The organism is Streptomyces sp. NPDC047974 (assembly GCF_040653375.1).
In the GTDB taxonomy this organism is placed as follows: Bacteria; Actinomycetota; Actinomycetes; order Streptomycetales; family Streptomycetaceae; genus Streptomyces.
Genome location: NZ_JBEZNU010000003.1, coordinates 1 through 56,585, shown reverse-complemented (window position 1 = coordinate 56,585; position 56,585 = coordinate 1). Strand labels below are relative to the sequence as shown.

Here is a 56,585-nt window from a genome sequence, read left to right as displayed (position 1 = left end):
AGCCCCCCGTCGCCCGCTGTTCCTCGATCCAGCGGGCCGTCTCCGGGGCGAAGCGCAGCGTGCAGAAGACGACCGAGGCGACGCCCGTCTCCGCGACCGCCTCCGTGACCTCGCGGGCCGCCTCGACCGTGGTCGCCAGCGGCTTGTCGAGAAGGAGGTGGCGGCCGGCCCGGGCGGCGCGGGCGGCGAGCGGCGCCTGGACGTCCGGCGGAAGGGCGAACGCGACGGCGTCGCAGGCGTCGAGGAGGGCGTCCAGGTCGTCGTACGCGCGCGTGCCGTGCGCCGCGGCCAGTTCGGCGGCGGCCTCCGGGCGGCGGCCCCACACCCCCTGGAACTCCACCCCCTCGTGGGCGGCGAGCGCCGGGGCGTGGGTGCGGGCGGCCCAGGGGCCGGTGCCGAGGAGGCCGATGCGGGGACGGTCGGGGAGGACGGGGAGAGCGGCGGAGGCGGGGAGGGTGCTGTGCGTGGCCATGGGGGCCAGTCTGCCGTGTGGGCGCGGGCGGGCGGGAAAGCGGTGGCGGCGGGGGGTCCGCGGCGTCTAGCGTGCTCGGGTGCCGGCCGCGGGACTTCGGTACGACTTCCGATACCTGCCTTGTAAAGCAACGTCTTCGCTGATCGTGCTCCCTCTCCCCGGCCGGCACCCCGACACGCGAAAGACAGGGGGCGTCGTGTCCGAGCTCGTCGCCGCGGAGGACGTGCTGCTGTTCGTCAACGCGGCCGTGACCGCCACCGGGCAGCGGGAGTTCCGCTCCTCCGCCGCCGAACAGCGGCTGTCGCTCGCCTTCCTGCACGAGTACGTACGGGTCAACTACCGGCCGCTGTACGCCGCGTGCCTCGCGCTCGACATCAACGACCACAACGCCGCGCTCGTCGTCGAGCAGCTGCTGCGCACGCCGGGCGAGGCCGGGGACGGGGAGGGCCGCCTGGTGGCGGCCCGGCTGGCGCGGATGGCGCCGCCGCGGGTTTACCGGCTGTTCCGGGCGCTGCGGGAGGCCGGGGTGAACAACCGGCGCACGCGCGCGATCGTGCGGGAGTGGCTGGCGGCCCGGCCGGATCCGGCGCTCGACGCCGTGAAGTACCGGCCCGGGGTGAAGGCCGCCCTCAAGCACGCGCACGTGGCGCCCGCCGACGCCGAGACCGGCGACTTCCTCTTCGCGCCCGGGCGCCGGGTGCGGTACGAGAACCGGACCCTGGAGGCGTACCGGCGGGCCCACTACGCCGAGGACGCGCTGTACGAGCTGCCGTTCACGGTCGCCGAGGGCTTCGCGGCGCGCCACGGGGTGGACCGGGAGGTGTTCCTGGAGCGGATCGCGCCCCGGATGACCCGGCTCGAACGGCTGCGGAGCGCCCGGACCGCGGGAGCCCCCGACCTGACCGTGATGCCGCTGACCCGGCTGGCGCTGTACGTGCTCGCGCTGCCGTTCGCCGAGCGGGCGGCGCGGCGGGCCGAGCTGACCGGGGCGCTGCGGGCGGCGGCGCGGCGGGCGGCGGGGCCGTACGCGGGGAGCTGGGGGCGGGTCGCGGCGGTCCTCGACGACAGCTTCTCCTCGTCGGGTTCGGCGGTGAAGCGGCGCCGGCCGCTGGCGGTGGCGCTCGGCTGCCACTTCCTCCTGGAGGCGCTGGCGGCCCCGGGGGCGTACACCGGTCTGTGGACCTCGGGCGGTACGGATCCGCTGCTGGTCAGGCCGTACGGGCCCACTCCGCTGGGGCTGCGGATCCTCGACGCGCTCGACGGCCGGCCCGAGCGGCTCGTGGTCGTCTCGGACGGCTGGGACAACGCTCCGCCGGGCCTGGCGGGCGAGGTGCTGCGGGTGTGGCGGTCGCGGCTCGACCCGGAGCGGCGGACGGCGGCCGTGCACGTGAACCCCGTATACGACGCGGGGGTGTTCGACGTGCGCCGGCTCGGGCCGTCGGTGCCGGCCGTCGGCATCCGGGACGCGGAGGACCTGCCGGCGCTCGTGGAGATCGCCGGGTTCGCCGAGGGGCGGACCGGGCTCACGGAGCTGCGCGCCTATCTGGACCGGCGGGTGGCGGACTTCCTGGCGGAGCACGAGAAGGGGGCGGGACGGTGACGCGGATCGATCTCACCGGGCTCGACGTGCGGGCCGCGCAGGTGTGGGGCGGGATCCGGCTCGTGCCGCTGGTGCGGGAGGAGCCGGTCGAGGGGCTGCGGCTGCACCGGGAGGTGTACGAGCGGGCCCACGGGGACGGGTCCTCGTCCGTGGACGTCGGCGACGGCACCGTCTACACGTCGTACGTCCCGCACGGCTTCGTCGCCGACTGGTCGGGGACGGGCCGGGAGGAGGAGGCGGCGTACGGCACCCGGCTCGGGGACGCGCCGCGCGCCGCCGTGCCCGTGCGCGCCCCGCACCACCGGCTCGCCAAGCGGCGGCGCGGCGAGCGCCGGCTGCGCTTCCTGCCGCTCCACCTCGCCCTGGACGGGTACCTCTCGCTGCACTTCGGCGGTCCGACGGTGCTGTGGGAGGAGTGGTCGCGGCAGGCGCTGCGGCGGGGTCTCCCGCCGCGGGCGGAGGCGGCGTACGCGGGCGTGGACGTGCCGGGGCTCTCGGAGGCGCTGCGGGTCTTCGAGGTGCACCCGGGCCAGTGCGGGGTCCTGGTGTACGCGGCGGACGCGCTGGCCGCGGCCTTCGTCGTGCCGCATCCGGAGGACTACCGGCTGCTGCATCCGACGCTGGTGGAGGACCTGTACGGCGAGCTGGTGCACCAGTACGCGCACTACGGCGCGCCGGTGCCCGAGTTCACGGCCCGGATCGGGGACGGCGCCGGCGGCATCCGGAACCTCGCGGACCTGCGGGCGGCGGCCCGGGAGCAGGAGCGGCGCTGGGCGGTGGCGCACGACGGGCTGATGGCGCGGGACCTCCTGGAGACGCCGTACGCCTTCGAGCGGGCGTACCGGATGGGGTCCTTCTCCCTGTACCGTTTCCTGCCGCCGTTCCTGCGGGACGGGCGGGAGCAGCACATCGGCGAGCTGATCACCGACCGCAAGGGGCGGACGGCGTACCTGAAGACCTTCCGGCTCTCGGACGCGCAGGTCAGACGGGGTCACCTGCTCCGCCGGCTGGCGTCCTGCGACTGGCACCCGGGGCGGACGGCCGAGGCGCTGGGCGTCTCGGGCGAGGAGCTGGTCCGGCGGATCCGGTCGGCCGGTTTCGGCCCGCTGCTCGACGCGCACGGCCTCGCACGGGCGGCGCGCGTATCACAGGAAGGCTGAGTAACACGGGGTTCACAAACGGGCAACCGCCGGGAAATCCCGTGTTGCGAAGCTGCGGTCACACGAAAGGCGCCACGGGCGGCGGGCCGGGTCACCGGCCGGACGTTCGGCGCCGCCCCGCAGCTTCTCGCAGCGCCGCGAGCCGCCGCGGACGACACCCGCAGCAGCACGCCACGCCCTAAGGATGACCCCGTGACCTTCAAGGCTGAGTACATCTGGATCGACGGCACCGAGCCGACCGCGAAGCTTCGTTCCAAGACGAAGATCATCGCGGGCGAGGGTCTGCCGCTGGCGGAGCTGCCGATCTGGGGCTTCGACGGTTCCAGCACCAACCAGGCCGAGGGCCACGCGTCGGACCGCGTCCTCAAGCCGGTCTTCTCCTGCCCGGACCCGATCCGCGGCGGCGACGACATCCTGGTGCTGTGCGAGGTCCTCAACACGGACATGACCCCGCACGCCTCCAACACCCGCGCCGCGCTGGTCGAGGTCGCCACCAAGTACGCCGCCCAGGAGTCGATCTTCGGCATCGAGCAGGAGTACACCTTCTTCGAGGGCACCCGTCCGCTCGGCTTCCCGGTCAACGGCTTCCCGGCCCCGCAGGGCGGCTACTACTGCGGCGTCGGCGTGGACGAGATCCACGGCCGTCCGATCGTCGAGGCGCACCTGGAGAACTGCCTCAAGGCCGGTCTCGGCATCTCCGGCATCAACGCCGAGGTCATGCCCGGCCAGTGGGAGTTCCAGGTCGGCCCGCTGGCCCCGCTGGAGGTCTCCGACCAGCTGTGGATCGCCCGCTGGCTGCTCTACCGCACGGCCGAGGACTTCAACGTCTCCGCGACCCTCGACCCGAAGCCGGTGAAGGGCGACTGGAACGGCGCGGGCGCGCACACCAACTTCTCCACCAAGGCGATGCGCGAGGGCTACGACGCGATCATCACCGCGTGCGAGTCGCTGGGCCAGGGCTCGAAGCCGCTCGACCACGTCAAGAACTACGGCGCCGGCATCGACGAGCGCCTGACGGGCCTGCACGAGACCGCCCCGTGGGACGAGTACTCCTACGGCGTCTCGGACCGCGGCGCCTCGGTCCGCATCCCGTGGCAGGTCGAGCAGGACCAGAAGGGCTACATCGAGGACCGCCGCCCGAACGCCAACGTCGACCCGTACGTGGTGACCCGCCTCATCGTGGACACCTGCTGCGAGGCGCTGGAGAAGGCCGGCCAGGTCTGATCGCCCGCCAGTTCCCCGAAGGTGCCCGCCGGTTCGCCCGGCGGGCACCTTCGCGTTCGGCGGGCGTCCGGCCGTCCGGCGGGCGTCTCTCCCCGTGGACACCCCTTCGCTCCGGCGTTCCCTCCTGGTTTAATAGGGATATGGCCAGCATGGAGCGGAACGACAGCGCGCGGGGTCGCCATGACCTCGAGCCGTTCTGGCCTTCCCGCCAGCACCACGACTTCGACCGGTGCTGTCGGCGCGTGAGGAACGCGTCGGCCCTCTAAAACCCCGACCGGAGACCCGTCCGGTCCGTGGCCTTCGGCCGACGCGCAGTGACGTACGACGCCTGTCCGTCCGTTTCTTCACGCGAGAAAGCCGAGTCCTCACCATGGCCCACGTCCAGGCCGCCGCCCCGCTCGCCCCCGCCGCCCGCCCCCGCCTGCGCGCCGTCGCCCCCGACGAGGTCGCCGGGCTCGCCCGGGTCGCCGACTTCCTGCCGCCGGGTGCCACGCTGCTGCCCGCGCCTCCGCACGCCCTGCCCACGCTGCCCGGCCGGCCGCCGATGGTCGGCTACCTGGTGCTGCTGCCCGCCGAGCAGGAACCGCCCGCACCGGTGCCGGCCGGGGTCGAGGGGCCGGTCGCCATCGACGACGAGCGGCGGATCGCCACCGTCGACGGGCGGGCGCTCGACCTGACGTATCTGGAGTTCGAGCTGCTCGCCCACCTCGTCGCCCACCCGTACCGGGTGCACACCCGCGACCAGCTGGTGCAGACGGTGTGGGGGTACGGCCACGTGGGCGACGGGCGGACGGTCGACGTCCACGTGGCCCGGCTGCGCCGCAAGCTGGGCGCCGAGCACCGCCGCACGATCCAGACCGTGCGGCGGGTCGGCTACAAGTACCTGCCCTGACCGGCGGCTAGCGCGTCCTCGCCCGCCGGTTCACCAGGGCGAGGACGAGCTCCGCCGCCAGGAGCACCAGCAGGCTGACGCCGAGCAGCGGGACGAACCAGCCGACGACCGCGGCCGTCGCCGCGAGCGGCAGCAGGAGCGTCACCGGCAGCTTCCGCCAGGCGCCCCGGCCGACCGGGCGGCGGGGGCGGCGCAGCCACCACATGCGGTAGCCCCAGACGATCATCAGGACCAGCGCGAGGGCGAGGGCGGCGAGGGCCAGCTGGTTGAACAGGCCCAGGAAGACGCCGGTGTGGGCGTCGATGCCGATCCGGGTCAGCTGCGCGAGGAGCGGGTACTCCGAGAAGGAGAGCCGGTCGAGGACGGTGCCGTCGGCCGGGTCCAGGGCGACCTGGTCCAGCTCGACCGGGAACTGCTTGTCGGTCTCCTTCACGACGTAACCCCTGCCCTCGGCGGGCAGCGTGACGGCTATCGAGGTGCTGTCGATCCCGGCGGCGCGGGCGGCGGCGACGGCCCGGTCGACGCCGATGTCGGCGGTGGGCGCCGGGGCGGGGTCGGCCGGCCGGTGGCCGGGGCCGTGGCCCGCGTGCTCGCCGCCCGCGCCGCCCGTGCCGCCCTCGACACCGGCCGAGAGGGTGGGGGTGGCGCCGCCGAGACCGTCCTGCAGGGCGCCGATGTTCTCGCCGGCGTACCGGGACCAGGTCAGGCCGGTCGCGGAGAGCAGCAGCAGACCGAGGGCGGCCCAGAGGCCGACCGAGCCGTGCCAGGAGAGGGTGCGGCGGCGGGACTTGGGGCCGCGCTCCGGCAGGAACAGCGCCCGCCGCCTGGTGCGGCGCCGGGCGAACCAGAGGACGAGGCCGCCGAGGACCAGCACGAAGAGCCAGCTCGCGGCGAGTTCGCTGTAGATCCGGCCGGGTTCCCCGAGGTGGAGGTCGCGGTGCAGGCCGTCGATCCAGGTGCGCAGCGGCAGGGCGCCGCCGCTGCCGTAGCTGGGCAGCTGCCCGCGCACCTCGCCCGTGTACGGGTCGACGAAGACGGCGAGCGAGGTGCCCTCGGGGGCGTCGGGGTCGGCCATCAGGACGCGGGTGGTCGCGCCCGGTTCGGCGCCGGGCCAGACGGCGGTGACGGTGCCGTCCGGGTTCGCCTCACGGGCCAGGCCGACCTGGCGGTCCAGCGGGAGGACGGCGTCGCCGGCCGGCACGGAGAGCTCGTGCGCGTACACGGCCTTCTCCGCCTGGAAGGACAGCGCGTAGAGCAGCCCGCTGAGGGCGGCGACGAGGAGGAAGGGGGCGGCGAGGAGACCGGCGGTGAAGTGGAGCCGGAGGAGGAGGGGCCGGAGGGCGGCCCAGGCACCGCGGCGGGACGGCGGGGAGGCGGGCGCCTCGGGTGCCTCGGGTGCCTTGGGCGTCTTCGGCGGCTTGGGCACCTCGGGCGTTTCAGTTGTCTCGGGCGTTTCGGGCGTCTCCGGCGGCTCGGGCGTCTCCCGTGCCTCGGGCGTCGTCGCCGTCTCGGGTGTTTCGGGCGCCTCGGCCGCGTCGGCGCCGGAGCGGGACGGCCGGGAGGTCGGCTTCTCGGCCGTCTCGGGCGCGTCGGCCGTCTCGGGCGCGTCGGGCGTCTCCGGCGGCTCGGGCGTCTCCCGCGCCTCGGGCGTCGTCGCCGTCTCGGGTGTTTCGGGTGCCTCGGCCGCGTCGGCGCCGGAGCGGGACGGCCGGGAGGTCGGCTTCTCGGCCGTCTCCGGCGCGTCGGGCGTCTCCGGCGCGTCGGGCGTCTCGGGCGCGTCGGGCGTCTCCGGCGCGTCGGGCGTCGTCGCTGTTTCGGCCGCGTCGGGGCGTGCGGGATCGTCGATGGTCATGACTGTCCTCGGAGTCTCGTGAGGGGTCCGGTGGGGGCCTGCCGTCGGGCAGGGGGAAGCGGCCCCCGGCGGACGTCAGACGAGTGGACCGAGGACCGTGGCGCGGGTGAGGGGCGGGCGGGGCGGGCCGCGCCGGGAGAGGACGGACGCGAGGACGACGACGTGCGGCCGCCGGGCGCCCCGGCGCGGCCGGCGCACCGGGCGACGCGGGTCGCCGGGGACGGCGACGGGCCCGAGCGGAACGGCGAACAGCCGCCGCAGCGGCCTGGACGCCCCCTCCGCGAGCGCGAAGAACGCGGCCTCGCCGCGCGCCAGCCACAGCCCGCAGACGAGCGCGGCCAGCAGGTGCGCGGCGAGCATGCCGGCCCCGCCGTCGAGGAGCGCCTCGGGTGCGGCGGCGGTGGCGCCGTGGGCGCCGTGCGCCCCGTGTACCGCGTGCTCCCCGTGCTGCCCGTGGCTCGTCGCCGTCGCCGTCGCCGGAGCGGTTTCCGGGTGGGCGCCCGTCAGGGAGAACGCGAGGTGAAGGGCGCCCTGGGCGGCCAGCAGGCCGGCCGCGCAGGCGACCGGGCCGCGCCGGCGGCCGGCCGCGCACCAGGCGCCGGCGGCCGTGACGGCGAAGGCGGCGAGGAGGGCGAGCGGGTCGAGGGCGTGGACAGACATGGACGAATGCCCCACCGCTGCCAGGACGACGCACACGACCGCGAACAGGGCGGCTCTCAGGGCGCGCAACGGCGAGAGGGGGTGCGTCATCGGGGGACATGGTGTCACCCGCCCGGGTGACTGGACAGACCGCCTCCCGGTGGTACGGAACGGACTACTTCACCTGCTGGTGCCGAGTGCGGATCCGGCCGTTACGGTCGGGAGAGAGTGCCGCGTCCCGGCCCTGCCCGGGCCGTGTCCCGGCCGCGTCCCGTCGGAGGAGTACCGCCCATGCCCGCGATCGCCGCCGCCTCCGTCGCCAACCTCCGGGACCTCGGCGGGGTGCCGCTGGGCGACGGGCGGTCGGTGCGGGGCGGACTCGTGCTCCGGTCGGCGCAGCTGGACCGGCTCGAACCGGACGAGGCCGTGGTGGCGGGGCTGAAGCTGCGGACCGTCGTCGACCTGCGGACCGCCGCCGAGCGCGCCGACCGGCCCGACCGGCTGCCGGACGGTGCCCGGCTGCTCGTCGCGGACGTGCTCGCCGACCACCTGGCGGCGAGCGGGCTGCCGCCGGCCGCCCGGCTGAAGACGCTGCTCACCGACCCGGCGCTCGCCGAGCGGCACCTCGGGGGCGGGCGGATCGTCGACGCGATGCGGGCGACCTACCGGGCCTTCGTCGGCAGCCCCTCCGCCCGCGCCTCCTACCGCGCCCTGCTCGTCGAGCTGGCGACGCCGGGGGCCGGACCGCTGCTCTTCCACTGCACGGCGGGCAAGGACCGTACGGGCTGGGGGGCGACGGTGGTGCTCGCGCTGCTCGGCGCGGACGAGGCGACGGTGCGGGAGGAGTACCTGGCGGTGAACCCGGCGGTGCGGCAGGCGTTCGCGCCGATGATCGAGGGCTTCGTCACCCAGGGCGGCGACCCCGACCTGGCGCTCGCGATGATCGGGGTGCTGCCGGAGTACCTGGACGCGGGCCTGGAGGAGGTCGCGGAGCGGCACGGTTCGATGGAGGCGTACGTACGGGACGGGCTCGGGGTGCCGGACGGGACGATCGCGCTGCTCCGGGAGCGGTTGACCGTGTACGCGGCCTGAGGCGGCCCGCCGGAGCCGGGCGGCGCGCGGGCCCGGCCGGGGTGACCATCGCAAGAATCGCTCGTTCTGCTGAACGTGAGCACCCAGGATCTCGTTCCCTCGCCCGTGGGCCCCGTCGACGTCGAGCAGGCCGAGGCCGCCCTCGTCGAGCGCTATCCGCGGCTCGTCCGCATCGCCTATCTGGTCCTGCCGCCGACGATGGGCCGCAAGCGGCGGGTGCTGACCGCGCACGCGCTGGTGCAGCGGGCGCTGCCGCGCCGGCGGGTGCCGGGACCCGCCGTGCCGGAGCCGCGGCGGCCCGAGGACGCGGTGGATCCCGGGTACGCGTACGTGCGGGGCGAGGTGCTGCGGCAGGCGCTGGTCGCCGGGCTGCCGCTGCGGCGGCTCGCCGTGCCGCGCCGGGCGCAGCTGCCGCCGCTGCTGCCGCAGGTGTGGGGGCTGCGCCTGTTCCCCCGGGCGGGCGGGGCGGACGAACTCGCCCTGGACCAGCTGCTCGCCCGGCTCTCCGCCCCGGCCCGGGCCGCGTACGTGCTGCGCGGTCTGGAGCGGCAGGGCGACGCGGAGGTCCTCCGGGTGCTGGCCGCGGCGGGCGCCGGGGATCCGGAGTCCGCGCTGGCGGAGCTGGCCGCGCTGGAGGAGGACGGGGAGGACGAGGGCCTCGCGGCGGGTGGCCCGGCCGGCCGCCCCGGAGGCCCCGTCCCCGGCGCGGCGCGCCCGGGCGGGCGCCCCGGCCGGGTGGGCGAGCAGGCGGGGCCCGGGCGCGTCCGCGACGGCGTGGCCGGTGCGGCCGGCCCGCCGGAGACGGGGTCCGCGGCGGGGGCCGGCGGGGCGGGGGCCGTCGCCGGGCCGTCCGGGGGAGGCCACGCGGCGGGCGACCGGGCGGGGGCGGGTCGGCGGCTCGGCGGGGCCTCGCTGCTCGAATCGGCGGAGTTCGACCCCTGCACGCTCCAGGCGCGCCCCGGGGACCTGCTGCGGCGGCGGCAGCACGGGCGGGCGGTCCTGGTGGGGGTGGTGGCGCTCCTGGTGTGCGGGGCGCTGCTCGGGCTGCCGGGTGACGGCTGGGGCAGAAACGGTGCTGCGGCACCGAGTTACGCCCGCAACCCCGCCGCCGAGGCCGCGCTCGACCCGGCGAAGGTGAGACGGGTCGCGCCGGCCGTCTGGCCCGGGGCCGTCCGGCGGGACTTCTCGGTGTGGCCCGCGCGCGGGGAGCTCGCCGGGGACGCGCCGCTGCTGCGGCGGGCGCTCGCGGTGTGGGCGCGGCCCGGCGCGGCCGTGGAGTCCTCGGCGACGCCGGGCACGCCGGTCGGGCCTCCGATGGGGCCGCCCCAGCTGCTGTTCGCGGGGCGGGTGGACGCGGCCCGGGTGGTGCTCTTCCACGACGGGCTGCGGATCGTGCGGTACGCCGAGCCGGTGGAGGGGACGGCGGGCGCCGCGCTCGACTTCGCCCGCACCGACGGTGCGGAGGGGCCGGGGGCGAGCGCGGTCGTGGTGACGCGGGCGGCGGGCAACGTGCGGTACCTGACCGCGCCGTGGGTGACCGGGTCCGCCGTACGGGACCTGCTGATGCCCGGCAAGGAGCCGTGGACGCTGGGGCGGGACGCGCACGGGGTGACCGACGCGGTGCCGAGCCCCGCGCTCGCGGAGGAGTGCGCGCGGTGGAACACCCTCCAGGTGACGGACGACTCCGGCGGCCGGCTGCTCGGCGACCTCGGCGAGCTGGTGCCGGCCCGGCTGCTGTGGGGGCCGCCCGGCGCGCCCGTCGACGCCACGGGCCGTGAGGCGCGGGCGGTCTGGGCGCGGACGGCGTGTCAGCTGACGACGGTCCTCGGGCAGGGGGTGGGCTCGGTGCGGGCCTGGCGGTTCGCCCGGCAGTCGCTGCCGGAGGGCGCGGGGCGGGCGGCCTGGGTGTGCACCCGGGCGGAGACCTGGCGGGGCACCGGCAGCCGGGTCCTCGCGCAGTTCCTGCCGCCGGACCCGAAGGTCCCGGCCGCGCTCGCCGCCCGCGCGCAGGACGCGCCGGCGTGCGGGGTGCGGGAGCCGAGGGTGCTGGCCGGGGCGCTGTGGCAGGCGCCGGCAGGCGGCTGGTACGTGCTGGCCGCGGGCGGCCCCGACCTGGTGTCGGTGCGGGTCGAGGGCGGGGTCACGGCCCGGGCCGAGGGGCCGGTCCTGGCGGCGAAGGCGTCGGCGGGCGCCCGCGCGGAGCTGAGCGCCACCCTGAAGGACGGCCGCCCCATGCCCGCCCTGCGCTGAGCCCGGACGCCCCGGCGCGGCGCGGGAGCGGGAGTGGTGCGCGGGAGGCGGGCGGGGCGCTCGCGGGGGCCGGGGAGACGTGGGCGGGGCCGGCCCCGCACGGAGCGCTCGGCGAGGCCCGGCGGTAGGCGGTCGGGCCCGTACCGCTGTCCAAAAAGCCCCTGCACGACTCTGTTCCCGGTGCTTACTCCTCAGTACATTGACGGCATGTCTAATACGCAGCCTGCACCGGTGGCGTCGGAGCACGTCGAGCTCAAGGCGCGCAAGGTCGCCTTCGACTGGCAGGAGACCCCGCTCCACTGGGTCCCCGGCGACCCCTTCACCACGCACACGATCAACGTGCTGCACCTGCTCCTCCCGGCCGGGGAGCGGTGGTTCGTGCACGTCTACCAGCAGGCGCTGCCGTACATCACCGACGACCGGCTGCGCGAGGACGTCATCGGCTTCATCGGGCAGGAGGCCGTGCACTCGCAGGCGCACGACGACGTGCTGCCGCACCTGCGCCGGCAGGGGCTCGACCCGACGCCGTACACCGCGCAGGTCGACTGGTTCTTCGAGAAGCTGCTCGGCGACCGGACGCTGCCGCCGGGCCGGGCCCGCCGCTGGTGGCTGATGGAGCGGGTCGCGCTGATCGCCGCGATCGAGCACTACACCGCCTTCCTCGGCGACTGGGTGCTCAACGCCGACGAGCTGGACCGGCGGGGCGCCGACCCGATGATGATGGACCTGCTGCGCTGGCACGGCGCCGAGGAGGTCGAGCACCGGGCGGTCGCCTTCGACCTCTTCATGCACCTCGACGGCGGCTACCGGCGCCGCGCCCGCACCTGGGCGCTCGCCTTCTCCGCACTCGTCTTCCTCTGGCAGCGCGGGGTCCGCTTCTTCATGGAGAACGACCCCGCCCTGCTCGACCCGAAGGTCGCCTGGGCCGACTTCTACCGCAAGGGCCGCGAGGGCGTGCTGCCGTCCACCCCGGCCATGCTGCGCTCGATCCCCCGCTACCTGAGCCGCGCCTACCACCCCTCCCAGGAGGGTGACACCGCGCAGGCCGTCGCCTACCTCGCCTCCTCCCCCGGCGCCAACGGAGGCCGCTGATGCCCCGGTTCACCACCGTCGCCCTCGTCGCCGGCGCCGCGCTCCTCGTCCGCCGGGCGGTCCGCTCCCGGATGACGACCGCCCCGCTGTGGCCGATGCCGTCCCTGGAGACGCCGGTCTCCGGGTACGGGCGCGGGGCGACCGTCCCGCGCCGGGTGCTCGTCACCGGCCGGGCCGTCCCCGCCGAGGGCGTCGTCGAACTGCGCCTGGAGGGCGAGCGGCTGCCGTCGTGGGAGCCCGGCGCCCACGTCGACGTCGTCCTTCCCTCGGGGCAGGTCCGGCAGTACTCGCTCTGCGGCGACCCGGCCCAGGCGGACGTCTACCGGATCGCGACCCGGCTCATCGACGAGGAGCAGGGCGGCCGGGGCGGCTCGCGCGAGGTGCACGAACAGCTCCACGAGGGCGCCGAGATCGAGATCCGGGGGCCGCGCAACCGCTTCCCGCTGGTCGACTCCCCCGCGTACGTCTTCGTCGCCGGCGGCATCGGGATCACCCCGATCCTGCCGATGGCCAGGGCCGCGGAGGCGGCGGGCGCCGACTGGCGCCTCGTCTACTGCGGACGGTCCCGCGCCACCATGCCGTACCTGGCGGAACTGGTCCGGCTCGGCGGCGAGCGAAGCGAGATGGGGGTCCCCCCGGCCGAAGGCCGGGGGAGGGTGACGGTCGTCGCGGAGGACGAGGACGGGTATCCGGACCTGTCCTTCCTGGCCCAGGCGCCGGCCGAGACGCAGGTCTACTGCTGCGGCCCCGACGGGCTCATGGACGCCGTCTCCGCCGCGCTGCCGGAGGGCCGCACGCCGCGCCTGGAGCGCTTCTCCGCGCTCGCCCCGGCCGACGGCACCCCCTTCGAGGTCGAACTCCGGCGCTCCGGGCGGACGGTGGCCGTCGCCGCCGACCAGTCGGTGCTCGCGGCCGTACGGGAGGAGGTGCCAGGCCTCATGTACTCCTGCACCCAGGGCTTCTGCGGCACCTGCCGGCAGACCGTCCTGGAGGGCGAGGTCGACCACCGGGACGAGCTGCTCACCGACGCGGAGCGGGCGGACTCGATGCTGGTCTGCGTCTCGCGCTGCGCCGGGAAGAAGCTCGTCCTCGACCTCTAGGACGTCAGGGCAGGATCAGCCAGTCGCAGGCGAGGGCGGCCGCGAGGCCGCCCACGAGCAGCCAGGTGCCGAGCCGGGTACGGCCGTTGCGGGCCAGCTCGATGACGATCCCGCAGAGGATCATCGCGAGGCCGTAGACGCCGACGACCAGCACGGAGGTCCGGCTCGCGAGGCGGACCACCAGGATCACGCCCATCGCCACCAGCAGCACCGAGGCGGCCGCCACGCGCAGCCGCCTCGCCTGCTTGGGGGTCATGCCCGCGCCGGACCGCTCGCCGTCGTCCTCCGGCGCGTCCTCGTGCGCGTCCTCCGCCGCGTCCTCCGCCGCGTCCTCGTGCGCGTCCTCCTCCGACTCCTGTTCCTCCGGCGCCTCGTCGGGCTCGTCCGGCTCGTCCGGCGCGGAGGTCTCGGGGTTCTCGGCGGCCGGGGTTTCCTGGTCGGAAGCTGTCATGGACGAGGAGCGTAACGGACCCCGATAGGCTGTTCGTATGACGACCGGTGTGCGGCGCAGGATGGGCGTCGAGGAGCGCAAGCAGCAGCTGATCGGGGTGGCCCTCGAACTCTTCAGCAGCCGCTCCCCCGACGAGGTCTCCATCGACGAGATCGCCGCCGCCGCGGGCATCTCCCGGCCGCTGGTCTACCACTACTTCCCCGGCAAGCAGAGCCTGTACGAGGCGGCGCTGCGGCGCGCGGCCGACGAGCTCGCGGCCCGCTTCCTGGAGCCGCCGCAGGGCCCGCTGGGAGCGCGGCTGCTGCGGGTGATGGGCCGCTTCTTCGACTTCGTCGACGACCACGGCCCGGGTTTCGCGGCGCTGATGCGGGGCGGTCCCGCGGTGGGTTCGTCGACGACCAACGCGATGATCGACGAGGTGCGGCAGGCCGCGTACGAGCAGATCGTGGCCCATCTCGGGGTGGCGGACCCGTCCCCGCGGCTCGAACTGGTCGTGCGCTCCTGGGTGTCGCTCGCGGAGTCGACGGCGCTGCTGTGGCTGGACGGGCGGCGGGTGCCGCGCGCGGAGCTGGAGCGGAAGCTGGTGCACGACTTCGCGGCGCTGACGGCGGTGAGCGCCGTCCACGACGAGCAGACGGCGGAGGTGCTGACGGCGGTCCTGGCCCAGGAACCGCCGGACGGCCCGTTCGCCGAGCTGGTGGGCCGGCTGCTCACCCTGGCGCCGGCCCCCCTGCCCGTCGTGCCGGATCAGGCCTTGCGGTAGGCGTTCTCGAGGTCGCGGACCTCGACGGCGAGGCGTACTCCGTCGGCTCCCTTGAGGTGCCGGGCCAGGAGGGCGAGCACGGCCTGCGCGAGGTGGGTCTTGAGCGCGTCGGTCCGCCCGAAGGCCAGGGCGATCTCGATGTGGACCAGGGCGGCGTCGGTGGCGCCGTCGCCGACGACGGTCTCCGCGACCTCGCGGAAGCGGGTCTTGCAGTTGCCGACGGAGGTGCGGACGGTCTCCGCCACGAGGCCGTGGAGGTCGAGCGCGAAGGCCCGCCGGTCGAAGGGGACGGAATGGTCGACGGTGATCTGCGGCATGACGGCCTCTCGTGCGGGTCCTGGGTGTCCGGCCCCAGCCTCACGACGAAGGTCCCGGCCGCACAAGGACGGCCGGGACCTTCGCGACGACTTGGTCAGGTCGTGGCGGCCTTGAAGACGGCGACCGTGCGGGCCGGGACCGTGAAGGTGCCCGAACCGGCCTCGTACGAGGCGGACCTGGTCACGGCGTCGGAGCCGTTCGCCTGGACCGGGTGCAGGCCGTAGGCCGTGCCGGCCAGGGCGGCGACCGTCTGCGCCCGCTCGTCCGGGGTCGCGTTGAAGACGACGACGAGGTCACCGAGGCGCATGGTGATGACGCCGGGGGTCTCCTCGGTGCCGGAGAGCGGGAAGGAGAGCCGTTCCTGCACCTGTCCGGCCGTGGCCAGGGAGAAGCCGGGCTCGGTGGCGCGGATCCGCTGGAGGTCCCGGTAGGCGGCGGAGGCGCCGTCGATCTCCTCGCAGCCGACGGTCAGGTTCGGGTTCGTGAGAAGCGGCTTGCCGTAGCCCCACTTGGCCTTGTTGTCGGCGGCCGGCGGGAGGCCGATGCCGAAGCCGTTGCCGTCGCGGCAGTCCCAGTGGATCGAGTTGAACCAGTCGCCGCTGTCGTACGAGTTGCGGTCGAGGGACTTGGAGCGGAGCAGGTCGGTGCCGGCCTGGGAGAGCGCCGGGCCCTGGGAGAGGGTGGCGGTGGCCATGGCGAGGACCTGCATGCGGGCCCGGTCGGCCGCGGAGGTGCCGGCCGGCAGCTTGAAGGCGAGGGCGTCGTAGAGGGTCTCGTTGTCGTGGGCGTCGGCGTAGGCGAGGGCGTCGCCGGGGACGGCCGCGTAGCCGGCCGGGGCGCCGTTGTAGTCGACCTCGGAGCCCTTGACCGTGCGCCCGGAGGTGTCGGTGAAGGAGTAGGACGCGAGGTTGCCGCTGAGGCCGACCTTGATGAGGTCCTGGTAGTGCAGGAGGCGGGCCTTCTGCTGCTCCGGGGTGCCGTTGGCGGTGGAGGCGTTGGGGTCGGTGTAGAGGCCGGAGGCGAAGCCCTGGACGCCGGGGTCCTCGTCGAAGGGGCCGCCGCCGCGGACGGCGTCGCGGGCCCGGTCGGAGAAGGTGGCGACGCCGGTGCCGGCCATGTTCTTCTGGGTGGCCTGGACGAAGCGGGCGTCGTCGGCGATCTCGCCGAAGTTCCAGCCCTCGCCGTAGAGGACGATCGCCTTGCCGTCGACGCCGTCCTTCTCGACGGTCAGGGCGTCGAGCGCCTCGCGGACGGCGAGGATGTTCTCCTTGGGGTGGTGGCCCATGAGGTCGAAGCGGAAGCCGTCGACCTTGTACTGCCTGGCCCAGGTGACGACCGAGTCCACGACGAGCTTGCCCATCATGGCGTTCTCGGGCGCGGTGTTGGCGCAGCAGGTGGAGGTGGCGACGGTGCCGTCGGCCTGGAGGCGCTGGTAGTAGCCGGGGACGATCCTGTCGAGGACGGACTTGTCGGACTGTCCGGCGGCGACGGTGTGGTTGTAGACGACGTCCATGACGGTGCGCAGGCCCTGGCCGTTGAGCGCCTGGACCATCTGCCGGAACTCGACCGTGCGGCGGGTGCCGTCCGGGTCGGTGGAGTAGGAGCCCTCGGGGACCGTGTAGTGCAGGGGGTCGTAGCCCCAGTTGTACGCGTCCTTCGCGGCGGCCTCGGCGACGCAGGCCTGCTGCTCCTCGGAGTCGGGGGCGTAGACCTTCAGGTCGCAGGCGGGTTCGGCCTGGCCGGACTTCTTCTCGGGGATGGTGCCGATGTCGAAGGCCGGGAGGAGGTGGACGTAGTTGGTGCCGGAGTCGGCGAGGGCCTTGAGGTGCCGCGAGCCCTTGCTGTCCTTGTCGGTGAAGGCGAGGAAGGTGCCGCGGTGGTCGGCCTTCGCGGTGGGGTCGGCGATCGAGAAGTCGCGGACGTGGAGTTCCTGGATGCGGGCGTCGCGCAGCGGCACGGCGGCCGGCTTCCGCAGGCTCTTCCAGCCGGCCGGGGCGAGCTTCGGGTCGGCGAGGTCGACGACGAGGCTGCGGGCGGAGTCGGCGGTGAGGGCGGTCGCGTACGGGTCGGTGACGCGGTTCTCGACGAGCTTGCCGACGGTGGGCGCCCAGACCTTCACGACGTACCGGTAGGGCTTGCCGGTCCAGGACCGGTCGCCGGTGACGGACCAGACGCCGGTGGTGTCGTCGCGCCGCATGCGGACGGTCCTGCCGTCGAGTTCGAGGGCGACGGACTGGGCGGTCGGGGCCCACACGGAGAGGGTCGGCCGGCCGGCCCGGAAGACCGGGCCGAGCGCCCGGGAGGTGGCCTTCGCCGCGTACAGGTCGTCGAGGACGCCGGCGGTCTGCACGCCGGTGGCGGCGAGCAGGGCGCCGTTGGCCGCGCGCTGGGTGGCGATCAGCTGGCCGCGCAGGGAGGAGCGGACGCGGTCGGCGTCGCGCGGGTCGACGGTGAAGGCCGGATAGTCCTTGAGGTGCGGGAACTTCGCCTTCTGGGCGTCGGTGAGGCTGCCCGCGTTCAGCCGGAGCCACTGGCCCTCGCTGCTGAGGGCGCCGTCGGTGACGGCGATGCCGCCGTCGGGGGCGTACACCAGCTGCTGGCTGGTGGAGTCGTTCGCCTTCACCTTCCAGACGACGGTGTTCCGGTCGATCCACTGGGCCTCGGCCTTGCCGAGGTCGAGGGCGGGCGCGCCGCCGCTGGTCGGCAGGAGGTGCTTGGGCTGCCCGGCGAGGAGCCAGACCTGGTGGCCGGTGGCGGCGAGGTCGAGGGACTGGTCGGTGGGGAGGTCCTTCTCGTCGCCCTTGTGGAGGATGTACGAGAGGGAGGTGGCGCCCTCGGCGAGCGGCACCTCGTACACGGCGCCGTAGGCGTCGACGCGGGTGGGCAGGAGGGGCTTGGACCAGTCGGTGGGCTGGGCGGCGCCGGTCCACAGGTGGAGGCCCCAGCCGTCGTAGTTCCCGTCCGGGCGCTGGTAGTGGATGACGGCCTTGGTCTTGTCCGGGGCGGTGGGGGCCGGGTCGGTGTCGGACTGGCCGTCCTGGCCCTGGGTGATCCAGACCTCGCCGGTGCGGCCGAGCTGGACGGTGCGCTGGGGGCCGTCGGCGGCGCCGTCCTTCTCCACGGTGTAGGCGACGGAGGAGGCGCCCTCGGGGACCTTGACCCAGGCGAAGGCGCCGTGGGCGTCGCGGCCGGTGAAGGCGGCCTGCTGTCCGGCGGCGTTCAGGGTCCAGCCGTCGTAGTCGCCGTCCTCGCGCTGGTAGTGGACGATCGCGTAGGGGCGTTCGACGGCGACGGGCTTCTCGGGGGCCGGGGGCGCGCCCGCGGTGGTCGCGGCGGTGGCGCTCGCGGTGTGTCCGGCGGCGTCGACGACGACGGCCTTGTAGCGGAGCGGGGTGCCGGCGGGGGCGGTCACGTGCTGGGTGACCTTGTAGGGGGCGTGGTCGGCGGTGCCGAGGGTCTGCCAGCGGCCGTTGCCGACCTGGGCGGCGAAGACGACCCGGCTGAGGGCGTCGCCGGTGACGTCGGCGGTGAGCTCGACGGTGCCGGTGGAGCCGGCGGCGGGGGCCTTCAGGGCGACGGACGGCTTCCCGGTGACGGCCGGGAGGGGCCGGTCGGCCCGGAGGACGAGGGTGGAGAGGGCGGGGACGGTGACGGTGACCTTGCCGTCCTTCGCGGTGACGGCGCCCTGGCCGCCGTACAGGGTGCGGAAGGAGGCGGAGTCGACGGGGAGGGTGACGGTCTTCGGCTCGGTGGCGCTGTTGGCGGCGACCAGGTACTCGACGCGCTGCTTCGCGTCGGTGCGGGAGGCGGCGTAGACGGAGTCCTGGGCGTAGCGCTCCTGCTGGACGCCGTCGCGGAGGGCGGGGTGTTCGCGGGTGAGCTTCGACAGGGCGGCGATCGACCGGTAGAGCGGGTGGCCGGTGTCGTAGGCGTCGGTGTCGTGGCCGCGGTCGGTGCCGAGCCGGTCGTCGTCGAGGTAGTCGGCGACCCGGGTGGCGAAGAGGGGCTGGCGGGCGTCCTTGTCGCCGCCGGCGCCGGTGAAGCCCTGCTCGTCGCCCGAGTAGACCACCGGGTTGCCGCGGGAGAGGAACATCAGTTCGTTGGCGAGGGTGGCGCGGCGGACGAGTTCGGCGTCGGAGGCGTTCGGGTTGTCCTGCTTCAGGAAGGTGCCGAAGCGGCCCATGTCGTGGTTGCCGAGGAAGGTGACCTGCTCGTAGGCGTTGGCCTTGTCGGTGGTGTACCGGTAGTCCTCGGCGAAGACCTTGGCGAGGCGGTCGGCGCCGGAGCCCTGGGAGGCGAAGGCGCGGGCGGCGTCCTGGAAGGGGAAGTCGAGGGTGGCGTCGAGCCGGCCGCGGGTGACGTAGGGGGCGGTGACGGCGGTGTCGGCGGAGTAGACCTCGCCGAACATGAAGAAGTCCTCGCGGCCCCGCTTCTTGGCGTAGGCGTCGAGGGCGGTGGCCCACTGGGTCCAGAAGTCGAGGTCGACGTGCTTGACGGTGTCGATGCGGAAGCCGTCGATGTCGAAGTCGCGGACCCAGGTCTCGTAGATCCTCCGCATGCCCTCGACGACCTCGGGGCGCTCGGTCCACAGGTCGTCGAGGCCGACGAAGTCGCCGTACTCGGCGGACTCGCCCTGCCAGGTCGAGTCGCCGCGGTTGTGGTACATCGTGGGGTCGTTGAGCCAGGCGGGGACCTTGTCGCCGCCGCGCGCGACGGGGGTGTACGGGAAGGAGTCGGCGTCGACCCCGCCGATCGCGGTGCGGTCGTCGAAGGGGCGGCCGTCCTTGTCGAGGTACGGGTAGGCGCCCTTGGGGCGGTAGCCGTACTTCTTCTCGGCGTAGTCGACGGTGTCGGCGGTGTGGTTGGTGATGACGTCGAAGAAGACCTTCATGCCCTTGGCGTGGGCGGCCGCGATGAGCTTCTTGAGGTCGTCGTTGGTGCCGAAGTGCGGGTCGACCTGGGTGAAGTCGGTGATCCAGTAGCCGTGGTAGCCGGCGCTGGCGTCCTTGCCCTCGCCCTGCACGGGCCGGTTCTTGAAGATCGGCGCCATCCAGATGGCGGTGGTGCCGAGGCCCTTGATGTAGTCCAGGCGCTGTGTGAGCCCCTTGAGGTCGCCGCCCTGGTAGAAGCCCTTGTCGGTCGGGTCGAAGCCGGTGGCGGTACGGCTGCCGGTGAGGCCGCCCTTGTCGTTGGAGGTGTCGCCGTTGGCGAACCGGTCGGGCAGCACGAAGTAGAACTGCTCGCGGGTGAGGTCCTGGCGGGCCGGTTCGGCGGCGAGGGTCCGGTCGGAGGGCGGGGCCGGCGGGCGGGGCGCCGCGGTCGCGGGCAGGGCCGGGACGAGGGCGGCGACGAGGGCGGCGGCGAGCGCCACGGCCGTTCGCTTGGGTATCACGGGGGCTCCCTGGAGGTACGGGAAGAGGGGGCCGCCCCGGTCGGGGCGGCCCTGCGGAGGGAGGGGGCTCAGCTGCGGAAGGTGTCGTTCAGGACGATCTGGCCGGAGGCGGGGACGGTCGCGGTGCGGTTGGCACCGGACTCCCAGGTGACGTTCCCGGCCGCGTCCTTGCGGACGTACTTGTACTCGAAGACCGTTCCGGCGGGCAGGTTCACCGTCAGCTTCCACACGGGGTAGGTGGCGGGGTCGAGCTTGGGGGCGGCGGCCGGGGCCCAGTTGCCGAGCTCGGCGCGGTTGCCGACGACGTGGATGTTCTGGCCGGGCACGGTGGTGGCGGTGACGTTGAAGGAGGCGCCCGCGGTGGCCGGCGGGGTGGTCGGCGGGGTCGTCGGGGTGGTGCCCGAGCCGCAGTTCACGGCCCCGGTGTGCAGGGCGAGGGCGGTGTTCGCGGCGAGGGTGGCCGTGAACCGGCCGGAGGCGTCGACCGTGACGGCCGTGTTCGACTGCACGTCGCAGTAGGTGCCGGCCGGGAGGGAGCTCTGGAAGGTGCGGGTCAGGGCGGAGGACTCGTGGTTGAGGGCCACGTACGCCTTGGAGCCGCGGCCGAACGCGATCGCGTTGTTGCCGTTGTCCCACCAGTTCGTGACGGCCTCGCCGCGGGCGGTGTTGCGGAAGGCGACCATGGAGGAGATCTCGCGCCAGGCGTGCTGGCACTTCCAGCCGTCGGTGTAACAGGCGTTCACCTGGCCGCCGTTGGGCGGTCCGGCGTCCTTGTCGGTCCACTCGTAGCCGGAGTGGACGTCCGGGGAGCCGTAGGGCCAGGCCAGCATGAAGACGGAGGCGAGGGTGTAGTTCGCGCCGTCCTTGTAGGTGAGGGTGTCGCCGCCGCGCTCGGTGTCGTGGTTGTCGACGAAGACGCCGGACTGGCCGGAGGGCATGTGGCCCCAGGCCTCGCCGAAGTTCTTCAGGTAGGCGAGCTTCTCGTTCTGCAGGACGCGCTTGAGGTCGCGGGCGTAGCGGAACTCCTGGACGTCGCCGCTGCCGAGGTACTCGCTCGGGGAGACGGCCTCGCCGGCGCCGTGGATGGCCTCCAGCTTCCAGTAGACGGAAGGATTCGTCAGCTTGGCCTTGATGGCCGCGAGGTCGGCGGCCGGCATGTGCTTGGCGGCGTCGACGCGGAAGCCGTCGACGCCCAGCGAGAGCAGGTCGTTGAGGTAGCCGGCGATCTTCCCGCGGACGTACTCCTCGCCCGTGTCGAGGTCGGGGAGGCCGACGAGCTCGCAGTTCTGGACGTTGGCCCGGTCCTGGTAGTTCGAGATGGTGGCCCGGCAGTCGTCCATGTCGGCGCCGGAGTAGAGGCCCGGGTAGTCGTACTTGGAGAACGGGGTCCCGCCCGTTCCCGTGCCGGAGCCGTTGGCCATGTGGTTGATGACCGAGTCCGCGACCACCTTCACACCGGCGGCGTGGCAGGTGTTCACCATGTTCGCGAAGGCGGCGCGGTCCCCGAGCCGGCCGGCGATCTTGTAGCTGACGGGCTGGTACGAGGTCCACCACTGGCTGCCCTGGAGGTGCTCCTGGGGCGGGGAGACCTGGACGTAGCCGTAACCGGCGGGGCCGAGGCGGTCGGTGCACTCCCGGGCCACCGAGGCGAAGTTCCACTCGAACATCACCGCGGTGACGTCCTTGGTTCCCGGCGGGGTGGCCTGGGCCGGGGCGTTCGCCGTGACGGCCGCAGCGGCTCCCGCCACGAGGGCGAGTGCAGCGGCCACGGTCTTTCTTGCCATGCTTCCTCCTGGACGACGTCCCTGTCGTGTCGAGAGCTGTTCGCAAGAAGTTGCCGAAACTCTCAGCAACTGTTTTCAGCCGCGACCGTAGGGGCGTACAGGCGTGCGGTCAATACTTCACGCACGCCCATCGCAAGGGATTGCGCAAGGAGTTACGGCGCCGCGTGCGGCGGCTGCGCGGTGGACCCGCGCACGACCAGCTCCGGCTGGAAGACGAACTCGGTGCGCTGCACCGGATTGCCCTCGATCTCCTCCAGGAGCGCGCCGACCGCCGCCGTCGCCATGGCCTGCACGGGCTGGCGCACGGTGGTCAGCGGCGGGTCGGTGAAGGCGATCAGCGGGGAGTCGTCGAAACCGACGACGGAGACGTCCCGGGGCACGTCGAGGCCCCGGGCGCGGGCCGCCCGGACGACGCCGAGCGCCATCAGGTCGGAGCCGCAGACGATGCCCGTGCACCCCTCGTCGAGCAGGATCTCGGCGGCGGCGTGCCCGCCCTCGACGCCGAACAGGGTGGGCCGCACGAAGCGTTCGGCCTCCGCCCGCTCCACACCGAGGGACTCGTACAGCTCGGCGGCGAAGCCCTCCGCCTTGCGGCGCGAGGGCACGTAGCGGGTGGGGCCGATGGCGAGGCCGATCCGCTCGTGCCCCAGCTCGGCCAGGTGGCGCACGGCCATCCGGGCCGCGGCCCGGTCGTCCGGGGAGACGAAGGTGGCGTCGATCCGCTCGTGGTAGCCGTTGATGAGGACGTACGGCACGCCCCGCTCGGTCAGCCGGCCGTAGCGCGCCGGGTCGGCGGTGGCGTCCGCGTGCAGCCCGGAGAGGAAGACGATGCCGGCCACCCCGCGCTCGACGAGCTGGTCGACCAGCTCGTCCTCGGTGGCGCCGCCGGGCATCTGGGTGCAGAGGACCGGCGTGTACCCGTGCCCGGCCAGGACCTGCTCGACGACCTGCGCGAAGGCCGGGAAGATCGGGTTGGTCAGCTCGGGCACGACGAGCCCGACGAGGCCCGCGCTGCGGCGTTTGAGCCGTACGGGGCGCTCGTAGCCGAGCACGTCGAGCGCCGCGAGCACCTTGTGCCGGGTCGCGCCGGCCACCCCCGCCTTGCCGTTGAGGACCCGGCTGACGGTGGCCTCGCTGACCCCGGACTGGGCCGCGATGTCCGCGAGCCGCGGGGCACCGTTGCCGGTGCCCCGCGGCGGGGGGATCGTCACACCGCCCACCAGACGGTGGTGTCGGCCGGCACCTCTGCGGCGTCGTCGACGATCCTGATGTCCTCGTTGGAGAGGAGATACCGGCCGGGCAGCGGGACGGTGATGGCCCGGCCGGTGGTGTTGGCGGTGCAGACGAAGCCGTCGCGGCGGAAGGAGAGCACACCCTCGGGTGCCTCCAGCCACTGCACGTCCTCGCCCGCACCGAGTTCGGGGCGCTCGCGGCGCACGGCGAGCGCGCTGCGGTACAGCTCCAGGGTGGAGCCGGGGTCGCCGGTCTGCGCCTCGACGCTCAGGCTCCCCCAGGTCGCCGGCTGCGGCAGCCAGGAGCCGCCTCCGCCGAAGCCGTACGAGGAGCCCTCGACGGTCCACGGGATCGGCACCCGGCAGCCGTCGCGGTAGCCGTCCTGGCCGCTGGCGCGGAAGAAGGACGGGTCCTGGCGCACCTCGTCGGGCAGGTCGGTGACGTCCGGCAGGCCGAGCTCCTCGCCCTGGTAGACGTAGGCGGAGCCGGGCAGCGCCAGCATCAGCAGGGTCGCGGCGCGGGCCCGGCGCAGGCCGAGCTCGCGGTCGCCGGGGGTGCGCAGCTGGGTGCCGAGGCCCGCCGGGTTGGCGAAGCGGGTGGCGTGCCGGGTGACGTCGTGGTTGGACAGCACCCAGGTGGTGGGCGCGCCGACCGGGCGCATCGCGGCGAGCGAGGCGTCGATGACGGTACGGAGCTCGGTCGCGTCCCAGTGGGTGCCCAGGTACTGGAAGTTGAACGCCTGGTGCATCTCGTCGGGGCGCACGTAGTTGGCGGTGCGCTCGACGGTCGGGGTCCAGGCCTCGGCGACGAGCACGCGCTGCCCGTCGTACTCGGCGAGGATCTGCCGCCAGGAGCGGTAGATCTCGTGGACGCCCTCCTGGTCGAAGAAGGGCATGACGTCGTTGCCGAGCAGCTTCAGCTGGTCGTGGGCGCCGATGTCGGGCAGGCCGGCGGCCTTGACCAGGCCGTGGGCGACGTCGACGCGGAAGCCGTCGACGCCCATGTCGAGCCAGAAGCGCAGGATCGAGCGGAACTCGTCGCGGACGGCCGGGTGCTCCCAGTTGAAGTCCGGCTGCTCGGGCGCGAAGAGGTGCAGGTACCACTCTCCGTCCCCGACCCGGGTCCAGGCGGGGCCGCCGAAGATGGACTCCCAGTCGTTGGGCGGGAGTTCGCCGTTCTCGCCCTTGCCGGGGCGGAAGTGGTAGCGCTCGCGCAGCGGGGAGCCGGGGCCCTCCCGGAGGGCGCGCTGGAACCACTCGTGCTGGTCGGAGGAGTGGTTGGGGACCAGGTCGACGATGATGCGCAGGCCCAGGTCGTGGGCCTCGCGGATCAGGGCGTCGGCGTCGAGCAGCGAGCCGAACATCGGGTCGATGGCCCGGTAGTCGGCGACGTCGTAGCCGGCGTCGGCCTGCGGGGAGGCGTAGAAGGGGGAGAGCCACACGGCGTCGACGCCGAGCTCCTTGAGGTACGGCAGCCGGCTGCGGATGCCCTCCAGGTCGCCCATGCCGTCGCCGTTGCCGTCGGCGAAGCTGCGCGGGTAGACCTGGTAGATCACCGCGTCTCTCCACCAGCCGGTGTCGGTGCCGGTGGTGGGGGCGTCGGCGGCGGCGGTGGCGAGGTGCTGGGTCATGTCTTCCCTGGGAGGTAAGGAGGGGCGTACGGGATCGGCGTTCAGAGCCGTCAGCCCTTGACGGCACCGGCGGACATGCCGGTGACGAGGTGGCGCTGGGCGAAGAGGAACACCAGGGCCGCGGGGATGGCGATGAGGACGGAGGCCGCCGTCATCGGACCCCACTGGGCCCCGTACTGGTTGACGAACTTCTGCAGACCGCCGGCGAGCGTCAGGTTCTCGTCGCCGACCATGAAGGCGGAGGCGTAGGCGACCTCGCCCCAGGCGGTGATGAAGGAGTAGAAGGCGGTCACCGCGATGCCCGGCTTGGCGAGCGGCAGGATCAGCCGCCAGAAGGTGCCGAAGGGGGTGAGCCCGTCGACGTACCCCGACTCGTCGATCTCGCGCGGGATGCCGTCGAAGAAGCCCTTCATCATCCAGGCGCAGAACGGGACGGCGATGGTCAGGTAGGTGATGACCAGGCCGGCCGACTGGTTGAGCAGCCCCAGCGACGCCATGATGTTGTAGATCGGCACGATGAGGACGGCGACCGGGAACATCTGCGTGATGAGCAGGGTCCACATCAGGCCGCGCTTGCCGGGGAAGCGGAAGCGGCTGACGGCGTAGCCGGTGGTGGCGGAGATGAAGACGCCGACGACCGTGGTGAGTCCGGCGACGAGGAGCGAGTTCCCGAACCAGGTGAGGAACGGGGTGTCCCTCAGCAGGTTCGTGTAGTTCTCGAACGTCGTCTCCTTGAAGAAGTCCGTGGTGGTGGCGTACTTCGCGGGCTTGAGCGAGGTCAGCAGGACCCACAGCACCGGGAAGACGGCGACGACGGAGGCGACGATCAGGGTGAGGTGCAGCGCCACCGAGGCGAGCGGCGAACGGCGGCCGCGGATCGGGGCGTTCATGGCCGGGGCGGGCGCGGCCGGGGCCGCGGCGTGCCGGGCCGTGGGGGTCGTGGTGGTCACCAGACTTCTCCCTGCTTGCGGAGGACGCGCTGGTAGATCGCGGCGAAGATCATCAGGAGCACCAGGATGAGGACGCCCCACGTGGACGACTGGGCGAAGTCGCGCGGGCTGATCTCGAAGGAGAACTTGTACGCCTGGGTGACGAGGATCTGGGTGGCCTCGCCGGGTCCGCCCCGGGTGAGCAGGAAGATCACCGGGAACATGTTGAAGGTCCAGATGGTGGAGAGCAGCAGCACCGTGGTGGAGACGGAGCGCAGCCCCGGCATGGTGATGTTGCGGAAGCGCTGCCAGGCGTTGGCGCCGTCCATCTCGGCGGCCTCGTAGAGCTCGCCGGGGATGGACTGGAGACCGCCGAGGAGGGCCACCATCATGAAGGGGACGCCGAGCCAGACGTTGACGGCGATGACCGCGAACTTGGCCATCAGCGGGTCGTTCAGCCACGGGACGGCGTCGAGGCCGACGCCGGAGAGGATCTGGTTGAGCAGGCCGCGGCGCTCGTCGTAGAGGAAGCGCCAGGCGAAGACGGAGACGAAGCCGGGGACCGCCCAGGGCAGGATGATCATCATCCGGTAGGCGGAGCGGCCGGCGATCTTCCGGTTGAGGATGTTGGCGAGGGCCAGGCCGAGGACGAAGGTGATCGCCACGCAGGACACGGTCCAGACGACCGTCCAGCCGAGGGTGCCGAGGAACTGGCTGCCGGTGATCGCGTCGGTGTAGTTCTCCAGGCCGATGAACTCGTAGGTGGCCGGGATCTCGTTGACGCCGATCGTCCGCGCGACGTTGCGCTCGTTGGCGTCGGTGAACGACAGGTAGATGCCACGGACCAGCGGATAACCGATGATCACGCCGATCACGATCACCACCGGGGCGACCATCGCCCAGGCGTACCAGTGGGTGGCGAGGGAGCGCTTCGCCGCCCGTCGCGGGGTACCAGTTCCGCGGCTCCGGCCGCGGGCGACGTGCTCGCCCGCGGCCTTCGCCACCGACTGGCTGGGAGTGTCCACAGCCATCAGTCGGCCTGCCTTCCTTCTTACTTCCAGTCCTTCAGGAGCTTGCGGTAGGCGTCGCCGACGGCCTTGGCGCCGGCCTCCGGGGTGGTCTGGCCGGTGAGGACCTTGGTGTACTCGACCTTGACCGGCTCGAAGAGGCTGCCGCCCTCGGGGATCCACGGGCGCTCGACGGCCTTCTCGACGACCGGCTTGAAGAACGCGATCATCTCGTTCTGGGCCACGTCCTTCTCCAGGTAGGAGGACTGGCGGGTCGGGAGGAGGCTGAGCTCCTTGGCGACCTTGGCCTGGCTCTCGGCCGAGGTCATGTACTCGGCGAAGGCGTAGGAGGCGTCGAGGTTCTTGGAGCCGGCGTAGACGGCGAGGTTGTGGCCGCCCTGCGGGGCGCCCTGGCCGGCGGAGCCCGCCGGGACGGGGGCGATGCCGAGGTTCGCCTTGTCGGCGAACTCCTTGCCCGCGTAGGTGTCGGCGACGGCCCACGGGCCGTTGATCATCATGGCGACCTTGCCGTCCTTGAAGGCGGCCTGCATGTTGTCCCAGCCATTGGTCGCGTCGGTGATCGCGGCCTTGGAGTCGACGAGGTCCTTGACCGTCTTGAACGCGCTGACGCCGGCCGGGGCGTCGAAGGTGACCTTCTTGTTGGCGGCGTCGACCATGTCGCCGCCCTCGCCGTACAGGAAGGAGAGGAACCAGTACGGGTCGTCGCCGCGGAGGTACAGGCCGGTCTTGCCGGTCTTCTCCTTGATCGCGGCGGAGACCGTCTTCAGCTCGGCGATGCTCTTCGGGACCTCGACGCCGGCCTCCTTGAGGATCTTCTTGTTGTAGAAGATGCCCATGGAGTCGATGACCTGCGGCACGGCGTAGGTCTTGCCGTTGTACTTGGTGGAGGCGGCGGCCTGCTCCAGGAAGTCGTCCTGGTCCTTCAGCGCGGCGGTGCCGTCCAGCGGGGCGAGGTAGCCGAGGTCGGCGAACTCGGGGGTCCAGGCGACCTCGGAGCGGATCACGTCGGGGGCGCCGGAGCCGGACTGCGCGGCGTTCTTGAACTTGTTCTGGGCCTCACCGAAGGGCACGTTCACGTACTTGACGGTGACCTTGGGGTGCTTCTTGGTGAAGTCCTCGGCCAGCTTCTTGAAGACCTTGTCCTCGGAGCCGACCGTGGAGGTGTCCCACCACGTCACGGTGCCGGAGAGCTCGCCCGAGCCCTTCGAGCCGCCGTTGGAACCGCTGTCGCTCCCGCCGCACGCCGCCAGGGTGACGCCCAGGGCCGCGACCAGCGCGGTGGCCGCTATGCCACGCCGCATGTGAACTCCTTCAACATGATCCCGGGGAGACGAGGGGCTGGAACCTTCCTCATTGCGACCGCTCCCTCGCGGCGCTCCGGGTTGCCAGGAACGTAACAGGGATGAAAACGAGTCGAAAGACCTTGCGTGAAATTTCTGCAAGGACCGGGGATCGTTACATCGGCGTGTCCCGAAGGTTGCCGTAGGGCCGCTTGACAGCGGCGCGGAGGGACTCCTTCCGCCCCTTCGCCCGTTTTGTGCCGCGCGAAGGAGGCTTCCGCCGAGTACGGAACGGTGCGTTCCGCCTCAACCACCCCCCGTATCCCACCGCAAGAACTGCAAGACCTTGCGGGCGGCCTTGCATCCCGCGGCCACCGCCCCACTGGTGGGCAATACGCGCTGTGACCGGTACAGTCCACTCTCATGACCGCGCGGCTTGCCGACATCGCAGCCCAGGCGGGGGTCAGTGAAGCCACAGTCAGCCGCGTGCTCAACGGCAAGCCCGGTGTGGCCACCGCCACCCGCGAATCCGTCCTTGCCGCGCTCGACGTGCTCGGCTACGAGCGACCGGTACGGCTGCGCCAGCGCAGCGCCGGCCTCGTCGGGCTGATCACCCCCGAACTGGACAACCCCATCTTCCCGGCGCTCGCGCAGGTCATCGGGCAGGCCCTGACCCGCCAGGGCTACACCCCGGTGCTCGCCACCCAGACCCCCGGCGGGTCCACCGAGGACGAGCTCACCGACATGCTGGTCGAGCGCGGGGTCGCCGGCATCATCTTCGTCTCCGGGCTGCACGCGGACACCACCGCGGACACCTCCCGCTACGACCAGCTGCGCGGCAAGGGCGTCCCGTACGTCCTCATCAACGGCTTCTCCCCCAAGGTGCAGGCGCCCTTCGTCTCCCCCGACGACCGGGCGGCGATGCAGCTGGCGGTCACCCACCTCGCCGCCCTCGGCCACACCCGGATCGGGCTCGCCGTCGGACCGAAGCGCTTCGTGCCGGTGCTCCGCAAGATAGAGGGCTTCCAGAAGGGGATGCGGGACCGCCTCGGTCTCGCCCCGGAGGAGTCCGAGGAACTGATCCAGCACTCCCTGTACACGCTCGAAGGCGGCCAGGCGGCCACGGCGGCCCTGATCGCCAAGGGGTGCACGGCGGTGGTCTGCGCCTCCGACATGATGGCGCTCGGCGCCATCCGCGCCGCCCGCCAGCAGGGGCTGCACGTGCCGCGGGACGTCTCCGTCGTCGGCTTCGACGACTCCCCGCTCATAGCCTTCACCGATCCGCCCCTCACCACCATCCGGCAGCCGGTGCAGGCGATGGGGCAGGCGGCGGTCCGCGCCCTCCTGGAGGAGGTCGGCGGCACCCCGGCCCCGCACTCGGAGTTCGTCTTCATGCCGGAGCTGGTCGTCCGCGGTTCCACCGCCTCGGCGCCGCCGGCCCCCCAGGACCTGCCTCGTACCTGAGAGGGAGAGGGTGCGCCGCACACCCGACCGAGGGATGATCGGTCGGGGGGCGTGGATCTGGCAAACTCTCTGCCTATGGGTGAAACGACCGTGAAGAGTTTGGACGACCGGACGACCCCGTCGTCACCCATCGTGGCCGACGGGCGGTGGGCGTGGCTGCGTGCGCGCACGCCCCGGCGTCCCCGCATCTGGTTCGAGCTGCTGCTGATCGGCCTCAGCTACTGGGTGTACTCGCTGATCCGCAACGCGGTGCCGGAGCAGAAGGCCGAGGCGCTGAAGAACGCGGACTGGATCTGGCGGACCGAGGAGTCCCTCGGCCTCGCCTTCGAGCACGCCGTCAACCACGCGGTGAACTCGGTGACGTGGCTCATCGTGACGATGAACTACTACTACGCGACGCTGCACTTCATCGTCACCATCGGTGTGCTCGTGTGGCTGTACCGATGGCAGCCGGGCCGTTACGCGGCGTTCCGCACCGTCCTGTTCGCCACCACCGCCGTGGCCCTGGTCGGCTACTACCTGTACCCGCTCGCGCCGCCGCGGCTGATGGAGAGCAAGGACTTCATCGACACGGTCCTGGTGCACCACACCTGGGGCTCGATGGCCTCGGGCGACCTCAAGCACATGTCGAACCAGTACGCGGCGATGCCGTCGATGCACATCGGCTGGTCGCTGTGGTGCGGGCTGACCATCTTCTTCCTGGCGAAGGCGCCGTGGGCCCGGATCCTGGGCCTGCTCTACCCGGCCGCCACGCTGGTCGTGATCGTCGCGACCGCCAACCACTTCTGGCTGGACGCCGTCGGCGGCATGATCTGCCTCGCCTTCGGCTTCCTCGTCGCCTACTTCTGGTACGGCACCTGGCCTCACCGCCTCTCGAAGCAGGTGGAACCGATGCTCGCCGTCGCCCCCGAGGCGTCCGCCCCGGCGCCGGAGAAGCCCGCGGAGCAGGCGGACCAGGAGGAGCCGGTCGGCTCCGGCAGATGATCCGCCGCCGCCCCTGAGCAGGACCGAGGCCCCCGCCGTTCTCTTCGGCGGGGGCCTCGGCGCTGCCCGGTCCTTCAGGCGGTGGCCTCCGCCGGGACCGCGTCCCCGACCCGCTGCCGGGCCAGGGGGCGGCGGCGGGAGGGCAGGCCGCCCGTCGGGTTGGCGACGCCCCAGGCGGCGCCCTTGCAGATGATCTCCTTGTAGAGGACGGCGGTGCGGCCGGTGAGGGCCTTCTCCTTGGCCCGGTCGTCGGCGGTGACGAACTGGATCAGCCCGTCCTTGCGGCCGAGCGAGACGCACTGCTGGAAGTAGCGGATGGAGACCGTGGGCACCTTGACGCCGGCGAGCCGGGCGGCGAGGGCGTCGGCCGCCTGCCAGGCCATCGGGACACCCGAGGCGCAGGACATCCGCAGCGGCTTGTCGTCCGGGCCCAGGGCGAGGGCGGAGTCGCCGACCGCGTAGACGTCCGGGTGGGAGACCGAGCGCATGGTCGCGTCGACCATGATCCGGCCGTCCTCGGCCAGCTCCAGGCCGGTGGCCCCGGCGATCGGGTGGACGGCGAAGCCGGTGGTCCAGACGGTGACGTCGGCCGGGATGGCGGTGCCGTCGGCGGCGGTCACCCGGTCCGCGGTCACGGCGGCGACCGCCGTGTGCTCGTGGACGGTGATGCCGAGCCGCTTCGCGGCCTTCCACAGGTGGCCGCGGCCCTTCTCGGAGAGCCAGTCGCCGAGCGCGCCGCGGGCGACCAGCGCCACGTCGAGGTCGGGGCGGGCCTCGGCGATCTCGGTCGCGGCCTCCAGGCCGGTCAGTCCGCCGCCGACCACCACCACGGGCCGTCCGGCCTCCAGCGCGGCGAGCCGCTCGCGGAGCCGGAGGGCGCCGGGGCGGGAGGCGAGCTCGTGCGCGTGGTCGGCGACGCCGGGGACCCCGCCGTGGTTCCAGCCGCTGCCCAGGGCGTAGACGAGGCTGTCGTAGCCGAGCTCCTCGCGCCCCGCGGCGCCGTCCACCCGGACCGTCCTGCGGTCGACGTCGACGGCGGCGACCTTGCCGAGCCTCAGCTCGACGCCGGTGCCGGCGAACATCTCGGCGAAGGGGCGGGGGGTGAGGTCCTGGCCGGCCGCGAGCTGGTGGAGGCGGACCCGCTCGACGAAGTCGGGCTCGGCGTTGACGAGGGTGATGGTGACGTCCTCGCGGCGCAGCCGGCGGGCGAGGCGGCCGGCGGTGACGGCTCCGGTGTAGCCGGCTCCGAGGACGACGATGCGGTGCTGCATGACCGGGCTCCTGTCTGGGCGGGGTCCGCGCCGTTTCTCCGGCGTGGTTGCGCACCTTGAACCGGGCGGCCCCGCGTTTCCTGACAGGATTCGAATGTGACCTGGGTCACACCGAACGAAGAGGGGTCAGAAGGCGAACAGCGGGGCCTCCCCGTGGCCCTCGGCGGCCCACCGCGCGGTGGCCCGGTCCAGCTTGTCCGGGTTGACCTGGCTGCGGAGGGCGACGATGCCGTCCGGGGTGACCTCCAGGCAGGTGATGCCGACGACCCGGCCGTCCACGACGGCGACGATCGCGGGCTCGCCGTTGGCGGTGGCGGCGTAGAACGAGGGCGAGCCGCCGACCAGGGCCCGCTTGGCGTCGCTCGGCTTGAAGAGGCCGCGCAGGAAGGTGGCGACCGCGCGGGCGCCCTCGAAGGCGCTCGCCCGGGCGGGCACCTTGCCGCCGCCGTCGCCGATGGCGGACGCGTCCTGGGTGAGCAGCCGGACGAGGGGTTCGGTACGGCCGCTGGTGGCGGCGGCCAGGAACTCCTCGACGATCCTGCGGGCGGCCGCCTCGTCGATCTCGGTGCGGGCCCGGCCGTCCGCGAGGTGCTTCTTGGCGCGGTGGAAGAGCTGCTGGGCCGCGGCCTCGCCGATGTCGAGGATCTCCGCGATCTCCCGGTGCGGGTAGCCGAAGGCCTCGCGCAGCACGTACACGGCCCGCTCGTTCGGGGTCAGCCGCTCCAGGAGGACGAGGACGGCGTACGAGACGGACTCGCGCTGCTCGGCGGTGTCGGCGGGGCCGAGCATCGGGTCGCCGGCGAGCAGCGGCTCGGGGAGCCACTGGCCCACGTAGGTCTCGCGGCGGGCGCGGGCCGAGGTGAGCTGGTTGAGGCAGTAGTTGGTGAGGACCTTGGTGAGCCAGGCCTCGGGCACCTCGATGCGCCCGGTGTCGGCGGCCTGCCAGCGCAGATAGGTCTCCTGCACGGCGTCCTCGGCCTCGCCCGACGAGCCGAGCATCCGGTAGGCGATGGCCTCCAGCCGGGGGCGCGCCTTCTCGAACCGGTCCACATCACTCATGAGCAGGGCCATGCCAGGATCGTAACGGCCGGGCCGGGCCGGGGCGCGGCAGCCCCCGCCCGGCCCAACGGTCAGGAGCCGTAGAAGAGTTCGTCGACGACGGCGCGGGCGCGGCGGGTGATCCGGCGGTAGTCGTCGACCAGCTCCCCGACATGGCCGGGGGCGTATCCCAGGTAGCGGCCCACGGCGGCCAGTTCGCGCGGCTCGGAGGGGAAGGTGTCGCCGGGGCGGCCGCGGACGAGCATGACCGCGTTGCGCACCCGGGTGGCGAGCACCCAGGCCTCGTCGAGGGTCTGCGCCTCCTCGGTGGGGATCAGCCCGGCGGCGTGGGCGGCAAAGAGCGCGGCCCTGGTACGGGTGGTGCGCAGCCCCGGCTCGGCCCAGCCGTGCCGCATCTGGAGCAGCTGGACGGTCCACTCCACGTCGCTGAGGCCGCCGCGGCCCAGCTTGGCGTGGAGGGTGGGGTCGGCGCCGCGCGGCAGCCGCTCGGACTCCATGCGGGCCTTGAGGCGGCGGATCTCCCGGGCAGCGTCCTCGCCGAGGCCCTCCGCGGGGTAGCGCAGCGGGTCGATCAGCTCGACGAACCGCCGGCCGAGGTCGACGTCGCCGGCCATCGGCGCGGCGCGGAGCAGCGCCTGCGACTCCCAGACCAGCGACCAGCGGCGGTAGTACGCCGCGTAGGAGGCGAGGGTGCGGACCATGGGTCCGCTCCTGCCCTCCGGGCGCAGATCGGCGTCGATCAGCAACGGCGGGTCGGTGGTGGGCAGTTGGAGGAGCCGGCGCATCTCGGTGACGACCCGGTTGGCGGCCTTGGCCGCCTCCTGCTCGTCGACGCCCTCGCGCGGCTCGTGGACGAAGAGGACGTCGGCGTCGGAGCCGTACCCCAGCTCGTGGCCGCCGAAGCGGCCCATGCCGATGACCGCGAAGCGGGTGGGGAGTTCCTCGCCCCACTCGGCGCGGACGGCGGCGCGCAGGGCGCCGGCGATCGTGGCGGCGTTGAGGTCGGTGACGGCCTCGCCGACCCGGTCGACCAAGGCGCCCGGGTCGGAGGTGCGGGGGCTGTCCTCGGTGCCGTACGAGTCGATGAGGTCGGCGGCGGCGGTCCGGAACAGCTCGCGGCGGCGCACCCCGCGGGCGGCGGCCACGGCCTGCTCGGCGTCGTCCGCACGGCCCACGGCGGCGAGGACCTCCTGCTCCAGGTGGGCCCGGCCGCGCGGCTTCAGCCCCTCGGGGTCGCCGAGTATGGCGACCGCCTCGGGGGCGCGCAGCAGCAGGTCGGGCGCGAGGCGGCCGGCCGACAGGACCCGGGCGAGGTTCTCGGCGGCGGCGCCCTCGTCGCGCAGCAGCCGCAGGTACCAGGGGGTCTTGCCGAGGGCGTCGGAGACCTTCCGGAAGCCGAGGAGGCCGGCGTCCGGGTCGGCCGAGTCCGCGAACCAGCCGAGCAGCACCGGCAGCAGATGGCGCTGGATGGCCGCCTTGCGGCTGACGCCGGAGGCCAGCGCCTCCAGGTGGCGCAGGGCGGCGGCGGGGTCGGCGTACCCGAGGGCTTCGAGGCGCTGGCCCGCCGCCTTGGGGCTGAGCCGGATCTCGCCGGGGGCCAGCTGGGCGACGGCGTCGAGCAGCGGCCGGTAGAAGAGCTTCTCGTGGAGCCGGCGGACGACGGAGGCGTGCCGCTTCCACTCCTTGTTCAGCGCGGCGACCGGGTCGGTGCGCAGGCCCAGGGAGCGGCCGAGGCGGCGCAGGTCGTCCTCGCCCTCCGGGACGAGGTGGGTGCGGCGCAGCCGGTACAGCTGGATGCGGTGCTCCATGGCGCGCAGGAAGCGGTACGCCTCGTCCAGCTGGGCCGCGTCGGCGCGGCCGACGTAGCCGCCGGCGGCGAGGGCGGCGAGCGCGTCCAGGGTGGAGCCGCTGTGCAGGGTGGCGTCGCTGCGGCCGTGCACCAGCTGGAGCAGCTGGACGGCGAACTCGACGTCCCGGAGGCCGCCGGGCCCGAGCTTCAGCTCGCGGTCGACCTGGGCGGCCGGGATGTTCTCGACGACGCGGCGGCGCATGGCCTGCACGTCGGTGACGAAGTTCTCCCGCTCGGCGGCCTGCCAGACCATCGGGGAGAGGGCGTCGACGTACGCGCTCCCCAGCTCCGGGTCGCCGGCCACCGGGCGCGCCTTGAGCAGGGCCTGGAACTCCCAGGTCTTGGCCCAGCGCTGGTAGTAGGCGACGTGGGAGGAGAGGGTGCGGACGAGGGGGCCGTTGCGGCCCTCGGGGCGGAGGTTGGCGTCGACCGGCCAGATGGTGCCCTCGACGGTGGTCTCGGAGCAGATCCGCATGAGGTGGGAGGCCAGCCGGGTGGCGGCCTGGAGCGCCTTCGCCTCGTCGGCGCCCTCCACCGGCTCGCCGACGAAGATCACGTCGACGTCGGAGACGTAGTTCAGCTCGTGGCCGCCGCACTTGCCCATGGCGATCACGGAGAGCCGGCACTGGGCCGCGTCGGCGGGTTCGGCCGCCCGGGCGAGGGCGAGCGCGGCCCGCAGGGTGGCGGTGGCCAGGTCGGCCAGCTCGGCGGCGGTCTGGGCGACGTCGGTGGTGCCGCAGACGTCCCGGGCCGCTATCCCGAGGAGGCACCGGCGGTAGGCGACCCGCAGGGCGACCGGGTCCGTCGCCCCGGCGAGCCCCCGCTCGAACTCGGCGATCCCCGGGTGCAGGTCGACCGCCTCGTAGGTGACCAGGGTCTCCCAGTCGCCGGGATGCCGGGCCAGGTGGTCGGCGAGCGCCTCGGACGCGCCGAGCACCCCGAGCAGCCGGTCCCGGAAGGGCTTGGCGGAGAGCAGCGTGGTGGTGAAGGTCTGCCGCTCGGTCTCGGGCTGCGCCTCGGCCAGCCGGACGAGCCCGCGCAGCGCCAGGTCGGGGTCGGCGGTGGCCCCCAGCGCGTCGAGCAGGACCGGGTCCTCGCGGAGCGCGGCGAGCTCGGGCAGGTCGAGGAGCCGCTCGGCCCCGGACGGATCGGTGAACCCGTGCCGCAGCAGCCGAGAGAACGTACTGCTCCTGCGCCCCGGCACCGTCATCTCCGCCGCTCCCTCCAGCCCGCCCTGCCCGTCCGACCGAACGGATCGAGCCTATCCGCAGGGAGGGCCCCGGGCGTGCGGGGCGGGGCGAGGGAGTGCGGGGGGTTCCGGCAGCGGGAGGCGGGGGCGCGATCGTCCCGGTGAAGGGGGCGCGGAGGTGCGGGAGGCGGAGGCTGAGGCGGAGGCGCGACCGTCCCGGTGGTGGGGGCGCGCGGGTGCGGGGTCCCGGAAGCGGGGGCGCGACCGGCCCGGAAACGGGAGGCGCGGGGCGCGGGGCGCGGCGGCGCGGCGGTCTCGGAGGAAGCGGGAGACGCGGGAGCCGGGCAGCGACGGCGGGGGCGGGGGCGGCGCGATCGTCCCAGTGGAGGGGGCGCGGGGGCGCGGGAGGAGCGGGGGCGCGGGAGGCGGCGGCGCGATCGTCCCGGCAGCGGCGGCGCGATCGTCCCGGTGGCGCGGGCGTGCGGGAGGCGGCGGCGGCGGCGCGAACGTCCCGGCAACAGGCGCGCGGGCGTCCCCGTGGTGGGGGTGTCGCGGTTCGGGGGCGGTGGCTCTCGCGTGGTTCGGCCGGCTCGTGCGGGCCGCGCCGGAGCCGGGTGCTCCTACCCGGATCCGGCGCGGATCACACGTGACCTCGGGCACATCGGACCGTTTTCGGAACCCGTCGGCGGCCGCGGCCCTGTAGCCATGTGAGTCGACCGTCCCGTCGCCGCGGCCGTCACGACCGCGTCCGCCGGAGGCTCGCGCACCGCCGCCGTCGCCGCCGACGCGCACCCGTTCCCGAGGTAGAGAGCCCTCCCGCGCCCATGTCCGTTCGCCGCCACACCCGCCTCATACGCCCCTTCCGTCAGCGGCGCGCCGCCGTGGTCGCCGGGATGGCGACCCTGCTGGCCGGGGGCACCCTCGCGGGCGTGCTCACGGCGACGGCCGCGCAGGAGGAGCCGGCGGCCGGCGGACCGGCCGCGGCGTCGGCGCCGGCGGCCGCGCGGGCGGCGGGGTCCGCGCCGGCCTCCGTCGTGCAGTTCGTGTCGCATCCGGACGACGACCTGTACTTCATGAACCCGGACACCGCGCAGTCGCTCGCCGACGGGACCCCGCTGACCACCGTGTACCTGACGGCGGGCGAGGCGAACGGCGTCAACGCCCGCGCCGGGCGGGCCGCCGTGACGGCGCCCGACAAGCCCGCGTACGCCGAGGCCCGGCAGAACGGCATCCGCGCCGCGTACGCCGAGCTGGTCACCGGCGACCGCACCAGCCCCTGGGACCGGACCGCGATCCGCACGGCCGGCGGGGGCTCGGCCGAGCTGGACACCCTGCGGGCCCGGCCCGGGGTGCGGCTGGTCTGGCTCCAGCTCCGCGAGGCCGGTTCGCCGTACGGCGACCGACCGCACAGCCTGCGCGGTCTGTGGCACGGCCGGATCCCCGCGCTCGGCTCGCTGCGCTCCTCCCAGACGCCGGTCGCCGCCGACTTCGCGTACTCGAAGGAGCAGGTCGTGGCCACCCTGACCGGGCTGCTCGGCCGCTTCCGGCCCACCTTCGTCCGCACCCTGGACCCGACGCCCGGCACGGACGCGGCGACGGGGCGGCTGCGGGACCACCAGGACCACGCGTACGGGGCGCGGTTCGCGCAGGCGGCCCTCGACCGGTACGCGCGGATGCCCGGCCATCCGCGCGTCGGCGTGCAGAGCTACCTGGGCTATCCGAACACCGAGCTGCCGCAGGCCCTCGACGGCCGCACCGCCGAGGAGAAGCTGCGCAGCCTGCGGACGTACGCCTGGCTGGACGGGACCGACCACTGCGGCAGCCCGGCGGGGTGCGGCGACCTGAAGATGGCGGACCGGCCGCAGGGCCGGGACTGGACGGGCACCGTGCGGTACGCGCGGGGCGCCTCGACCGGGTGGCTCCAGGCGGACGCGGACGGCGGGCTGCGCGCCTTCGGCGTCCAGGACGGGCGGCTCGCGACCTGGCACCGGGCGCCCGCGGGCGACGCCTGGAAGGGGCCCGAGCTGCTGCCCGGCGGCGGGCTCGACGGCGGCGTCGACACCGTACGGCTGGCGGACGGGCGGATCGCGGTCTTCGGCACCCGGACCACGTTCGCGGGCCCGGCCGGCTACCGGCGCGAGGTCGTCACCGTCGAACAGACCGCGCCGGGCGGGCCGTTCGGGTCGTGGCGCTCGCTCGGCACGCCCGGGAGGCGGGACGAGGCCGACCGGACGCCGGACATCAGCGCGCCCGCGGTGACCGTGGACGGCACGGGGCGGGTCTCGCTCTTCCTGCGCGACGGCGACCACCGGCTCGCCGGGCGGGAGCGGACGCCGGGCGGCGGCTGGGGGCCGTGGCGCCCCCTCGGCGGGGCCGGGCTGCACGGCGACCCGGTGGCGGCGACGGACGCCGCCGGGCGTGCCTACGTCTTCGCGGGGACCCGCGGCTCGGTCCTGATGTGGACCGCTGGTCCGGGCGGCGGCCGGGTCGCCGGACCGCGGCCGACCGGGCTGTCGGCGACCACGCTCGCGCTGAGCGCGGGCCCCTCGCCGGCCGGCGAGGGCGTCCGCCTCTGGTCCCGCGAGCCCGGCACCGGCGCGCCGAAGGCCGCCGACTTCACGGGCACCGCCGGGCCGGTCCCGGTCGCCCCGCCGTCCGGCGACGTCGCCGGCTTCGGCCCGGTGAGCGCGGCGGACGGCCTGGTCGCGGCCCGCTCCAGGACCGGCCGCCTGGCGGTGGCCCCGCCGGCGGACGGCGGCACCTGGCGCCTCTCGGGCTTCCCGCTCGCCGGCGCCCCGGCGGCGGGCCCGGGCGGGGTGGCCGCCCTGGGCCAGGACGGCCGCCTCCACTGGGTCCCGGCGCCCCGCTGAGCGCGGGCCCCGCCGACCGGAGCCCGCCGAGCGCAGGTCCGCCGACCGGAGGCCCGCCGACCGCGGGCTCGCGCGGGTCAGGCGCCGAGGAGGACCGGGAAGGACTCCAGGTCGTTCTGGGTCATCACCGGGAGGTTGCGCAGCTCCTCGTCCGGGACGGCGAGGCGCAGCCGGGGGAAGCGGGCGAAGAGCGCCGGGAGGGCGATGCCCGCCTCGACGCGGGCGAGCGCCGCGCCGGGGCAGATGTGCGGGCCGTGGCCGAAGGTCATGTGCCGGTGGGGCGCCGGCCGGGCGGCGTCGAAGGCGTCGGCGTCCGGGCCGTGCTGCTCGGGGTCGCGGCCGATCGCCCGGTAGGAGATGACCACGCCCTCGCCCTGGGGGATCACGGCGTCGCCGACCTCGATGTCCTCGGTGGCGAACCGCATCAGGAGGTGGGTGGTCGGGGTGTCCCAGCGCAGGGTCTCCTCGACGACCGCCTCCCAGGAGATCTCCCCGGCCAGCACCTTCCGCAGCTGCTCGGGGTGGGCGAGCAGGGCACGGACGGCGTTGAGGACGAGGCCGATGGTGGTCTCGTGGCCCGCGGCGACCATCGCCTTGAGGTTGCCGACGACCTCCTCCTCGGTCAGCGGCTCGCCGCCGTCCTCGGCGAGGATGAGCGCCGAGGTCAGGTCGTCGGTGGGCAGGGCGGTCTTCGCGCGGACCAGGTCCGTGTAGAAGACGTCGAGCTCGGCGAGGAGGGCGAGCCGCTCCTCCTGCGGGGTGAGCATCGAGAAGAACTTCTTGTACTGCCGGGTGAGCATGGTGTTGGCCTGGGGGTCGACGCCCATCAGCATGCCGACGACCCTCATGGGCAGCGGCTGCGCGAAGAGGGACTTGAGGTCGACGACGGAGCCGTCCCGGCCGGCCTCCTCCAGGGCGTCGAGGAGTTCGGCGGTGAACTTCTCGATGTCGGGGCGGATCGCCTCCAGGCGGCGGGGGGTCAGCGCCTGGGAGGTCTTGGCGCGCAGCCGGCGGTGCTCCTCGCCGTCGACGGTGAACATGGAGCGGCCGGCGTCGATCATCCCGATGAGCGGCCAGGCGTGGGTGACGGCTCCGCTGGTCCACAGGTCCCAGGCGGCCATGTCCTTCACGAGCCGGGGGTCGACGAGCAGCCGGCGGGCGTCGGCGTGCCGGGTGACCGCCCAGGCGGGCACGCCGAGCAGGTCGATGCGGGCGAGCGGGCCGGCGGCGCGGATCCGGTCGGTCTCGCCGTCGAGGTCCTGGACCATCGGGTCGACGACGACGGGGGCGGCGTCCCGGGCGGCTGCGTGCGGGCAGGTCACGAGGGGTCTCCAGTGGTGGGTACGGGGGTGAACCGGACGGGCAGGGCGGTGGTGCCGCGCAGGAAGGCGGAGGGGCGGCGGACCAGTTCCCCCACGGGGACGGCGAGTTCGAGGTCGGGCAGCCGGTCGAGGAGGACCTCGATGCCGGTCCTGGCGATGATCTCGGCGATCTCCTGCGCGGGGAAGGGGCAGCGGTACTCGCCGTGGCTGAAGGCCAGGTGGGCGCCGCCGCCGCCGCGTTCGCCGGGGGTGGCGGCGGGGGCGCCCTGCCGGATCACCGGGTCGGTGTTGGCGGCGCCGAGGCCGAGCAGCAGCATGTCGCCGGCCTTGATCCGGCGGTCGCCGAGGCGGGTGTCGCGGGACGGCCAGCGGCCGGCGAGGATCTGGGTGGGGCCCTCCTCCCACAGCACCTCGGTCATGGCGTCGGCGACGCTGCGGCGGCCGCGGGCCATGGAGTCGGCGAACTCCCCCTCGGTGAGCATCAGCCGGACGGAGCTGCCGATCCAGTCGGCGGTGGTGAGGTGCCCGGCGGCGGTGATCGCCATCAGGTCGAGCATGTACTCCTCGTCCGTGAACTCCTCGGAGTGGGCGAGCATCCGGGAGGTCACGTCGTCGCCGGGCTCGGCGCGCTTGGCGGCGACCAGGCGGGCCATGTGCTCGCCGAACCGCCGGTGGGCGCTCTGCGCCTCGGGCCCGCCGTCGGCGAGGTCCTTCAACACCCGGGCGATGTCGGCGCCTTCGTCGTCGGGGAAGCCGACGAGCCGGGCCAGGACGAGGACCGGGAGGGGCTCGCAGAAGGCGGCGACCAGGTCGGCGGTGCCGCGGGCGCAGAAGGCGTCGACGAGCCGGTCGGCCAGCTGCTCGCAGTGGCCGCGGATCTCGAAGGGGTCGACGGCCTCCAGGGCGGGGACGACCATCCGGACGTGCCGCCGGTGCTCCTCGCCCGCGGTGAAGTAGATGGAGGGGAGGGGCTGTCCGACCATCGGGAGCAGCGGCCAGTCGGCGGGGACGTGCGGCCACTGGTTCCACAGGCCGACGTCCCGGGGGAAGAGTTCGGGGTCGCTGGTGACCTGGTGGACCTCGCGGTAGCCGATGACCAGCCAGGCGGGGAAGCCGCCGGGGAGTTCCACGGGGACGACGGGGCCGTGCTCGCGGCGCATGGACCGGTAGAGGGCCTGCGGGTCGGTGTGGAAGCCGGGCCCGGAGAGCGGGACGGCCGCGGGGCACCCGGGCGGAGGTGCGGCATCGGAAGCGGGCCCGGCGGTGGGGGAGGGCGTCATCTGTCCTGTCTCCTGCGGTGTGCGGCCAACGCGGGGTCACTATAGGGAGGTTGAGTGACGCAGAAGCGATCGTTCCCGATCCGTCTCAGCCTTCGAGCGAAAGGATCAGATCAGTCGGCTGAGGGCAAGGTGAATTTCCGTCAAGTCGCGGGCGTGGAAGGCGTGCACGGCGGGACCGGATGGGGGACGGTGGTCCCATGAACTGGACACTGGAAGTCGTCCCGGTCCCCGTCACCGACATGGACCGGGCGAAGGAGTTCTACGCCGAGAAGTGCGGCTTCGCCATCGACCTGGACGACGAGGTCGCGCCCGGGATGCGGATCATCCAGGCGACCCCGCCGGGCTCGCGGTGCTCCATCGCACTGCTCTCCGGCATGCCGCCGATGCCCGGCACGAAGGAGATGGCCCCGGGCACCCTGCACGGCCTCCAGCTGTGCGTCACCGACATCGAGGCGGCCCGGGAGGCGCTCGTCGGGGCGGGTGTCGGCGTCTCCCCCGTGATGCACGTCGGGGCGACCGGCTGGGAGGAGGGCAAGGGCGAGACCTGGAACTCCTTCCTCACCTTCGAGGACCCCGACGGCAACGGCTGGGTGGTCCAGGAGGCCCCCTCGGACCTCACCGACCGCTGAGGACCGGTCCTCCCCTACGCCCCCAGCTCCACGAGGAACCGCACGAGACCGCCCTCCCCGTCGGAGACACGCCGCATCCCGGCCCGCTCCATGACCCGGTGGGAGGCGGCGTTGGCGGGATCGGCATCACCCCGCAGCACGGTCGCGCCGGCGGCCCGGGCGATGCCGATCACCGCCGCGAGCGCCTCGGAGGCGTACCCCTTCCCCCGCTCCCCCGGCACGATCCCGTACCCGACGGTCACGCCCCCGTCCGCCCCCGGCGGCCCGTGGAACCCGATCCCGCCGACGACGAGCCCGCTCTCCGCGAGCCGTATCTGATACGTGCGGAACGCCCCCGGATCCCCGCCCTCGGCGCACCTCCGCAGAAACGCGCCGACCGAGGCGAGGTCCCCCACCCCCGGATACCCCTCCGCCCACCGCTCCCCCGGCCACGGCTCACGAGCGGCGACCCGCTCGCCCTCGGCGACGGTCAGGGGGTGCAGGAACAGCCGCCCGGCGGCGACGGATTCGATCGTCATGCCGGGCAGTCTGGACACCCCGCCCGCGCACGGCAACACGTTTCCCGCCGCCCGCCCGCCAGGGGCTACAGCACCGGCAGGTTCTTCCGCAGCTCGAAGGCCGTCACCTCGGAGCGGTACTCCTCCCACTCCTGCTTCTTGTTGCGGAGGAAGTGGGGAGCTCCCCCGCCGGCCTCGGGCGCCTGCTGCTGATCCAGGTCGCAGCGGCCAGAGACTGGTGGCTGTTGGCGGCTGTTGGTGCCCCTGGGCCGCCCTCGGACGGCCCAGGGACGGCCCGACTCTCCACACCGCGTAAGCCTCTCCACCAGTAGCAACACCGCGAAAACACACTGGCTTGCCTACACTGACCGATCGTCTACCACCGCTTTAGGAGAGCGGGAGGGCAATCCTTAGCCTGACCTGCATAGACACTGCGAGAGCTGATCGATACCCCGGAGCCCGACAGTGCCCCTCGTTCCCCGTGGTTCCCCGCCCGATCTGGCACGGATGTGGCACGGTCTTCGCCGGCGTCTGTCAGTACCCCGGGATAGCGTCCACCTGCGCGCGGTCGGCTTCCGAGGTGTCCAGATCTGTAGTGCAGCTGTATCCCTGGCTTTGCCCGGGGGCGGCCCCGGATTCAGCACCTTCCAGATTAAACCCGGAGTCTCGAAGCTCCAGCAATTAGAACTTTCTGAGCCAGGAACTTCACCAGTTCAATATCCGGCCCCAACGCCTCGGCTTCCTTTGAAAACGGCAGGAGTAGATCTACCCCGGTCCTCCCGCCTTCTTCCTTTGCGTGCACAATTCGGCACCTGATGCCGTATACGCGATTCGCGACGGCGGTGATGAAGTCATTGTGCGCGTCATCAAGATTCAAGACGGGCACGCTCTTAATTTTCTGTTTACCGGAGAAGTGCTCCACGAGTGCATCATTGGCAGTAATGAACGAATGTACCTGCTCTTGCGTAACGCACCCTCCGATGGTCGAGCGTAGCTGCTCGCTCTCGCTGCCGTACCCCTTCCCTGCTCCTGATGCAATGTTGACGATTCGCACTAGGTTGGTGTCATCATCAGGCCGGAACCTCGGATCTAGTAGTTCATTCCGCAGCTTTGTCAGAGTGTCTCGATGGCTGTAGCTGGGGAAGAAATACTCTAGCACTTGATAGTAGGCTAGGTATTCGAGCAGTGGGATGCCGCTCGCTCCGCGTCCGTAGCGGTAAAGACTGAGGGCCTTCTCTGGGTATTGATTCTGTGGATTTCTCGGGGACCCTTGAACCGCTTCCCTTTCGGGGCGAGTCCTGAGGTAGGAACGACTTTTGGATTCGGAGGGTGCGAGTTCGGGTGCCGTGCCATACCGTAGATCAAGCTCGAAGAACACTGAGTCTGTGACCCGCTTCAGCATCTCCAGAGCCTCGTCGTGACGCGATGCTCCGAGCCCGGAGATCTGGATGCTGGTGAAGCGTCCGAGCCCATTGGGTAGCGCTTCCCTGTCGCGGTCCCTTAGATAACCACGCCGACGATGACGCTCGGAAAGAATTGCGAATTCACGCGACGCGGATCCGATGGAGATCTTCATGTCCGGCCGGTCAGCACTGGGCGAGAAATCCAACACCCAGGCGTCATTGATTCCGATCCTCACCTCTGCTGTTTGTCGCTCGATGTCTCCATCTTCATCGGGTTCAACAAGTTCCAGTTGAGTGTGGCCGATCCTGCGAATTCCTGGGAAGAGGCGGTGTGGTGGCGCATCTGTCAAGACGTACGCCTCGATGATGTTTCGATCCCTGAAATGAACTGCATCGAATTCGCCAAGGTAGGTGAAGGGTGGAAGGTCGATACTTAGGTACGCTTCAGCACTCCTTGCGCTAATCCCTTGCCAGCGCTTACTCCGCCCATTCGGGAATCCGACGCGAAATCGAAGGTCCGGCTGAAGCCAAGACCATTGCGTCTCGTACCCCCGCTCAATGCATAGCTTTTCCAGAGCGAGGCGTGGGTCGTGGGGATCCAGCTCAGACCTTTTCTCTTGGATGAAGTCTGGCGTCGGTTCTGTCACCGTCTGGCTCCGCTAGATTAGTATGAATGTGGGTGATTGAAGACTCGCAGGCAGGATGTAAAATCCGAAAGCTCTTACCCTGAGGAAATCCGCTTGCTCGCCTTACCAGGTCGGGTGCCAGAGTGAGCATACGGACGAGGTGGCGTTGGTGGTGCTCAATTGGAGAGATACCGAGCCCTGCATCTACAACCCCGCCGCGGCTCCCATCCCGTCTGCCGTCGACCCACACACCGTGGAGCAGGCGCGGTGCCGGGCGTCCAGGTGGAGCGCGCCACTGTACGAACGACCTGGACGCCCGGTGCCGTGTCTGCTCGGCTCTGCCTGGGTCGACGGCAGACGGGATGGGAGCCCCCACGCCACAACCCACCGGCCGGCACCCGCACATGGGCCCCCGCCATCCCGGAGCCTGAGCGCCCCGGCCGGAGGCATCTTCTTTGACCCGCGGCTGCCCTCCGCGCTGCGCTTCTTCGGATTAGCCGAGGGCTTCCAGGCCCAGTTTCGCCAGGCGTGACCTGATGGCGCTGGGCTTGCGGTCGAACTGCTTCCCGAGCGCGTCGAGGTCTCGCTCTCCTTGCTGATAGAGGGCAAGGATGCGCGTGTCCTCTTCCTGGGTCCAGGGCTGGCCCATCTTGGGGTAGCGGGCGCGGAGCTCTTCCGGCGATTCCCGCCGACTGCCCGGGCCGGCCTCGGGGTGTATCGACTCGATGACGCCGAGAGGGAAGCGGCCGACTGCGGTGCCGACCAGCCAGAGGACCAGGTGATCGCTGTCGAAGGTGAGCCGGTCGGCGTGGATGGTCACCGCTCGCCGCAGGACATCGCGGTCGTTCGGGTCCTGGCGGTAGTCGTTGAACGTGACGCGGAAGGCTGTCGGTGCTGCCGAGGTCTCCATGAGGCAAGCCTGCCCGCGCTCTCTGGTCGGGTGGGAGGTTGTTTCTCGCCTGCCCGCCGCACGTAGCGCGCCGCCAGGCGGGGCCGCCGCTGGCGAAGACAGTGGCGGCCCCGCCGTAAAGGCGGCGCGCTCCCGCGCCGTGCGCGGGCCTTGATGAGGTAGGGAAATTTTGACCGCACAGCGCTTCGTGTTGTGCCGTCAGGCCGCCACGACACGAAGCTGTCTACTGGCAGAGCCCTAGACGAGACGGCTCGTGAAGCCCCGAGTGCGCAGCCGCTCGTAGGAGGCCGTCACGCCGGTCGGGATCTCTTGGCGAAGCATGAAGCCCTGGTCGGGGTAAATCAGCAGGCGCTGTTGGGCCCCCACCAGCATGTCCAGCACGAGTTTGGGATCTCCGATCAGGTCGACGTACTTCGCGAGGGACATCGAGACAGAGGCACTCACGATCTCGATTCCCGGCCAGAGACGGCGGGCTGTCGCGTAAGCCCTGCGCTCCTCGTACGGCTTGCTGACAAGGAGCACCGAGTGGACCTCGATTCCAGCGTCTGCGAGCAAGCCACGTGAGAAGCGGATGTTCTCTCCGGTGTTCCGCGCGTTCGGTTCGACGAGGATCGCCGAGGCCGGCACTCCCAGTTCCAGCGCGCGGTCCCTGTAGTGTTCCGCCTCTCCACGGGGCATTCGGTCTGCGGTCGTGCGGCTCGTGGCGCCGGTGAAGACGATGAGGGGGAACATGCCGCGGTGGTAGAGGTCCGCCGTCACGTCGGCCACGCCCAGGTCGTGGCTGCCGAGGCCGATCCCGACCGAGCAGGGCTTCGGCTCGTGGTTCATCTTCTGGAAGTCCCAGAGGACTTGAGCGTCAGCCCATGCCTGCTCGGAGATCATTGCATCGCCTCCTGGGCCGAGTCCGGGACCTTGAAGTCGTACGACCAGGAGAACCGCGTCGCCGCGTGGATCCCGACAGCGAACTCGACCACTGTGTCGTCGGCCGTGAATGTGGTGCGGTGCAGCTCGACCACCCACTCTCCGGGAGCGAGCTGGAGGAGAGCGGCTTCGTCCGGGGTCGCGACGCGGGCTCGGAGCTCTTCCCGCATGTGGTCGATCTCGTATCCGGCGTCATAGAGGACCCGGAAGCCGCCGCCCTTGCCGGCGGGACCCGGCGTCGGGTCGACGATGCGCGTGCCCTCCACGTGCTCCGGTCGGTAGTAGCTCGTCAGGGTGTGTGTCGGCTGGTCGCCTTCCTTCACCAAGCGCGCTCGCGCGTACACCTCCGCACCTTCCGAAAGGCCGTGAGCCGCAGCAACGACTGCCGGGGCCGGTACCCGGCTGACGTTCTGCGTCTGCTCGCCGCGCTTGTACGCCCGTCCGGATGCCACGCGGTCCGCGATGAAGGCGACCTCGTCGCCGTCACGCCACTTCGCCTTGTCGTACCGCGCGATACCGAGCCGCTTCAGCGGCGCCTGCTCTCGTACGACCGTGCCGTGCCCGCGGGATGAGGTCACTAGCCCTTCGGCTTCCAGCGCCTTGTAGGCCGCGTGAACTGTGGACTTCGACCCTTCACCGGCCTCAACCAGATCGCGGATATGCGGAAGCTGCCGCCCTGGGGCGTACTCGCCGCTCCTGATGCGCCCAGCCAGCTTGTCTGCCAGTTCTCGCCACTTCGGTGCCACGCGGACTCCTCTCCTTCGAACTCCAGTCAAACACAGTCCCAGGACTGTTGACAGTCCTGGGACTGTGGGTCATTGTCGTGTTGTGCCGCTCGCAGTCCTAGGACAGCGAGGATCTAGGGGCCTTCTTTGGGCTGTCCGGATCGCGGCGGACAACTCAACAGCGTGATCCACCGCAGCACGGCGGCCGTGACCGTTCCGGCCGTGGCGAGTGGAGACCAGCCGACCGAGACCGGGCCCGTGTCACAACCGGGCCCCACACCCCACAGGGGGACACGCCATCGGCTCTAAAGACCCGCGTGGAACACCTGCTCTGACTACCCCCGAGATCCAGACCTCCTCGGGGCGAGGGGCGCCACGCGTATCGGAGGTCTGAGCGGCACGTCCACTCCGCTGCATGGGAGGTGGATGTGTTCCGACGAAAACCCTGGGCGTCGATCGTGCTGGACCGGTGCGACGGCTACGCCCACCGCGTCACCTGACCTCCGCAGCCGCTCGGCGGTTGCGGCCGGTTGCCTCCCTTGCCCGTCCGGACCCCTTCGCAGGGTGCCCCGTACGGGCGGGGTCGAGGGGAGCCGGAGGAAGTCCCGCTGGTTCTGACGGCGTGAGGCCCCGGTGCGGGAACACCGGGGCCTCGGTTGTGGGCCGTCCCGCTCTACGGAAGGAAGTACGACCCATGAATGACGGTACCCGCGAGACCGCGCCGGCCAACGGTCCGGCCGACCTGTTCACGACCGTGTTCGCCCAGCGATCCGGCGTCATGGTAAGCGTCGTCGCCGAGGTGATCGGCGACTGGCACCGGGCCGAGGACATCGTCCAGGAGGCGTTCACCACCGCCCTCCTCTACCCGGCCTCGACGGAGCAGGAGCTCCTGAGCAGGGTGAGGTGGGAGATCGGCCACCAGCTCGACACCAGCCTGCCCGACGTGGAGGTCCCGGCCGAGATCGGCGACTGGCAGGTGCCGGCGGTCCCGGCCGCCGAGGACGAGGCGCTGGCGAACGTGGTCGTCTTCGCGATGCTCACGCAGGAGCCGACCCCGCTGGAGGTGGCGGCATGAGGCGCCTTCCAGGTCAGGTCCGCGAAGCGTACGGCGACCCGGCCTTCTGGTCGCCGGACCAGATCGAGCGCTACCTCGACGCCTGCGACGGCGTGAAGGACATCTTCGACGCCCTGCCGAAGGCCCTCGCGTTCTCCAAGGTCCACCCGGACGCGACGCCGGCCGAGATCTCGGCCCACCTGCGGGGAGGTGCCCGGTGACGGTCACCGAGCTGCCCACCCGCGAGGGTGAGACGTACGCCGAGGGTCTGGCCCGTGCCGAGCAGGCGCAGGCCGAGGCCGAGGCGGCGCGGATCCGCAACGAGGCCGAGCGCCGGCGGCAGCAGCTTGCCGCGGACAAGGCCGAGGCCAAGGCGCAGAAGGAGATCCAGCGCGAGCTGGAGGCGGCCGAGGACGAGCGGCGTGAGCGCGAAGGGAAGCGCCGGGCCGAGGCCGCCGCGAAGGCGAAGGCGCAGAAGTCGGCCGAGGCCTGGCGGAAGTCGGCACTCGGGATCGCCGTCGTGTGCGTGGTGGTCTCGCTGCCGCTTCAGGTGATGGCCTTCTGGGACCCCAGCGCGTGGTTCCTGGTCGCCGCTCCGTTCGTGCTGGAGGGAGTGGCGTGGGCTCTTCTCAAGGGAGCCGAGGCCGCGATCGACGATGACCGGCCGTCCTGGCACTACCGGCTCGGCGCGCTCATCCAGGCGCTCATCGCCGCGGGCATCAACTTCGCCCACGGCAGCGAGACGTACGGCATCGCGACGGGGATCGGCGGGGCCTTGTGCTCCGTGATCGGCCCGGCGATCTGGGACCTGCACGAGCACGGCCGGATCACGAAGAAGGCCGGCCGTAAGGCTCTCGCCCAGCGCCGCGCCGAGAAGCGTGCGGCGAAGGACGAGAAGGCCCGGATCGCCAAGGTGAACAAGGCCCGCGAGGCGAGCGACCCGGAGGTGTGGGAGCGGGCGCTGTTCCTGGCGGCGGCGCTCGGCGAACTGGTGCCGAGCGAGAAGACCTACCGCCGTGCGTGGGACGAACTGCACGGCGCCGAGGTCGGCTCGACCGCCTCCATCATCTCCGCCAAGCGCCTCGCCCGCCGTGCCGTACGCCTCGCTCAGAACGGCCCCCTGGACGGATCACAAACCGACACAAATGGGCAGGTCGGTTCCCAAATGAACGAGGACGGCGACAAGCCGTCCAAGGGCCCCTCCAAGCCCGGTGAGGACGGCCGGAAGAACAACGGCGGGACTCCTCCCGTACGCCGCCCCGGCACCACGAAGTACGCGCCGATCGCCCGACGGCAGATGTCCGTCGAGAAGCTCCGCAGCAACTCCAACTGACCGCGCCCCGAAGGCTCCTCGGAGGAGACAGTCATGCCCCGCATCATCCGCTCCCTCGCCCTGTCCGGTGCCGCCGCGCTCGCGGTCCTGTCCACCGCCACCACGGCCAGCGCCGAGACGCCCGAGCAGGCGACCGCGATCGTCGACCAGGCCGTCGCCGACGCCACCGGCGCGCCCGTCACGCTCCCCGACGGCCGCACCATGACCGTCACCGGCCTGGACACCGCCGCCTACCGCGCCGACGCCACCCACACGGCCACCGTCACCACCCTCGCGGCCGGCACCCCGCAGTCGGGGACCGCGCCGCAGATCCAGCCCGCCGCCGGGTTCGCCCCGCAGAACGCCTCCGCTCAGACGGGCGCGATCGCCGTCGGCATCGTCCTGATGCTCGTCCTGGGCATCGTTCTGTTCTTCGGCATCAAGAACAACCGGATCTCCAAGGGCTGGGGCGGGCTGAGCTGCGCGTTCGGCATCACCCTCGGCTCCACCTTCCTCGGCCCCCTCGTCCTGACCCTCGGCGGCTCCCTGCTCACCGCCCTCGGCCAGGTCCTCACCGGCCTGTGACGCACACCGTCATTCCGCGGGGCACCACGGTGCCCCGCCCCACCCCGAAGGGAGGCACGACATGGCACTGGACACCACCACCGCCCACGGACCCGAGGACGACGACATCGTCGACGCCGAGATCGTCGACCCCGAGCCCGCTGACGCCGAGGTCATCGACGGCGAGGTCGTCGAAGAGCCCGGCCGCCTCGACCGGATCAAGGCCCAGGCCCGCGTCGGCTTCGACCGGCAGAAGGCCAACGCCGCCCGCCGCACGGGCGAGTGGCTGACCACCAAGGACGTCTGCGACGCCGAACTCGCCCTGGAAATCGAGGACAAGCGCCGCCGGGAGCACTCCCTCGACACCCGCGAGCTGACCGAACGAGTCAAGACGCTCCGCTCCCAGCTCCGCACGGCCGGCGAGGCCGACGCCCTCGTCTTGCAGCAGCAGCTCGCCGCCGCCGAGGCCCAGCTCATGCTGCGGCACGAAGCGGACGCGGACCGGATGAAGGTCTCGGGCAAGGACCTGAGCCGCGCCCGCTGGTCCTTGAAGGCCAGCCGCATCGGCGGCCTCGTCGGCGGTGGCTTCCTCTACGCCAACGCCATCGCGGTCGAGCCCGCCCTCGGCCTGGCCGGCCTCGCGGCCCTCCCGGTCGGCTGGTTCTACCTCGGCCGCCCCTTCGCCGCCGACCAGGCCCCCCTCTCCGGCCCGCTGCCCGGTGCCCCCGCCGTCGGCATCCCCGGACAGCCCGGGGCAGCGCCGGAGACGTTCGTACCGCAGACCCTCGCGGACATCTCCCGGGTCTCCCTCGTCAAGCGCGACTCGGGCCGGGTCCAGGGCGAGGCGGACCTGGTGACCGCGCTCGTCAAGGCCGGGATCATCACCGAGTCCCAGCGCGACGAGACCCACCTCGCCGGGGTCATCGAACCCGCCGGCCCCGGCTGGACCGCCACCGTCGAACTCCCGCGAGGGGTCAAGGCGTCGGTGGCCGTCGCCCGGGTCGAGGAGCTCGCCTCCTCCCTGCGGATCAAGAAGTCCCGCATCCAGATCTCCCCCGACACCAGCTCCGACGGGCACGACGGCCGGTTCGTCCTGTGGGTCGCCAACGCCGACAACCCCTACGGCACCGGCAAGGTCCCCTCGGCGCTGATCGAGGCCCAGATCTGGAACTTCTGGGAGCAGGGCATCCCGCTCGGCCCCGACGCCCGCGGCGACCGCCACACCATGCACCTGCTGTGGTCCTCGCTCCTGGTCGGCGGCCTGATGGGCTACGGCAAGTCCTACTTCGCCCGCCTGGTCGCGGCCGCCGCCGCGCTCGACCCGACCGTCCGGGTCATCGTCATCACCGGCAAGACCGGACCGGACTGGGCCCCGCTCAAGCACATCGCCCACCGCTGGATCGCCGGCGCCACCCCGGAGGTCATCCGCGACGTCCTCGACGTCGTGAACGGCACGATCGCCGAGATGCAGGACCGAGGCAGCGAACTCGACCGCCTCTACGAGACCGACCCCGACTCCGTCCCCGAAGGGAAAATCACCCCGGAGCTCGCGGCCAAGGGCATGGGCCCGGTTCTCCTGATCGTCGACGAGCTCCAGGAACTCCTCGACGGCGCCGCGCTCGTGCAGGTCGCCATCGACGACGACAGCGCCGACGAGAAGGCAAGGGTCAAGACCCGCTCCGGCCGCGACCTCATGGTCGAGGGCTTCGCCCGCTTCGTACGAGTGACCCGCTTCGTCGGCGGCATGGGCGTCTTCATCACCCAGCGCCCCGACGCCGACTCGGTACCGACCAAGCTCCGCGAGGTCTGCGCCAAGCGGGCCTCGTACCGGGTCAAGGGCGACCGGAGCGCCAAGATGGTCCTCGGCGACGACGCCGTCGCCAACGGTGCCGCCCCGCACCTGCTCACCGAGGACTCCAAGGGCGTCGTCGTCCTCGACCAGGGCGGCGAGGAGGGCCACGTCACCGTCAAGGCCGACGTCATCGACCTCCCGCAGTTCAAGGAGATCTGCCAGCGAGGACGTCAGCTTCGCACCGAGGCCGGCACCCTCACCGGCGACGCCGTCGACTACGGCGCCCAGGACGCGGCCAAGGCCGCCGTCGCCAACCTCCTGGCCGACTGCCTCGCCGCCCTCGACGCGGCCGGCGTCGACAGGGCCCGCACCGAGAAGCTGGTCGAGCTCCTCGCCGCCCACCGCCCCGAGCGGTACGGCGAGCTCACCAAGACCCAGCTCCAGGCCCAGCTCCGCGACGCCGGCGCGGGCACCACCCGCAAGCTCGGCCCGATAGACGGCCTGGCCAACCCCAACGGCTACCTCCGCGACCAGATCGCCGAAGCCCACGCCGCCAAATAGGGACAGACCGCCCGGTCGCGGGGGCGGTCGACCCCTGGTCGGCGCCCGAATCAGCCCGGTATGACCCCTGGTCGACTCAGCCCTCGAACCGGTCGGCCGACCGCCTGAGGTCCAGATCCGACCGGGTGGCGAACTTGGGCAAAACCGGCACTGACCAGGGGTCTACCACCCTGCCGACCACCCCATAAACGATCACAACTACGACACCAGGAGGAACTCCCATGGCCACCATCAGCACCGACGAGAAGCGGTACCGACTCCACCTCGCTGCCCTCGCCACCGTCCGGATGGAGGGCATCCACAAGCCGACCGAGGACAACCTCGCGGCCTTCGAGATCTACATGAATGGTGCCCGCGAGGCCGGCATCACCGCCGCCGAGATCGAGGCGATGGCCAAGACGCTGCGCAACTCCTGACTCCTCGCTCTGCCTGGGGTGCCCGCCCGCCTGGACAGCATCCGGACGCCCCACCCCACCCGCGCACCAGGAAGGACTCCGTCATGGGGCTCAAGTACAAGTACGAGTCGACCAGCCGCCGCGACATCAAGGAACTCGCCCGCAACGTCCGCCCCGGCGACCGCCTCTACGTCATCCAGGACGTCTCGCAGATCGTCGCCCCGCTGGAGGACGCCCAGCTCTACACCGAGTTCATCGTCACCAAGGACAAGGCGCCCTTCACCGGCACCCCGATGGTGTGCAGCACCTCCGCCCACCGGCGGGTCGGGACCACCAGCGTCACCTCCCTGCTCATCCACTACGGCGACGTCTACAGCCAGCGTCCGGCCGGTATCCGGCACATCGCCGAGGAACCGCCGCTCCTGCCCGAGTTCCAGCACCTCGCCGAGCGCGTCGCCCGCGAGCACGCCGCCGACGTCGCCGTCGCCCGCTCCGAGGCCGCCGCCTCCGGCCGCCGCCGCTGGTTCTGACCGCTGCCCGATCCGCCCGTCCCGCACGGGCGGTGAGGGGAGCCGGGACAGCCCCGGCACCACCCAGGAGGAATCCATGTCCCACCGCACCGCCCAGGAGCTCGCCCAGATCGCCGTCGGCGCCATCCAGGCCGCCAACGGCGACAAGGACACGGCCAAGCAGCTCATCGAGGCCGCCGGCCTCACCACCGCCGAGATCCTCCGGGCCCTCACCTACCTGAAGTCCGACCAGCCCATCCTCAACCGCCGCCGCTGACGCTCACCTCTACAGGGGCGCCCCGCCCGCCTGGACAGCAACCGGGGCGCCCCACCCCACCGCACAGCAAGAAGGGACTCGCTCATGGCCAAGCCGAACCTCGGCGACCGCATCGGAATCGCCCTGCACAACACCGCAGTCCGCCTCGCCGGCCAGAAGGGAGAGAAGGCCGCCGCCGTCCTCTCCGACGCCCTGCTCGGCCGCCACCTGGAGGAGTGCGACGACCGCTGCGGCAACTGCGGCGAGGTCGAGGCGCTCCGCCGCGACCACTGACCCCGAAACGAGAACGGGGCGCTCCCACCCGCCTGGACAGCAACGGGAGCGCCCCACCCCACCCGCGAACGAACGCAGGAGGAACCCCAAGATGACCACGCCCGCCGCCCTCGCGGCAACACGGCCCCAGGCCGCACCCGACGTCGAGCAGGACGCCTCGGTCCTGGTCTCCGAGATCGAGCGCTACCTCGCCGCCCGCACCCGCACCACCGCCCACCCACTGGTCACCAAGACCACCGACCAGCTCATCGCCGAAGCCCTCGCCACGGCCCCGGCCCCCACGCCGGCACCCGCCCTGACCGGCCCCTCCCGCACGATGCGGATCCTGCCCGACTGGGCCCTGTCCTTCCCGCTGGTCCGCACCCTCCACGGCGCCGGCCGCCGCATCTCCGTCAGCGAGCACCTCGAACTGACCGCCCTGGTCGTCGAGCGGTACGGCTGGCACCGCGGCGCCCTGCGGTCCACCTCCGGCCGACGCTGCATCCTCGGCGCCCAGGCCGTGCTCTACCGCCTCGGCTACGGCGACGAGGACACCGCCCGCGCCGCCGGCGCCCGCCTCCAGGACGTCCTCGCCGCCCGCGGCGTCACCCAGCCCTTCCACTCCTGGAACGACTCCTCCCACCGCACCCTCGGCGAGGTCCTCCTCCTCGTCCGCACCGCCGCCCACAACGCCCGGCAGGAGGCCCAGCGATGAGCAACGGATCCTGGCGCGACGCCCGCTCGATCGCCGACCTCGGAGCGAACATGGCGCTCTGGCTGGAGGGACGGATCCCGTCCTGGCCCGGCTACGACGCCCAGTTCGGCTACGAGGAAAACAACGGCGCCCGCCACCTCGTCCCCGTCCTCGCCGCCGCCAACCGCGCCGGGTTCGTCACCACGGACAGCCAGCCCGGCACCGAAGGCCGCGGCCACGACGGCGCCCTGTGGCGCCAGCGCGCCTACGTCAGCGGCTACGTCCGCGACCGCTCGCCCCTCATGGACCGACTCCTCCGCCTCGACCGGCAGGGCATCACGGTCGTCCGGGGCCGGCCGCGCGACCCGATCACACTCACCGACCGCGACCGCAGGCCGCACACCACCCTCGGCGGCTTCCGCCTCGGCCGCGACTTCCTCACCCACGAGTGGAACGGCATCGGCCGCCCCGCCCTGCGCGAGCTGCGCGAACACGGCACCCAGATCCACCTCTACGACCCCGAGTTCGGCCGCGACTCCCGCCTGTGGCCCGCCCTGACGGGAGCCATCCGATGAGCACCCTCACCCAGCTCACCACCACGTACGCGGCCCGGATCGCCGACATCATCGGTGCCTCTCGCGCCAGTCGGCCTACCACCCCGGAACAGTTCATCCAGCTCGTCGAGGACGCCGCGAGCTCCCTGCGGTTCTCGGCCCTGGAGGAACTCCAGGAGGCCAGCGAGGACCTCGACACCGCCGCCGACGAACTGCGCGCCGCCACCCGCGCCCGGAGCGCCGACCAGGACATCCACCTCGCCCGGGCCGAGACCCACATCCGCCTCGCCCTCGACCACGCCACCTGAGAGAGGACCGCATGAGCACCCGCGGCCCCGCGAAGAAGTCGGACGGCCTGGCCTCGACGACCCCCGTCGGATCCAGGCCTTCCACCAACGCCCGCGGCTCCGAACACTCCCAAACCCACCGCCGGCCCCAGGGCCCCAAGAGCTCCTGACCAGAGCCAGCAAGGAGACCTCCATGAACACCACCCCCAACCGCCACCCCGACCCCACGCCGGAGCGGGCCTACGCAACGGCGCCGAGCATCATCAGCGAAATCGGCTGGACCGCGCGCACCGCCGCCGACCGCCCCTTCGACACCGAGACCAGCCGCGAGTTCTGGCTCCGCAAGGCCGCACTCCTCGACCGCATCGCCCTCAGCGACGAGATGGCCTCGGCCGCCAGCGACGCCATCGAGGCCGCGACCCGCGCCGCCCACCAGCTCATGAACCACGACGGCACCACGGTCACCGGCAACCCCCGCCACTACGTCCGCCAGCAGTACGCCCTCTGGACCACCCACTCCTAGATACGCCGAGGGCGGCCCCCGTCTCGCCAAAGTCCGGGGCCGCCCTCGTCCACCAGCACCTGCTACAGAACTGGAGACATCCAGCATGACGTATCCGAACGTGACGCGGCAGGAGGCCGTGTGCTGACGGCTGCTCCTGGCACCCTTCAGGCGGCGCTCGACACCGCGGCCAGGGGCTGGGCGGTCTTCCCGCTCCGCCCCGGCACGAAGCGTCCCGCCCTGCACGGTGAGACCCGCTGCCCCCGCACCGGGGCCTGCTCGGGCGGTCACGTGAAGTGGGAGGAGAGGGCCACCACCGACCCGAAACGGATCACCCGCGCGTGGACGCAGGCTCCGTTCAACATCGGCCTGGCGACCGGCCCGTCCGGGCTCGTCGTGATCGACCTCGACATGCCCAAGGACGGCGCCGCTGGCCCCACCGGCGCCGAGGTGTTCACGGCCCTCTGCAAGCGCGCCGGCCAGCCGTTCCCGGACACCTTCCGGGCCGGTACCGCGTCCGGTGGCCAGCACCTCTACTTCGCCGCCCCGAACAGCCACCGTCTCGGCAACTCCGCTGGTTTGCTTGGAGGGTTGGTGGACTCGCGGGCGTGGGGTGGTTACGTCGTCGCTCCCGGGAGCATGACGTCCAGCG

Annotated in this window: 49 protein-coding genes and 1 pseudogene (1 of these 50 running past the window's edge); 27 read left to right on the top strand and 23 right to left on the bottom strand. The window is 72.8% G+C overall.

What is annotated here, in order from left to right; translation table 11 throughout:
- Positions 1-472: the 5' portion of a Gfo/Idh/MocA family oxidoreductase gene (locus AB0E19_RS05980; protein WP_362173972.1), read on the bottom strand. It extends 467 nt beyond the left edge of the window; the window shows 472 of its 939 coding nt (coding positions 1-472); it begins with the start codon at positions 470-472; the stop codon falls past the left edge of the window.
- Positions 473-668: 196 nt separating this feature from the next.
- Between AB0E19_RS05980 and AB0E19_RS05975 the strand changes: the two genes are divergently transcribed.
- The 4 genes from AB0E19_RS05975 (at position 669) to AB0E19_RS05960 (ending at position 5,348) form a co-directional block, all read left to right on the top strand.
- Positions 669-2,072 (top strand): hypothetical protein, encoded by a 1,404-nt coding sequence (locus tag AB0E19_RS05975; protein WP_362173969.1) that lies wholly within the window; start codon positions 669-671, stop codon positions 2,070-2,072.
- Positions 2,069-3,232: a hypothetical protein gene (locus tag AB0E19_RS05970; RefSeq protein ID WP_362173966.1), complete on the top strand. Its 1,164-nt coding sequence runs from the start codon at positions 2,069-2,071 to the stop codon at positions 3,230-3,232. The genes AB0E19_RS05975 and AB0E19_RS05970 overlap by 4 nt, the downstream gene beginning before the upstream one ends.
- A gap of 192 nt (positions 3,233-3,424) precedes the next feature.
- A complete protein-coding gene (gene glnII, locus AB0E19_RS05965) occupies positions 3,425-4,456 on the top strand; it encodes a glutamine synthetase (RefSeq protein WP_362173963.1) in 1,032 nt (343 codons plus the stop codon).
- Between the two features lie 370 nt (positions 4,457-4,826).
- A complete protein-coding gene (locus AB0E19_RS05960; RefSeq protein WP_362173960.1) occupies positions 4,827-5,348 on the top strand; it encodes a winged helix-turn-helix domain-containing protein in 522 nt (173 codons plus the stop codon).
- Positions 5,349-5,355: 7 nt separating this feature from the next.
- Here AB0E19_RS05960 and AB0E19_RS05955 read toward each other — a convergent pair whose 3' ends face one another.
- Both AB0E19_RS05955 and AB0E19_RS05950 read right to left on the bottom strand, forming a co-directional pair.
- Positions 5,356-6,774 carry a PepSY-associated TM helix domain-containing protein gene (locus AB0E19_RS05955; protein ID WP_362174873.1) on the bottom strand — a complete coding sequence of 473 codons (1,419 nt, stop codon included), beginning with the start codon at positions 6,772-6,774 and terminating at the stop codon, positions 5,356-5,358.
- Positions 6,775-7,275: 501 nt separating this feature from the next.
- Positions 7,276-7,950: a hypothetical protein gene (locus AB0E19_RS05950; protein WP_362173957.1), complete on the bottom strand. Its 675-nt coding sequence runs from the start codon at positions 7,948-7,950 to the stop codon at positions 7,276-7,278.
- A 180-nt stretch (positions 7,951-8,130) separates the two neighbouring features.
- Between AB0E19_RS05950 and AB0E19_RS05945 the strand changes: the two genes are divergently transcribed.
- The 4 genes from AB0E19_RS05945 to AB0E19_RS05930 all read left to right on the top strand — a co-directional run bounded on the left by AB0E19_RS05945 (position 8,131) and on the right by AB0E19_RS05930 (position 13,373).
- Positions 8,131-8,931: a tyrosine-protein phosphatase gene (locus tag AB0E19_RS05945; RefSeq protein WP_362173954.1), complete on the top strand. Its 801-nt coding sequence runs from the start codon at positions 8,131-8,133 to the stop codon at positions 8,929-8,931.
- 75 nt (positions 8,932-9,006) lie between these two features.
- Positions 9,007-11,181, top strand: coding sequence for a hypothetical protein (locus AB0E19_RS05940; protein WP_362173951.1), 2,175 nt, complete (start codon positions 9,007-9,009; stop codon positions 11,179-11,181).
- A 207-nt stretch (positions 11,182-11,388) separates the two neighbouring features.
- A complete protein-coding gene (locus AB0E19_RS05935; RefSeq protein ID WP_360600166.1) occupies positions 11,389-12,273 on the top strand; it encodes a metal-dependent hydrolase in 885 nt (294 codons plus the stop codon).
- Positions 12,273-13,373 carry a PDR/VanB family oxidoreductase gene (locus AB0E19_RS05930; RefSeq protein ID WP_362173947.1) on the top strand — a complete coding sequence of 367 codons (1,101 nt, stop codon included), beginning with the start codon at positions 12,273-12,275 and terminating at the stop codon, positions 13,371-13,373. Before AB0E19_RS05935 ends, AB0E19_RS05930 begins: the two co-directional genes overlap by 1 nt.
- A gap of 4 nt (positions 13,374-13,377) precedes the next feature.
- Here the strand turns inward: AB0E19_RS05930 and AB0E19_RS05925 are convergent, their stop codons facing one another.
- A complete protein-coding gene (locus AB0E19_RS05925) occupies positions 13,378-13,824 on the bottom strand; it encodes a hypothetical protein (RefSeq protein WP_362173944.1) in 447 nt (148 codons plus the stop codon).
- 37 nt (positions 13,825-13,861) lie between these two features.
- Here AB0E19_RS05925 and AB0E19_RS05920 point away from each other — a divergent pair, with 37 nt between their 5' ends.
- A complete protein-coding gene (locus tag AB0E19_RS05920; RefSeq protein WP_362173941.1) occupies positions 13,862-14,587 on the top strand; it encodes a TetR/AcrR family transcriptional regulator in 726 nt (241 codons plus the stop codon).
- On the opposite strand, the gene AB0E19_RS05915 is transcribed toward AB0E19_RS05920, so the two are convergent.
- The 8 genes from AB0E19_RS05915 to AB0E19_RS05880 form a co-directional block, all read right to left on the bottom strand.
- Positions 14,572-14,904: an isomerase gene (locus tag AB0E19_RS05915; protein WP_362173938.1), complete on the bottom strand. Its 333-nt coding sequence runs from the start codon at positions 14,902-14,904 to the stop codon at positions 14,572-14,574. The genes AB0E19_RS05920 and AB0E19_RS05915 overlap by 16 nt on opposite strands.
- A 95-nt stretch (positions 14,905-14,999) precedes the next feature.
- Positions 15,000-20,297: a pullulanase-type alpha-1,6-glucosidase gene (gene pulA, locus AB0E19_RS05910; RefSeq protein ID WP_362173935.1), complete on the bottom strand. Its 5,298-nt coding sequence runs from the start codon at positions 20,295-20,297 to the stop codon at positions 15,000-15,002.
- Positions 20,298-20,365: 68 nt separating this feature from the next.
- Positions 20,366-22,081, bottom strand: coding sequence for a carbohydrate-binding module family 20 domain-containing protein (locus tag AB0E19_RS05905; RefSeq protein WP_362173932.1), 1,716 nt, complete (start codon positions 22,079-22,081; stop codon positions 20,366-20,368).
- Positions 22,082-22,233: 152 nt separating this feature from the next.
- The gene (locus AB0E19_RS05900; protein ID WP_362173929.1) at positions 22,234-23,301 is read right to left on the bottom strand and encodes a LacI family DNA-binding transcriptional regulator; all 1,068 of its coding nucleotides are present in this window, start codon (positions 23,299-23,301) and stop codon (positions 22,234-22,236) included.
- Positions 23,289-24,944: an alpha-amylase family glycosyl hydrolase gene (locus AB0E19_RS05895; protein ID WP_362173926.1), complete on the bottom strand. Its 1,656-nt coding sequence runs from the start codon at positions 24,942-24,944 to the stop codon at positions 23,289-23,291. The genes AB0E19_RS05900 and AB0E19_RS05895 overlap by 13 nt, the downstream gene beginning before the upstream one ends.
- A gap of 50 nt (positions 24,945-24,994) precedes the next feature.
- On the bottom strand, positions 24,995-25,834 hold the full coding sequence (locus AB0E19_RS05890; protein ID WP_169086291.1) for a carbohydrate ABC transporter permease: 840 nt from the start codon (positions 25,832-25,834) through the stop codon (positions 24,995-24,997).
- 56 nt (positions 25,835-25,890) lie between these two features.
- On the bottom strand, positions 25,891-26,904 hold the full coding sequence (locus tag AB0E19_RS05885; RefSeq protein ID WP_362173923.1) for a sugar ABC transporter permease: 1,014 nt from the start codon (positions 26,902-26,904) through the stop codon (positions 25,891-25,893).
- A gap of 20 nt (positions 26,905-26,924) precedes the next feature.
- Positions 26,925-28,202, bottom strand: coding sequence for an extracellular solute-binding protein (locus tag AB0E19_RS05880; protein ID WP_362173920.1), 1,278 nt, complete (start codon positions 28,200-28,202; stop codon positions 26,925-26,927).
- Positions 28,203-28,604: 402 nt separating this feature from the next.
- Here AB0E19_RS05880 and AB0E19_RS05875 point away from each other — a divergent pair, with 402 nt between their 5' ends.
- Both AB0E19_RS05875 and AB0E19_RS05870 read left to right on the top strand, forming a co-directional pair.
- The gene (locus AB0E19_RS05875) at positions 28,605-29,645 is read left to right on the top strand and encodes a LacI family DNA-binding transcriptional regulator (RefSeq protein WP_362173917.1); all 1,041 of its coding nucleotides are present in this window, start codon (positions 28,605-28,607) and stop codon (positions 29,643-29,645) included.
- A 75-nt stretch (positions 29,646-29,720) separates the two neighbouring features.
- Positions 29,721-30,629: a phosphatase PAP2 family protein gene (locus AB0E19_RS05870; RefSeq protein ID WP_362173914.1), complete on the top strand. Its 909-nt coding sequence runs from the start codon at positions 29,721-29,723 to the stop codon at positions 30,627-30,629.
- Positions 30,630-30,703: 74 nt separating this feature from the next.
- Here the strand turns inward: AB0E19_RS05870 and AB0E19_RS05865 are convergent, their stop codons facing one another.
- From AB0E19_RS05865 to AB0E19_RS05855, 3 genes are all read right to left on the bottom strand, one after another.
- Positions 30,704-31,900, bottom strand: coding sequence for an FAD-dependent oxidoreductase (locus AB0E19_RS05865; protein WP_362173910.1), 1,197 nt, complete (start codon positions 31,898-31,900; stop codon positions 30,704-30,706).
- A gap of 126 nt (positions 31,901-32,026) precedes the next feature.
- Positions 32,027-32,971, bottom strand: coding sequence for an RNA polymerase sigma factor SigJ (gene sigJ, locus AB0E19_RS05860; RefSeq protein WP_362173907.1), 945 nt, complete (start codon positions 32,969-32,971; stop codon positions 32,027-32,029).
- 59 nt (positions 32,972-33,030) lie between these two features.
- Positions 33,031-36,018, bottom strand: coding sequence for a bifunctional [glutamine synthetase] adenylyltransferase/[glutamine synthetase]-adenylyl-L-tyrosine phosphorylase (locus AB0E19_RS05855; protein WP_362173904.1), 2,988 nt, complete (start codon positions 36,016-36,018; stop codon positions 33,031-33,033).
- Positions 36,019-36,821: 803 nt separating this feature from the next.
- Here AB0E19_RS05855 and AB0E19_RS05850 point away from each other — a divergent pair.
- Positions 36,822-38,867 (top strand): PIG-L family deacetylase, encoded by a 2,046-nt coding sequence (locus tag AB0E19_RS05850; protein ID WP_362173901.1) that lies wholly within the window; start codon positions 36,822-36,824, stop codon positions 38,865-38,867.
- A 77-nt stretch (positions 38,868-38,944) separates the two neighbouring features.
- Here the strand turns inward: AB0E19_RS05850 and AB0E19_RS05845 are convergent, their stop codons facing one another.
- Positions 38,945-40,135, bottom strand: a complete 1,191-nt coding sequence (locus tag AB0E19_RS05845) for a cytochrome P450 (RefSeq protein ID WP_362174869.1) — start codon at positions 40,133-40,135, stop codon at positions 38,945-38,947.
- Positions 40,136-40,185: 50 nt separating this feature from the next.
- Positions 40,186-41,469: a cytochrome P450 gene (locus AB0E19_RS05840; protein ID WP_362173898.1), complete on the bottom strand. Its 1,284-nt coding sequence runs from the start codon at positions 41,467-41,469 to the stop codon at positions 40,186-40,188.
- Between the two features lie 197 nt (positions 41,470-41,666).
- Here AB0E19_RS05840 and AB0E19_RS05835 point away from each other — a divergent pair, with 197 nt between their 5' ends.
- A complete protein-coding gene (locus AB0E19_RS05835; protein ID WP_362173894.1) occupies positions 41,667-42,098 on the top strand; it encodes a VOC family protein in 432 nt (143 codons plus the stop codon).
- A 14-nt stretch (positions 42,099-42,112) separates the two neighbouring features.
- On the opposite strand, the gene AB0E19_RS05830 is transcribed toward AB0E19_RS05835, so the two are convergent.
- The 6 genes and pseudogenes from AB0E19_RS05830 to AB0E19_RS05805 all read right to left on the bottom strand — a co-directional run bounded on the left by AB0E19_RS05830 (position 42,113) and on the right by AB0E19_RS05805 (position 47,201).
- Complete coding sequence (locus AB0E19_RS05830) at positions 42,113-42,616, bottom strand: GNAT family N-acetyltransferase (protein ID WP_362173891.1); 504 nt, start codon at positions 42,614-42,616, stop codon at positions 42,113-42,115.
- A 65-nt stretch (positions 42,617-42,681) separates the two neighbouring features.
- Positions 42,682-42,768, bottom strand: a pseudogene (locus tag AB0E19_RS05825) (glutamine synthetase); the annotation flags it as partial.
- 479 nt (positions 42,769-43,247) lie between these two features.
- Positions 43,248-44,645 carry a hypothetical protein gene (locus AB0E19_RS05820; protein WP_362173889.1) on the bottom strand — a complete coding sequence of 466 codons (1,398 nt, stop codon included), beginning with the start codon at positions 44,643-44,645 and terminating at the stop codon, positions 43,248-43,250.
- A 472-nt stretch (positions 44,646-45,117) separates the two neighbouring features.
- On the bottom strand, positions 45,118-45,534 hold the full coding sequence (locus AB0E19_RS05815) for a hypothetical protein (RefSeq protein ID WP_362173886.1): 417 nt from the start codon (positions 45,532-45,534) through the stop codon (positions 45,118-45,120).
- Between the two features lie 237 nt (positions 45,535-45,771).
- The gene (locus AB0E19_RS05810) at positions 45,772-46,416 is read right to left on the bottom strand and encodes a YdcF family protein (protein WP_362173883.1); all 645 of its coding nucleotides are present in this window, start codon (positions 46,414-46,416) and stop codon (positions 45,772-45,774) included.
- A complete protein-coding gene (locus tag AB0E19_RS05805) occupies positions 46,413-47,201 on the bottom strand; it encodes a GntR family transcriptional regulator (protein ID WP_362173880.1) in 789 nt (262 codons plus the stop codon). The genes AB0E19_RS05810 and AB0E19_RS05805 overlap by 4 nt, the downstream gene beginning before the upstream one ends.
- Positions 47,202-47,874: 673 nt before the next feature.
- Here AB0E19_RS05805 and AB0E19_RS05800 point away from each other — a divergent pair.
- The 14 genes from AB0E19_RS05800 to AB0E19_RS05735 all read left to right on the top strand — a co-directional run.
- Positions 47,875-48,255, top strand: a complete 381-nt coding sequence (locus AB0E19_RS05800; RefSeq protein ID WP_362173877.1) for a hypothetical protein — start codon at positions 47,875-47,877, stop codon at positions 48,253-48,255.
- On the top strand, positions 48,252-48,455 hold the full coding sequence (locus AB0E19_RS05795; RefSeq protein ID WP_362173874.1) for a hypothetical protein: 204 nt from the start codon (positions 48,252-48,254) through the stop codon (positions 48,453-48,455). Before AB0E19_RS05800 ends, AB0E19_RS05795 begins: the two co-directional genes overlap by 4 nt.
- Positions 48,452-49,567 (top strand): hypothetical protein, encoded by a 1,116-nt coding sequence (locus AB0E19_RS05790; protein WP_362173871.1) that lies wholly within the window; start codon positions 48,452-48,454, stop codon positions 49,565-49,567. Before AB0E19_RS05795 ends, AB0E19_RS05790 begins: the two co-directional genes overlap by 4 nt.
- A 33-nt stretch (positions 49,568-49,600) precedes the next feature.
- The gene (locus tag AB0E19_RS05785; RefSeq protein WP_362173868.1) at positions 49,601-50,131 is read left to right on the top strand and encodes a hypothetical protein; all 531 of its coding nucleotides are present in this window, start codon (positions 49,601-49,603) and stop codon (positions 50,129-50,131) included.
- A 61-nt stretch (positions 50,132-50,192) separates the two neighbouring features.
- Positions 50,193-52,463: a hypothetical protein gene (locus AB0E19_RS05780; RefSeq protein WP_362173865.1), complete on the top strand. Its 2,271-nt coding sequence runs from the start codon at positions 50,193-50,195 to the stop codon at positions 52,461-52,463.
- A gap of 221 nt (positions 52,464-52,684) precedes the next feature.
- Positions 52,685-52,879 (top strand): hypothetical protein, encoded by a 195-nt coding sequence (locus tag AB0E19_RS05775; protein WP_362173862.1) that lies wholly within the window; start codon positions 52,685-52,687, stop codon positions 52,877-52,879.
- An 83-nt stretch (positions 52,880-52,962) separates the two neighbouring features.
- The gene (locus AB0E19_RS05770) at positions 52,963-53,388 is read left to right on the top strand and encodes a hypothetical protein (RefSeq protein ID WP_362173859.1); all 426 of its coding nucleotides are present in this window, start codon (positions 52,963-52,965) and stop codon (positions 53,386-53,388) included.
- A gap of 76 nt (positions 53,389-53,464) precedes the next feature.
- Positions 53,465-53,644, top strand: coding sequence for a hypothetical protein (locus AB0E19_RS05765; protein WP_362173856.1), 180 nt, complete (start codon positions 53,465-53,467; stop codon positions 53,642-53,644).
- A gap of 84 nt (positions 53,645-53,728) precedes the next feature.
- Positions 53,729-53,917 carry a hypothetical protein gene (locus AB0E19_RS05760; RefSeq protein ID WP_362173854.1) on the top strand — a complete coding sequence of 63 codons (189 nt, stop codon included), beginning with the start codon at positions 53,729-53,731 and terminating at the stop codon, positions 53,915-53,917.
- Between the two features lie 91 nt (positions 53,918-54,008).
- Positions 54,009-54,611: a hypothetical protein gene (locus AB0E19_RS05755; protein ID WP_362173851.1), complete on the top strand. Its 603-nt coding sequence runs from the start codon at positions 54,009-54,011 to the stop codon at positions 54,609-54,611.
- Positions 54,608-55,165, top strand: a complete 558-nt coding sequence (locus tag AB0E19_RS05750) for a hypothetical protein (RefSeq protein ID WP_362173848.1) — start codon at positions 54,608-54,610, stop codon at positions 55,163-55,165. The genes AB0E19_RS05755 and AB0E19_RS05750 overlap by 4 nt, the downstream gene beginning before the upstream one ends.
- Positions 55,162-55,452, top strand: coding sequence for a hypothetical protein (locus tag AB0E19_RS05745; protein WP_362173845.1), 291 nt, complete (start codon positions 55,162-55,164; stop codon positions 55,450-55,452). The genes AB0E19_RS05750 and AB0E19_RS05745 overlap by 4 nt, the downstream gene beginning before the upstream one ends.
- A gap of 172 nt (positions 55,453-55,624) precedes the next feature.
- Positions 55,625-55,954 carry a hypothetical protein gene (locus tag AB0E19_RS05740; protein WP_362173842.1) on the top strand — a complete coding sequence of 110 codons (330 nt, stop codon included), beginning with the start codon at positions 55,625-55,627 and terminating at the stop codon, positions 55,952-55,954.
- Positions 55,955-56,074: 120 nt separating this feature from the next.
- Positions 56,075-56,585: bifunctional DNA primase/polymerase (locus tag AB0E19_RS05735; RefSeq protein ID WP_362173839.1), on the top strand; the 511-nt coding region annotated here is incomplete at its 3' end.

Coding starts and splice junctions, on each gene's coding strand:
- AB0E19_RS05960 (WP_362173960.1), top strand. CDS start 4,827: ATGGCCCACGTCCAGGCCGCCGCCCCGCTCGCCCCCGCCGCCCGCCCC.
- AB0E19_RS05950 (WP_362173957.1), bottom strand. CDS start 7,950: ATGACGCACCCCCTCTCGCCGTTGCGCGCCCTGAGAGCCGCCCTGTTC.
- AB0E19_RS05945 (WP_362173954.1), top strand. CDS start 8,131: ATGCCCGCGATCGCCGCCGCCTCCGTCGCCAACCTCCGGGACCTCGGC.
- AB0E19_RS05935 (WP_360600166.1), top strand. CDS start 11,389: ATGTCTAATACGCAGCCTGCACCGGTGGCGTCGGAGCACGTCGAGCTC.
- AB0E19_RS05930 (WP_362173947.1), top strand. CDS start 12,273: ATGCCCCGGTTCACCACCGTCGCCCTCGTCGCCGGCGCCGCGCTCCTC.
- AB0E19_RS05925 (WP_362173944.1), bottom strand. CDS start 13,824: ATGACAGCTTCCGACCAGGAAACCCCGGCCGCCGAGAACCCCGAGACC.
- AB0E19_RS05920 (WP_362173941.1), top strand. CDS start 13,862: ATGACGACCGGTGTGCGGCGCAGGATGGGCGTCGAGGAGCGCAAGCAG.
- AB0E19_RS05915 (WP_362173938.1), bottom strand. CDS start 14,904: ATGCCGCAGATCACCGTCGACCATTCCGTCCCCTTCGACCGGCGGGCC.
- AB0E19_RS05905 (WP_362173932.1), bottom strand. CDS start 22,081: ATGGCAAGAAAGACCGTGGCCGCTGCACTCGCCCTCGTGGCGGGAGCC.
- AB0E19_RS05895 (WP_362173926.1), bottom strand. CDS start 24,944: ATGACCCAGCACCTCGCCACCGCCGCCGCCGACGCCCCCACCACCGGC.
- AB0E19_RS05890 (WP_169086291.1), bottom strand. CDS start 25,834: ATGAACGCCCCGATCCGCGGCCGCCGTTCGCCGCTCGCCTCGGTGGCG.
- AB0E19_RS05885 (WP_362173923.1), bottom strand. CDS start 26,904: ATGGCTGTGGACACTCCCAGCCAGTCGGTGGCGAAGGCCGCGGGCGAG.
- AB0E19_RS05880 (WP_362173920.1), bottom strand. CDS start 28,202: ATGCGGCGTGGCATAGCGGCCACCGCGCTGGTCGCGGCCCTGGGCGTC.
- AB0E19_RS05875 (WP_362173917.1), top strand. CDS start 28,605: ATGACCGCGCGGCTTGCCGACATCGCAGCCCAGGCGGGGGTCAGTGAA.
- AB0E19_RS05870 (WP_362173914.1), top strand. CDS start 29,721: ATGGGTGAAACGACCGTGAAGAGTTTGGACGACCGGACGACCCCGTCG.
- AB0E19_RS05865 (WP_362173910.1), bottom strand. CDS start 31,900: ATGCAGCACCGCATCGTCGTCCTCGGAGCCGGCTACACCGGAGCCGTC.
- sigJ (WP_362173907.1), bottom strand. CDS start 32,971: ATGGCCCTGCTCATGAGTGATGTGGACCGGTTCGAGAAGGCGCGCCCC.
- AB0E19_RS05855 (WP_362173904.1), bottom strand. CDS start 36,018: ATGACGGTGCCGGGGCGCAGGAGCAGTACGTTCTCTCGGCTGCTGCGG.
- AB0E19_RS05850 (WP_362173901.1), top strand. CDS start 36,822: ATGTCCGTTCGCCGCCACACCCGCCTCATACGCCCCTTCCGTCAGCGG.
- AB0E19_RS05845 (WP_362174869.1), bottom strand. CDS start 40,135: ATGGTCCAGGACCTCGACGGCGAGACCGACCGGATCCGCGCCGCCGGC.
- AB0E19_RS05840 (WP_362173898.1), bottom strand. CDS start 41,469: ATGACGCCCTCCCCCACCGCCGGGCCCGCTTCCGATGCCGCACCTCCG.
- AB0E19_RS05835 (WP_362173894.1), top strand. CDS start 41,667: ATGAACTGGACACTGGAAGTCGTCCCGGTCCCCGTCACCGACATGGAC.
- AB0E19_RS05830 (WP_362173891.1), bottom strand. CDS start 42,616: ATGACGATCGAATCCGTCGCCGCCGGGCGGCTGTTCCTGCACCCCCTG.
- AB0E19_RS05815 (WP_362173886.1), bottom strand. CDS start 45,534: ATGGAGACCTCGGCAGCACCGACAGCCTTCCGCGTCACGTTCAACGAC.
- AB0E19_RS05810 (WP_362173883.1), bottom strand. CDS start 46,416: ATGATCTCCGAGCAGGCATGGGCTGACGCTCAAGTCCTCTGGGACTTC.
- AB0E19_RS05800 (WP_362173877.1), top strand. CDS start 47,875: ATGAATGACGGTACCCGCGAGACCGCGCCGGCCAACGGTCCGGCCGAC.
- AB0E19_RS05795 (WP_362173874.1), top strand. CDS start 48,252: ATGAGGCGCCTTCCAGGTCAGGTCCGCGAAGCGTACGGCGACCCGGCC.
- AB0E19_RS05785 (WP_362173868.1), top strand. CDS start 49,601: ATGCCCCGCATCATCCGCTCCCTCGCCCTGTCCGGTGCCGCCGCGCTC.
- AB0E19_RS05780 (WP_362173865.1), top strand. CDS start 50,193: ATGGCACTGGACACCACCACCGCCCACGGACCCGAGGACGACGACATC.
- AB0E19_RS05775 (WP_362173862.1), top strand. CDS start 52,685: ATGGCCACCATCAGCACCGACGAGAAGCGGTACCGACTCCACCTCGCT.
- AB0E19_RS05770 (WP_362173859.1), top strand. CDS start 52,963: ATGGGGCTCAAGTACAAGTACGAGTCGACCAGCCGCCGCGACATCAAG.
- AB0E19_RS05765 (WP_362173856.1), top strand. CDS start 53,465: ATGTCCCACCGCACCGCCCAGGAGCTCGCCCAGATCGCCGTCGGCGCC.
- AB0E19_RS05760 (WP_362173854.1), top strand. CDS start 53,729: ATGGCCAAGCCGAACCTCGGCGACCGCATCGGAATCGCCCTGCACAAC.
- AB0E19_RS05755 (WP_362173851.1), top strand. CDS start 54,009: ATGACCACGCCCGCCGCCCTCGCGGCAACACGGCCCCAGGCCGCACCC.
- AB0E19_RS05750 (WP_362173848.1), top strand. CDS start 54,608: ATGAGCAACGGATCCTGGCGCGACGCCCGCTCGATCGCCGACCTCGGA.
- AB0E19_RS05745 (WP_362173845.1), top strand. CDS start 55,162: ATGAGCACCCTCACCCAGCTCACCACCACGTACGCGGCCCGGATCGCC.
- AB0E19_RS05740 (WP_362173842.1), top strand. CDS start 55,625: ATGAACACCACCCCCAACCGCCACCCCGACCCCACGCCGGAGCGGGCC.